45 protein-coding genes (2 of these 45 only partly in view) are annotated in these 57,671 nt (G+C 46.1%); 32 read left to right on the top strand and 13 right to left on the bottom strand.

Going from position 1 to position 57,671, the window contains the following annotated elements; all coding sequences use genetic code 11:
- The 6 genes from VIA_RS02370 to crp all read left to right on the top strand — a co-directional run.
- On the top strand, positions 1 to 1,746 hold the 3' portion of the coding sequence (locus tag VIA_RS02370) for an ABC transporter ATP-binding protein (protein WP_004410509.1). Its footprint begins 177 nt before the window's first position; only the last 1,746 of its 1,923 coding nucleotides appear in the window; its start codon lies off the left edge, out of view; it ends in the stop codon at positions 1,744 to 1,746.
- A complete protein-coding gene (locus VIA_RS02375; protein ID WP_004410511.1) occupies positions 1,743 to 2,222 on the top strand; it encodes a TIGR02444 family protein in 480 nt (159 codons plus the stop codon). The genes VIA_RS02370 and VIA_RS02375 overlap by 4 nt, the downstream gene beginning before the upstream one ends.
- Positions 2,223 to 2,245: 23 nt before the next feature.
- Entirely contained in the window at positions 2,246 to 3,229 is a 984-nt protein-coding gene (locus tag VIA_RS02380) for a hydrolase (protein ID WP_004410512.1), read from the top strand.
- A gap of 40 nt (positions 3,230 to 3,269) precedes the next feature.
- A complete protein-coding gene (locus VIA_RS02385; protein ID WP_004410514.1) occupies positions 3,270 to 3,482 on the top strand; it encodes a YheU family protein in 213 nt (70 codons plus the stop codon).
- An 82-nt stretch (positions 3,483 to 3,564) separates the two neighbouring features.
- A complete protein-coding gene (locus VIA_RS02390; RefSeq protein WP_004410516.1) occupies positions 3,565 to 4,434 on the top strand; it encodes a phosphoribulokinase in 870 nt (289 codons plus the stop codon).
- A gap of 241 nt (positions 4,435 to 4,675) precedes the next feature.
- Positions 4,676 to 5,308, top strand: coding sequence for a cAMP-activated global transcriptional regulator CRP (gene crp, locus VIA_RS02395; RefSeq protein WP_004410522.1), 633 nt, complete (start codon positions 4,676 to 4,678; stop codon positions 5,306 to 5,308).
- Positions 5,309 to 5,519: 211 nt separating this feature from the next.
- Here the strand turns inward: crp and VIA_RS02400 are convergent, their stop codons facing one another.
- The 7 genes from VIA_RS02400 to VIA_RS02430 form a co-directional block, all read right to left on the bottom strand.
- On the bottom strand, positions 5,520 to 6,311 hold the full coding sequence (locus tag VIA_RS02400; RefSeq protein WP_004410525.1) for a DUF1338 domain-containing protein: 792 nt from the start codon (positions 6,309 to 6,311) through the stop codon (positions 5,520 to 5,522).
- Between the two features lie 191 nt (positions 6,312 to 6,502).
- The gene (astD, locus tag VIA_RS02405; RefSeq protein ID WP_004410527.1) at positions 6,503 to 7,960 is read right to left on the bottom strand and encodes a succinylglutamate-semialdehyde dehydrogenase; all 1,458 of its coding nucleotides are present in this window, start codon (positions 7,958 to 7,960) and stop codon (positions 6,503 to 6,505) included.
- Positions 7,961 to 7,995: 35 nt separating this feature from the next.
- The gene (astA, locus tag VIA_RS02410; RefSeq protein ID WP_004410529.1) at positions 7,996 to 9,015 is read right to left on the bottom strand and encodes an arginine N-succinyltransferase; all 1,020 of its coding nucleotides are present in this window, start codon (positions 9,013 to 9,015) and stop codon (positions 7,996 to 7,998) included.
- Positions 9,016 to 9,211: 196 nt separating this feature from the next.
- The gene (locus VIA_RS02415; protein WP_004410532.1) at positions 9,212 to 10,426 is read right to left on the bottom strand and encodes an aspartate aminotransferase family protein; all 1,215 of its coding nucleotides are present in this window, start codon (positions 10,424 to 10,426) and stop codon (positions 9,212 to 9,214) included.
- Positions 10,427 to 10,828: 402 nt separating this feature from the next.
- The gene (locus tag VIA_RS02420) at positions 10,829 to 11,416 is read right to left on the bottom strand and encodes an aminodeoxychorismate/anthranilate synthase component II (RefSeq protein ID WP_004410540.1); all 588 of its coding nucleotides are present in this window, start codon (positions 11,414 to 11,416) and stop codon (positions 10,829 to 10,831) included.
- A gap of 130 nt (positions 11,417 to 11,546) precedes the next feature.
- Entirely contained in the window at positions 11,547 to 14,150 is a 2,604-nt protein-coding gene (locus tag VIA_RS02425) for an ExeM/NucH family extracellular endonuclease (protein ID WP_038211050.1), read from the bottom strand.
- Positions 14,151 to 14,502: 352 nt separating this feature from the next.
- A complete protein-coding gene (locus VIA_RS02430; RefSeq protein ID WP_004410545.1) occupies positions 14,503 to 15,021 on the bottom strand; it encodes an FxsA family protein in 519 nt (172 codons plus the stop codon).
- A 329-nt stretch (positions 15,022 to 15,350) separates the two neighbouring features.
- Here VIA_RS02430 and aspA point away from each other — a divergent pair, with 329 nt between their 5' ends.
- The 15 genes from aspA to VIA_RS02510 all read left to right on the top strand — a co-directional run bounded on the left by aspA (position 15,351) and on the right by VIA_RS02510 (position 33,667).
- A complete protein-coding gene (aspA, locus tag VIA_RS02435) occupies positions 15,351 to 16,802 on the top strand; it encodes an aspartate ammonia-lyase (RefSeq protein WP_004410552.1) in 1,452 nt (483 codons plus the stop codon).
- Positions 16,803 to 16,956: 154 nt separating this feature from the next.
- Positions 16,957 to 18,264, top strand: coding sequence for an anaerobic C4-dicarboxylate transporter (locus tag VIA_RS02440; RefSeq protein WP_004410555.1), 1,308 nt, complete (start codon positions 16,957 to 16,959; stop codon positions 18,262 to 18,264).
- A 473-nt stretch (positions 18,265 to 18,737) separates the two neighbouring features.
- Positions 18,738 to 20,186: a YfcC family protein gene (locus VIA_RS02445; protein ID WP_004410560.1), complete on the top strand. Its 1,449-nt coding sequence runs from the start codon at positions 18,738 to 18,740 to the stop codon at positions 20,184 to 20,186.
- A gap of 1,102 nt (positions 20,187 to 21,288) precedes the next feature.
- On the top strand, positions 21,289 to 22,512 hold the full coding sequence (arcA, locus tag VIA_RS02450; protein ID WP_004410565.1) for an arginine deiminase: 1,224 nt from the start codon (positions 21,289 to 21,291) through the stop codon (positions 22,510 to 22,512).
- 60 nt (positions 22,513 to 22,572) lie between these two features.
- Entirely contained in the window at positions 22,573 to 23,484 is a 912-nt protein-coding gene (gene arcC / locus VIA_RS02455; RefSeq protein ID WP_004410567.1) for a carbamate kinase, read from the top strand.
- Between the two features lie 105 nt (positions 23,485 to 23,589).
- On the top strand, positions 23,590 to 24,600 hold the full coding sequence (locus VIA_RS02460) for an ornithine carbamoyltransferase (RefSeq protein WP_004410568.1): 1,011 nt from the start codon (positions 23,590 to 23,592) through the stop codon (positions 24,598 to 24,600).
- Between the two features lie 566 nt (positions 24,601 to 25,166).
- Positions 25,167 to 26,096, top strand: a complete 930-nt coding sequence (gene pyrB, locus VIA_RS02470; RefSeq protein ID WP_004410569.1) for an aspartate carbamoyltransferase — start codon at positions 25,167 to 25,169, stop codon at positions 26,094 to 26,096.
- Between the two features lie 16 nt (positions 26,097 to 26,112).
- Positions 26,113 to 26,577, top strand: coding sequence for an aspartate carbamoyltransferase regulatory subunit (pyrI, locus tag VIA_RS02475; RefSeq protein WP_004410574.1), 465 nt, complete (start codon positions 26,113 to 26,115; stop codon positions 26,575 to 26,577).
- 290 nt (positions 26,578 to 26,867) lie between these two features.
- Positions 26,868 to 27,356: an arginine repressor gene (locus tag VIA_RS02480; RefSeq protein WP_004410577.1), complete on the top strand. Its 489-nt coding sequence runs from the start codon at positions 26,868 to 26,870 to the stop codon at positions 27,354 to 27,356.
- 149 nt (positions 27,357 to 27,505) lie between these two features.
- On the top strand, positions 27,506 to 29,299 hold the full coding sequence (locus VIA_RS02485) for a protein-disulfide reductase DsbD (protein WP_004410584.1): 1,794 nt from the start codon (positions 27,506 to 27,508) through the stop codon (positions 29,297 to 29,299).
- Between the two features lie 201 nt (positions 29,300 to 29,500).
- A complete protein-coding gene (locus VIA_RS02490) occupies positions 29,501 to 30,136 on the top strand; it encodes a response regulator transcription factor (RefSeq protein WP_004410587.1) in 636 nt (211 codons plus the stop codon).
- Positions 30,137 to 30,239: 103 nt separating this feature from the next.
- Positions 30,240 to 30,866, top strand: coding sequence for a MarC family protein (locus VIA_RS02495; protein WP_004410599.1), 627 nt, complete (start codon positions 30,240 to 30,242; stop codon positions 30,864 to 30,866).
- Positions 30,867 to 31,087: 221 nt separating this feature from the next.
- A complete protein-coding gene (locus VIA_RS02500) occupies positions 31,088 to 31,351 on the top strand; it encodes a DUF4212 domain-containing protein (protein WP_004410602.1) in 264 nt (87 codons plus the stop codon).
- 12 nt (positions 31,352 to 31,363) lie between these two features.
- Positions 31,364 to 33,091, top strand: a complete 1,728-nt coding sequence (locus VIA_RS02505) for a sodium:solute symporter family protein (protein WP_004410604.1) — start codon at positions 31,364 to 31,366, stop codon at positions 33,089 to 33,091.
- Between the two features lie 93 nt (positions 33,092 to 33,184).
- Positions 33,185 to 33,667, top strand: coding sequence for a hypothetical protein (locus VIA_RS02510; protein WP_004410607.1), 483 nt, complete (start codon positions 33,185 to 33,187; stop codon positions 33,665 to 33,667).
- Between the two features lie 453 nt (positions 33,668 to 34,120).
- Here VIA_RS02510 and VIA_RS02515 read toward each other — a convergent pair whose 3' ends face one another.
- Both VIA_RS02515 and VIA_RS02520 read right to left on the bottom strand, forming a co-directional pair.
- Positions 34,121 to 37,549 carry a PAS domain-containing hybrid sensor histidine kinase/response regulator gene (locus VIA_RS02515; RefSeq protein WP_004410614.1) on the bottom strand — a complete coding sequence of 1,143 codons (3,429 nt, stop codon included), beginning with the start codon at positions 37,547 to 37,549 and terminating at the stop codon, positions 34,121 to 34,123.
- A 106-nt stretch (positions 37,550 to 37,655) separates the two neighbouring features.
- Positions 37,656 to 38,840 carry a 3-phenylpropionate MFS transporter gene (locus VIA_RS02520; protein WP_004410618.1) on the bottom strand — a complete coding sequence of 395 codons (1,185 nt, stop codon included), beginning with the start codon at positions 38,838 to 38,840 and terminating at the stop codon, positions 37,656 to 37,658.
- 232 nt (positions 38,841 to 39,072) lie between these two features.
- Here VIA_RS02520 and VIA_RS02525 point away from each other — a divergent pair, with 232 nt between their 5' ends.
- From VIA_RS02525 to VIA_RS02570, 10 genes are all read left to right on the top strand, one after another.
- The gene (locus VIA_RS02525) at positions 39,073 to 40,899 is read left to right on the top strand and encodes a DUF294 nucleotidyltransferase-like domain-containing protein (RefSeq protein WP_004410623.1); all 1,827 of its coding nucleotides are present in this window, start codon (positions 39,073 to 39,075) and stop codon (positions 40,897 to 40,899) included.
- Between the two features lie 10 nt (positions 40,900 to 40,909).
- Positions 40,910 to 41,542, top strand: coding sequence for a 3'-5' exonuclease (locus tag VIA_RS02530; protein WP_004410625.1), 633 nt, complete (start codon positions 40,910 to 40,912; stop codon positions 41,540 to 41,542).
- 211 nt (positions 41,543 to 41,753) lie between these two features.
- Positions 41,754 to 43,703, top strand: a complete 1,950-nt coding sequence (acs, locus tag VIA_RS02535; protein ID WP_004410627.1) for an acetate--CoA ligase — start codon at positions 41,754 to 41,756, stop codon at positions 43,701 to 43,703.
- 305 nt (positions 43,704 to 44,008) lie between these two features.
- Positions 44,009 to 44,458, top strand: a complete 450-nt coding sequence (gene aroQ / locus VIA_RS02540) for a type II 3-dehydroquinate dehydratase (RefSeq protein ID WP_004410629.1) — start codon at positions 44,009 to 44,011, stop codon at positions 44,456 to 44,458.
- A 79-nt stretch (positions 44,459 to 44,537) separates the two neighbouring features.
- The gene (gene accB / locus VIA_RS02545) at positions 44,538 to 44,993 is read left to right on the top strand and encodes an acetyl-CoA carboxylase biotin carboxyl carrier protein (RefSeq protein ID WP_004410630.1); all 456 of its coding nucleotides are present in this window, start codon (positions 44,538 to 44,540) and stop codon (positions 44,991 to 44,993) included.
- Positions 44,994 to 45,008: 15 nt separating this feature from the next.
- A complete protein-coding gene (gene accC, locus VIA_RS02550; RefSeq protein ID WP_004410633.1) occupies positions 45,009 to 46,352 on the top strand; it encodes an acetyl-CoA carboxylase biotin carboxylase subunit in 1,344 nt (447 codons plus the stop codon).
- 137 nt (positions 46,353 to 46,489) lie between these two features.
- On the top strand, positions 46,490 to 47,377 hold the full coding sequence (gene prmA, locus VIA_RS02555) for a 50S ribosomal protein L11 methyltransferase (RefSeq protein ID WP_004410634.1): 888 nt from the start codon (positions 46,490 to 46,492) through the stop codon (positions 47,375 to 47,377).
- Positions 47,378 to 47,516: 139 nt separating this feature from the next.
- Entirely contained in the window at positions 47,517 to 48,479 is a 963-nt protein-coding gene (gene dusB, locus VIA_RS02560) for a tRNA dihydrouridine synthase DusB (protein ID WP_004416952.1), read from the top strand.
- A gap of 72 nt (positions 48,480 to 48,551) precedes the next feature.
- The gene (gene fis, locus VIA_RS02565) at positions 48,552 to 48,848 is read left to right on the top strand and encodes a DNA-binding transcriptional regulator Fis (RefSeq protein ID WP_000462885.1); all 297 of its coding nucleotides are present in this window, start codon (positions 48,552 to 48,554) and stop codon (positions 48,846 to 48,848) included.
- Positions 48,849 to 49,035: 187 nt separating this feature from the next.
- Entirely contained in the window at positions 49,036 to 50,013 is a 978-nt protein-coding gene (locus VIA_RS02570; RefSeq protein WP_004410696.1) for a GGDEF domain-containing protein, read from the top strand.
- A 150-nt stretch (positions 50,014 to 50,163) separates the two neighbouring features.
- Here VIA_RS02570 and VIA_RS02575 read toward each other — a convergent pair whose 3' ends face one another.
- From VIA_RS02575 to zntR, 4 genes are all read right to left on the bottom strand, one after another.
- Positions 50,164 to 52,299 carry a lysine decarboxylase CadA gene (locus tag VIA_RS02575; RefSeq protein WP_004410709.1) on the bottom strand — a complete coding sequence of 712 codons (2,136 nt, stop codon included), beginning with the start codon at positions 52,297 to 52,299 and terminating at the stop codon, positions 50,164 to 50,166.
- Positions 52,300 to 52,411: 112 nt separating this feature from the next.
- Positions 52,412 to 53,755 (bottom strand): cadaverine/lysine antiporter, encoded by a 1,344-nt coding sequence (gene cadB / locus VIA_RS02580; RefSeq protein ID WP_004410711.1) that lies wholly within the window; start codon positions 53,753 to 53,755, stop codon positions 52,412 to 52,414.
- Positions 53,756 to 54,266: 511 nt separating this feature from the next.
- Complete coding sequence (gene cadC, locus VIA_RS02585) at positions 54,267 to 55,814, bottom strand: lysine decarboxylation/transport transcriptional activator CadC (RefSeq protein WP_004418200.1); 1,548 nt, start codon at positions 55,812 to 55,814, stop codon at positions 54,267 to 54,269.
- Between the two features lie 237 nt (positions 55,815 to 56,051).
- Positions 56,052 to 56,480: a Zn(2+)-responsive transcriptional regulator gene (gene zntR / locus VIA_RS02590; RefSeq protein WP_004410714.1), complete on the bottom strand. Its 429-nt coding sequence runs from the start codon at positions 56,478 to 56,480 to the stop codon at positions 56,052 to 56,054.
- A gap of 284 nt (positions 56,481 to 56,764) precedes the next feature.
- On the opposite strand from zntR, the gene purH reads away from it, so the two are divergent.
- Positions 56,765 to 57,671, top strand: the 5' portion of a protein-coding gene (gene purH / locus VIA_RS02595; RefSeq protein ID WP_004410715.1) for a bifunctional phosphoribosylaminoimidazolecarboxamide formyltransferase/IMP cyclohydrolase. 686 nt of this gene lie beyond the right edge of the window; only the first 907 of its 1,593 coding nucleotides appear in the window; it begins with the start codon at positions 56,765 to 56,767; its stop codon lies beyond the right edge, outside the window.

A 57,671-nucleotide genomic window follows, 5' to 3' on the forward strand; every position in this document is an offset into this window, starting at 1 on the left:
AAACCCGCTCATTGGGAGATGGCGTGGGTGGCTCAGGAGACTCCAGCTTTAGAGCGCAGTGCAATTGAGTATGTCATTGATGGTGACCGCGAATACCGTCGTCTAGAGTCAGATTTAGCCGATGCCGAGCAGAAAGATAATGGCACTCTAGTCGCTGAAATTCACGGCAAGATTGAAACCATTGGCGGTTACAGCATTCGTGCTCGCGCAGCCGAGTTACTCGATGGCTTAGGCTTTAGCCAAGATCAAATGAGTTGGAGCTTAACTCAGTTCTCCGGTGGTTGGCGTATGCGTCTTAACCTAGCTCAAGCGCTACTTTGCCGCTCTGATCTTTTGCTACTTGATGAGCCAACCAACCACTTAGACCTAGATGCAGTAATGTGGTTAGAACGCTGGCTACAAAACTACCCTGGCACCTTGGTTCTTATCTCACACGACCGAGACTTCCTTGACCCAATTGTAGGCCGAGTAATCCATGTAGAGAATCAACAACTGCATGAATACACCGGTAACTACACATCGTTTGAAGAGCAACGTGCGCAAAAGCTCATCTTGCAACAAGCTCAATTTGAGAAGCAGCAGAAACAGATGTCGCACATGCAAAGCTACATTGACCGTTTCCGCTATAAAGCCTCCAAAGCTCGCCAAGCACAAAGCCGTATTAAAGCGTTAGAGCGCATGGAAAAGGTTCTGCCAGCTCAACTGGATAACCCGTTTAGCTTTCAATTCCGCGACCCAGACGCGCTGCCTAATCCAATCATTATGATGGACGAAGTATCAGCAGGTTATGGCGACAACCTAATCCTTGAGAAGATTCGCCTAAATCTAGTACCGGGTAGCCGTATCGGTCTACTTGGCCGCAACGGCGCAGGTAAGTCGACGTTAATTAAACTGCTATCACGTGAACTTAACCCTCAAGGCGGCGACCTAACTTACTCTCAAGGGGTTAAAATTGGCTACTTTGCTCAGCACCAATTAGAGACACTTCACCCAGAAGAGACTCCGCTGCAACATATGATGCAGATCGCCCCAGACAAGAATGAACTTGAGCTGCGTAACTACTTAGGCAGTTTTGGCTTCCAAGGAGACAAAGCGCTCGAGAAAGTCGCGCCGTTTTCGGGTGGTGAGAAAGCTCGCCTAGTGCTTGCGTTGATTGTGTGGCAAAAACCTAACCTATTGCTGCTCGATGAGCCAACCAACCACCTAGACCTCGATATGCGCCAAGCGCTGACTATGGCACTGCAAACGTTCGAAGGCGCAATGGTGATTGTTTCGCACGACCGCTACCTACTGCGTGCCACCACCGATGATCTCTACCTTGTCCATGACCGCCAAGTTGCACCGTTTGATGGTGATTTGAATGATTACTATAAATGGCTGACTGAACAGCAAAAAGCAGAACGCCGCGAAGCGCAAGCACAGCAACCAGAGAAGAGTAGTGAGAACAGCGCCGCAGCGAAAAAAGACCAAAAGCGTCGTGAAGCAGAGTTCCGCAAACTGACCGCACCAATTCGCAAAAAGCTGACAAATCTGGAAGCAAAAATGGATAAGTTAGGCACAGCATTAGCTGAGGCGGAGACGCAATTGTCTGACAACGCCCTTTATGAAGCCGAAAATAAAGCTAAACTTAACCAAGTACTCGCTGTTCAGGCTAACAGCAAAAGTGAACTTGAAGATGTCGAAATGGAGTGGATGTCTCTCCAAGAAGAACTAGAACAGATGGAACAGGAGTTCAATAGCCTATGAGTTCAAAGCACGTCGAAATTTCTTTAACCCTTGAACGCTTATGGCAATTCAGTTTGCAGTATTACAGCGTGCGAGAAGTCAAAGAGGCGTGCTTGAATCTTCAGAACCAATTTAAAGGCAATGTGAACTTACTGCTGCTGCTCAAATGGCTCGACGAGCAGCAGATCTGTTTCCAAGAACAAGACTGGCACCGCGTTGAAGAGTGTTTAGGTCGTTCTGAAGCACTGCTGCTTAGCTACCGTGAGTTAAGACGCAAGCTAAAACTCCACCTCCCTGATACGCTCTATCGCGAATCTCTCCAATTTGAACTGCAATTAGAAAAACAGCAGCAATCTGATCTGGTTGACTGCATCAACAGTATTCATCTAGAAACGAATCATAGCGAACCGCTTGTCTTACGCTATTGTCGCCAACTCGGCGGCGAGCAGCTCTACTCTGCCTTTGCAGAACCTATCAATAACATTGCCAATCTATAAGCTCTACCGACCTTAGGACTCTTATGACTCAATTTGTTGCGGCTAAAGGATTAACCAATCCACACCTTCAAACCCTAGCGCCAAGATTTATTCGTAAGAAAGCGTTATTTGAGCCAGTGTGGCAAACACTTGATACCCCTGATGGAGATTTTTTGGATATCGCTTGGAGCGAAGATCTCAATCAAGCCGACAAAGGCAAACTGGATAAACCAATTTTTGTCCTGTTTCACGGTTTAGAAGGCTGCTTTTACAGCCCTTACGCCAACGGTTTAATGAATGCCTTTGCTAAACAAGGCTGGTTGTCGGTCATGATGCATTTTCGCGGCTGTAGCGGCAAGCCCAACAAACTGGCTCGGGCTTACCATTCTGGAGAAGTCGAAGACGCACGTTTCTTTCTTGAGCACCTTGATACACTTTTTCCTAATCAAACCAAAGTGGCTGTCGGCATCTCACTTGGTGGCAATATGCTGGCTAACTATCTAGCCAAGTATCTAGACAATCCGCTAATTGACGCGGCGACCATCGTTTCAGCTCCGCTGGATCTCTCCGCGTGTTCGGAGCGCATCGAACAAGGCTTTTCTAAGCTGTATAAAAACTACCTACTCTCTTCGTTGAAAAAGAGCGCACTGCAAAAGCACCACTTACTTAAAGGAGAGCTAGGTCTGAGCTATCACAACATTAAACGAGTCACAAAACTGTACGAGTTTGATGACTTGATTACCGCGCCACTGCATGGCTTTAAAGACGCCGAAGATTACTACCATCAATGCTCAGGTATCCATCGCCTTAAAGAGATCACTCTGCCAACTCAGATCATTCACGCCAAAGACGATCCGTTTATGACGGATGCCGTGATCCCGAAGTATGTGCTGCCTGAGAACATCGACTATCGCTTATTTGACCAAGGCGGCCACGTCGGTTTTGTCACTGGTACTGCAATAAAGCCGCGTTTCTGGTTAGAAGAAGCTCTGCCTGCCTACTATGAAAGTTTGGCGGTTTCGGCATAATAGCGAGCGTCTATAACGAACATAAAATCTAGAGGTATTTATGATTGTTCCTTGGCAACAAATCGATCCAGACACGCTGGACAACTTAATCAAAGAATTTGTCCTGCGCGAAGGGACAGACTACGGTACGGTAGAGATTTCCCTGCAAAGCAAAATTGACCAAATCAAAAAACAACTTGAGTCAGGAGACGCCGTGGTGGTTTTCTCTGAGTTACATGAAACGGTCGATATCCAACTCAAAAATAGATTTTAGAGAACTGCATACAGTGACGTCCAAGCAAAGCATGCTATAGTGGACGTCGATTACAGGAACGTATTCTCAGACAAGGTTTGTCATGTCAGCAAAACACCCTATTATTGCCGTTACTGGTTCGTCCGGTGCCGGAACCACTACTACCTCTGAAGCTTTCCGCAAGATGTTCAACATGATGAACGTTAAACCAGCATGGGTTGAGGGGGATAGTTTTCACCGTTTCACTCGTCCAGAAATGGATGTCGAAATCCGTAAAGCGCGTGAGCAGGGTCGTCATATCAGCTATTTTGGCCCGCAAGCTAATGACTTTGGTGGTCTGGCGGAGTTCTTTCGTCAGTACGGTCAAGAAGGCACAGGCCAAGTGCGACGTTACCTACACACTTTTGACGAAGCCGTCCCTTACAATCAAATGCCGGGCACCTTTACCCCTTGGCAAGATCTACCGGAAAACTCAGACGTTCTATTTTACGAAGGCCTGCATGGCGGTGTCGTTGATGGTGACGTTAATGTCGCTCAACATGTCGACTTCCTGATTGGTATGGTACCGATCGTTAACCTTGAGTGGATTCAGAAATTTGTCCGCGATACCCGCGATAGAGGCCATTCACGTGAAGCGGTGATGGACTCGATTGTTCGTTCAATGGATGACTACCTGAACTACATCACACCACAGTTTTCTCGTACTCATATTAACTTTCAGCGCGTCCCGACTGTCGACACGTCAAATCCACTTAACGCCAAAGGCATTCCAAGCCTAGATGAGAGTTTTGTGGTGATTCGCCTTCGCGGCATCAAAAATGTTGATTACCCTTACCTACTGGCAATGATTGATGGCTCGTTTATGTCGCGCCATAACACCATAGTTGTACCCGGCGGTAAGATGAGTTTTGCGATGGAATTAATCGTACGACCGATTCTTCAACAATTAATCGAAACGGGCAAAATTGGCTAATACTCACAGCTAGAACACGATTACTTTTCATACCGTGATCATGTGCACAGTTTTGCGTAGTAAATACGTCGTTGGACCCGATTAAAATCAAGAAATCGTTTTCGAAAAAGGATACTATTTCTTACCGAAACACAAGATAGCTTGCAGCATTTGTAAAGTGCTCTTATCCTAGTAGGCCTATTTAAGGCTTTGCTAAAACATGGAAAGCGACAAGCGTACCCTGCAGAGGAAGTGAGATATTATGGTTCTAGGTAAACCTCAAACCGACCCAACATTAGAGTGGTTCCTTTCACACTGTCATATTCATAAGTACCCATCAAAAAGCACGCTAATTCATGCGGGCGAAAAAGCTGAGACGTTGTACTACATCGTTAAAGGCTCTGTTGCGGTTCTTATCAAGGACGAAGAAGGTAAGGAAATGATTCTTTCTTACCTAAACCAAGGTGACTTTATCGGTGAGCTTGGTCTATTCGAAGAAGATCAAGAGCGTACTGCTTGGGTTCGTGCTAAGTCTCCTTGTGAAGTAGCAGAAATCTCTTTCAAGAAGTTCCGTCAACTAATTCAAGTTAACCCAGACATCCTAATGCGCCTTTCAGCGCAAATGGCAAGCCGCCTACAAGTGACTAGCCAAAAAGTGGGTGACCTAGCATTCCTAGACGTAACGGGCCGCATTGCTCAGACGCTACTAAACCTAGCGAAACAACCTGACGCAATGACTCACCCAGACGGCATGCAGATTAAGATCACTCGTCAAGAGATTGGTCAAATCGTTGGCTGTTCTCGTGAGACCGTTGGTCGTATCTTGAAGATGCTAGAAGAGCAGAACCTAATCTCTGCTCACGGTAAGACAATCGTTGTATACGGTACTCGTTAATTTCGATTAACCGTTAAAATTTTAAAAGCCACCAATGGAGACATTGGTGGCTTTTTGTTTATTTGCGTCATCCCCGAGATGGAGGGACGACCGAGTTGGGGATCTCTTTAAATAACCAAGTCAACCGATGAAGATTCCCTACTCCCTCCTTCGTCGGTCTATGGAATGACGGATACTCTCACTAGGGAGAAGTCCGTTCTCACTTCTACTTTTACCCGTTGGTACTTTCGAAAATCTTATCTGCAGATGCTGCAACAAAACCTGGGTAAAGTTCACCATTTGTCATTGGATAGCGCTTAGCAAACTCATAGAAACCACCGGGGATGATTTCAGTCCCTTCAGTAAACTGCACTGCAACTTTATCCGCCATAGTCGAAGATTGTTCTAGCAGTACCTCTGGAGAGCCTTTCACTTCACCACCAAACTCGTTAATGGTAAAGCCAGCATCACGTAGGTGATTGTTGACACCCACGACTTCCTCAAATGCATTCAGTTGGTTGACGCTAACCGTAAAGTGGTTGGCACCATAGCCATGCGCCGCTAGCCAAGAAGCGTACTCACTCTCTGCCGCAAGCGTTTGGAAATCTGCGTAGCTAAGATCCCATAAACGACCGCCAGACAAGAACTCATGACCTTTTAGCTTACTGGTGTCCAATTGCTCAACAAGCTTAGCAACGATAGATTGCAGTGCTTGTGAACACTCTTCCACTTTTAGCTCACTGATAAACACTTTTGGCTGTTTTGGGTCTGGATGCTCAAAGTGCTTAGCTACCAACTTCTTACTTTCAAACAGATAGTCACCACAAGGCTTGTAGCCTACGTCTAAGAAAGGCTGCGCTAAAGTTGCGATACCCAATGGCTCGACATTGAAAGTGCGTAACGCGATATGGTCATTGATCAGTGCTTCATCTTCTTGCAGTAGTTGATGCACTTTTTCAGCAGAGGGACACAGGCGTTGAATATAGTCCTTCCATAACGATTGGAATAAAGCATCTGGCGTCATAACGCCTCCTTGTTTACGGTTGTTTACGTTATAGGGTTAGTCGTTATTATTATTGGTTAAGTTATAAAAGAGGCTACCAAACCGATTTGTCCAGATAATCAGTCTGATAGCCTTCAACCTGTGACGTTAAAAGCCTCCCTGCTCAGGGAGGAAGAAGGGAATTCCCTAACTTAGGTTCTATGACCTAATTTTTATAGCTCAACCCCTGGGCTCAATGTCGCAGGCAGAATTGTCTCTCCACCTTCCATTGATGCCATAGGGTAAGCACAGTAATCAGCTGCGTAGTAAGCACTTGGGCGTAAGTTACCCGATGCGCCCGGACCGCCAAACGGTGCATCACCACTTGCGCCCGTTAGTTGGCGGTTACGGTTAACGATGCCTGCGCGGATGTGGTCAACAAAGTATTCCCACTCGCTGTCATCGGTAGACACAAGACCTGCCGATAGACCAAAGCGCGTATCATTGGCTAGCTCTACCGCTTTATCTAGACCTTGGTAACGAACAACTTGTAGCAATGGACCAAAGTACTCTTCATCTGGCAGCTCTGCGATCGCGGTAACGTCGATGATACCCGGTGTCACAAACGCAGCGTTACCCGCTTTCGCTTCCACCAGACTCTCACCACCAAGCTTTTGCAGATTCGCTTGTGCGGCAAGGATAAAGTCAGCAGCTGCTTTAGAAATCTGCGGCCCCATAAATGGAGCAGGCTCTGCAAATGGCTGATCGACCCGAATCTTGTTGGTCGCGTCCACCAGTTTGCTCACCAGTAAGTCACCTTTTTCACCGACAGGAACATACAGGCGACGCGCACAAGTACAACGCTGGCCTGCACTAATAAAGGCAGATTGGATAATGGTATAAACAGTGGCATCGACTTCGCCAAAGTTTTCTGAAATCACCATCGGGTTGTTACCGCCCATTTCTAGCGCCAGCATTTTACCCGGCTGACCGGCAAACTGTTTATGCAGGATATGGCCAGTATTAGCGCTGCCGGTAAACAGCACACCATCAAGACCTTTAGAGTCTGCCAGTGCAATCCCGGTTTCTTTCGCACCTTGTACAAGGTTAATAACACCTTTTGGTAGACCAACTTGATCCCATAGCTTCATTGCAAACTCACCGGTTAGCGGCGTCTGCTCTGAAGGTTTAAATACCACGGTGTTACCCGCCAGAAGCGCAGGTACAATGTGACCATTAGGTAAGTGACCAGGGAAGTTATATGGACCAAATACGGCCATCACGCCGAGTGGACGGTGGCGAAGGACAATTTGGTTGCCGGCGGCTTCACGCTGCGCTACACCAGTACGGTCATGGTAAGCACGAATAGAGATAGCAATCTTGCCTGCCATCGCTGCCGCTTCTGTGCGCGTTTCCCAAATCGGTTTGCCGGTCTCTTTAGCGATGATTTCAGCAATCTGCTCACTGTTCTCTTTTACCTTCTCGGCAAAGGCTAGAACAATCGCTTCACGCTCAGCAAAGCTCATTTTTTTCCAACCCACAAACGCACTGCGTGCTGCTGAAACGGCTTGCTCAACTTGCTCTGGAGTGGCACTTTCACCTTGCCAGATGACGTCATTGTTGTATGGGCTTTGCGAGTTCATTGACTCACCTTGACCTGCAACCCATTCACCTGCAATCCAATGTGTCATAACTTGTTCCTTCAAATTTGTTCTTAATCTCAGCGTTACTGAGCTAGCATGCGAACATAGTCGCCTTCGTTTACTTTCAGTGCTTGGGCCACTTCAGGCGATAAAATAACTGACTCTGACTCATGGTCATGGGCCGCTTTTGCTGCCGCTGCGCGGAAGTCTTCAAACGAGGTGTTAGAAATCAGGTAATCTTGCGAGCTGGTATGCTCTGCAATCGTCACTTTGGCACGGATAGAGTGACGCACGGATTCAATATTACGCACATCACATTCAACCGTTGGGCCACCATCGAAAATGTCGACGTAGTTGCGGCAAGTAAACCCTTCTTTTTCCAGTAGGCGTAGGGCTGGTTTAGTGTTGTCATGGACTTGACCAATCACCGCTTGCGCTTCTTTGCTCAATAAGTTGATGTAAATTGGCAACTTTGGCATGAGATCAGCAATAAAGCCTTTCTTACCAATACCGGTTAGGTAATCGGCCATAGTGAAATCAATCGAGAAGAAGTGCTCTTGCAGCCACTGCCAGAATGGCGAATTACCTTCTTCATCAGAGACACCACGCATTTCAGCAAACACGGTTTTAGAGAAACGGTGTGGATGCTCTGCCATCATTAGAAAACGACACTTCGACATTAGGCGGCCATTCAAACCACCGCGGAATGTTGGTCTCAAGAATAGTGTACAAATCTCACTACAACCTGTGTAGTTGTTGCCGAACGTCAGTAGCTTAACGACGTTATTCACACCCAGTTTCGGTGATGAATGCACCACGGTACTGATGTGATATGAGTAGAAAGGTACATCCCAACCAATTGATGCTTCGATACCTGTACAACCAGCGACTTCACCGGTTTCACTATCAAAGCCCACCATCAGATAGCCTTCATCACCGGGCTCTGTGACCTCTGGCTTTGTGAAGCTATATTCTGAATGAGTAATACGGTTAGTTAACAATTCTTCGTTAACCGGTAGAGATGTAAATCCATGACCAGACTCAACCGCACACGTGTGCAGCGCGTCGTAGTCCGACATTGCGATAGGGCGAACAACCAGCATCGATACTCCCTCCTGATGCGTGAACGCTAGTACTCATTAGTTATCTGTTTATACTTTGACTTCGTCATTCCCTACAGTAAGGAACGAACGTGATAGGGAATCCCTCAACGCGATGTAGGAGATCCCCAACTCGGTCGTGCCTCCCTCTTGAGGATGACACTATTTATGTCGATATGAGTACTAGACTAGGTGTTTCTTATTTAACTAGCGTCGCTAGAGCTTTATCTAGGCGCGCTAATCCTTCTTCAACTTCTTCTTTAGTGATAACCAGTGATGGGGTGAAACGCACTACGTTTGCTCCTGCCACTAGTACCATTAGGCCTTCTTTGCCTGCTGCAACCAATACGTCACGAGCGCGGCCTTGCCAATCTTCATTCAGTGCTGCGCCAAGCAATAAGCCTTTGCCACGTACTTCGGCAAACATGTTGTACTTATCATTCAGTTTAGCTAAGCCTTCACGGAATAGAGCTTCACGCTCTGCAACACCCGCGAGTGTTTCTGGCGCGCTAACAACATCAACCACAGCTTCTGCAACTGCACACGCGAGTGGGTTACCACCGTAAGTTGAGCCGTGTGTACCCACTTTCAGGTGCTTAGAAAGCTTAGTTGTTGTAAGCATTGCGCCGATAGGGAAACCACCACCAAGTGATTTCGCAGTACTTAGGATGTCAGGCGTTACACCCAGACCTTGGTATGCGTAGAAATTACCAGTACGACCGTTACCAGTTTGTACTTCATCAAAGATAAGCAGTGCATTGTGCTTGTCACACAGTTCACGCACTGTCTGTACGAATTCGTCAGTTGGAGAGATGATGCCGCCTTCGCCTTGAAGTGGCTCCATCATGATGGCACAAGTGCGATCTGAGATATGCGCTTTTAGTGCTTCCACGTCATTGTATGGTAGGTGAGTAACATCACCCGGCTTAGGACCAAAGCCGTCTGAGTAAGCCGCTTGACCACCAACAGTCACAGTAAAGAAAGTACGACCGTGGAAGCCCTGTTTAAAGGCGATAATTTCTGATTTCTCAGGGCCAAACTCATCAGCAGCGTAGCGACGCGCTAGCTTAAGGGCCGCTTCATTCGCTTCTGCGCCAGAGTTAGCAAAGAACACTTTCTCAGCAAAACACACATCGGTGAGCTTTTTCGCTAAACGCAGTGCTGGTTCGTTAGTCATCACGTTACTTAGGTGCCAGATCTTCTGACCTTGCTCAGTTAACGCGTTAACCATTGCAGGGTGACAATGACCTAGGCAGCTCACGGCAATACCACCAGCAAAGTCGATATATTCAGTCCCCTGTTGGTCCCAAACTCGAGCGCCTTCGCCTTTTACTGGAATCATTTCCATTGGGTTGTAACAAGGTACCATTACCTCATCAAACAAACCGCGTTCTACGTTATTTTCTACAGTCATTGCACATTCCCTCTTAATACCGCATGCATAGCGAATATGGTGTCCTTACTTCGATTCAATGAAATAAGATATTGTTTTGCTTTTAAGCAAGTACGGCATTGTATTTACATTTAATTAACCATTTCAATAGTGGTTTATTCTTTTTAATCGCCACTATAAAGTCTGATACTCATAATCCTTGAGTATTTATGCATTACCCTTTCACATTTATGAAGCAATATATTCTTATATTAAAGATAAGCTATGGTTAATCTTAGTCGCGATAAGGGCTAAGAAGTAGACGTGACAAACTCTGCGCATACTTTTTCACAAAGTATCCACTGTAAGGTTTATGAAGAAAATGTTAAGAAAAGTGATCTCAGTCAGGCTTTAACCGAATAGTAGCCACTGAATTTGGGTGTTTTAAAGTGCCGCTCGGGCAATAAAGTTGGCAAGGATCTGATGACCTTGCTCTGTTTTAATCGACTCAGGATGAAACTGAACCGCATCAATCGGTAAGGTTTTGTGCTGATAACCCATGATTTCATCCATGCTGCCATCAGCCAGTTGGGTCCAAGCTGTCAGCTCAAAGCAATCCGGTAGCGTGCCGTTTTTCACCACTAGAGAGTGATAGCGTGTCACGGTAAGAGGGTTATTCAAGCCAACAAACACACTGCGGTCATTGTGGGCAATTAGCGACGTTTTACCATGCATCACCTGCCTAGCTCGTACCACCTCACCACCGAGTACTTGGGCAATTGCCTGATGACCTAAACAGACACCGAGGATCGGTAACTTTCCGGCGAAGTACTCTATCGCCGCCAAAGAAATGCCCGCTTCGTTTGGTGTACATGGCCCTGGAGAAATGACCAAATGGGTTGGGTTTAGCGCTTCAATCTGTTCTATGCTGATTTCATCATTACGCACTACTTTCACCTCAGCACCCAACTCACAAAAGTACTGGTACAGGTTATAAGTAAAAGAGTCGTAGTTATCGATAATCAGTAACATGGTGAAACGAACAGCATTGATAAGTTGGATGGTTAGGGGCGGTATTGTGCAGCAAGAAAGAATAAAGGCAAGTGCAAACGATAAAATAAGGCCGGCATAGGCCGACCTTATCTGTTTACAGCAAGTTAGTTTACTTGCGACGACGCCATAGTGCTAAACCAAATAGCGACATCATGGCACCAAAGCCAAATGAACCGGCCATGTTCAGTTCTAGAACCGCTGGATCGTGGTCTGAAGAACGGAAGTGGTCGTTGTACTTAGGTAGGTCACCTTTGTACTCTTCGTTGTAGTCAAACAACTTCGACTCACCACCATTGATATGCCAATCCGTTGCATCAACAAAGTGCTTTTCTAGGCTTGGGCTCATCAGTAGGTGGTCAAGCGCACCCACTTCATCATTGTATGAGTAGCTCCAGCTGTTTGGATGCGCTTTCGCCACAGCATTGATGTAGCCATAGCTGTCAGTGATCACAGCGCCTTCATCACCAAATTGCACCTGACCATCGATGTAGGTATTACGTGCTGCTTTGATCGTCTTACCGTATTTCTCTTGGCTGTAATCTGTCAGTACTAGCAGTGGATCTTCCATACCGTATGCGTTCAAGTCACCTAAGATAACTTTGTGACCTTTGATTTCGCTCAATGCATCACCTAGCGCCACAGCTGCGGCAACACGGAAGTTCTCACAAGAACCTTGTTTATCTAGGTCTTGGCCACCCTGACCACCTTGCTCAACTGGTGCTGCATCTTCCCAACACTTAGAGCCTTTCGATTTAAGGTGGTTAATCGCCACTGTGATCTTCTCTTTAGTGCCTTTCACTTTGAAAGTTGGCGCAAGCGAATCACGCTGGTAGTTCTTACCATCTTCAATCACTTTACCATTGTCATCCAATACTTCTGGGGCTTGCTGACTTGGCATAGGAATTACGCGAGAATCTTTCAGCTTAACCACTTTCGGGCGGTAGATTACACCGGTAGTAATCACATCAGTGCCGATGTAGTCGTTCTCGTCAGTCACTTTGTCGCCGTTAGAGTCGATAGCAACGATGTCGTAGCGGTCTTTCTTCTTCTCAATTTGAGCGTTTAACTGATCAACCAACTGACGAATTGCACCACTGTCACCGAAGCCGTTGTTTTCAATTTCCATCAGGCCGATGATGTCAGCGTCTAAGCGCAGGATTGCATTAACGATTTTTGCTTGTTGTACTTCAAATTCTTCAAAGCTGTTCGCACCACGGTTATTACCATGTGGATTTGCATCACCACCAAATGGCGAGTTGAAGTAGTTAAGTACGTTAAACGTAGCGATGCGTAAATCGCCCTCTTTCATATCGATATCTTCGGTACGAGGGTCATTACGAATAAAGCTTTCGCTCGTTAGGGTATTGGTTGGAATTAAGCGGTAATCACCGTAACTGTAGGTAATCACACCTTCTAAGCCGACAATGGTATCGTCGATACGGATGTAATCTTCGGTAGAACCATCTTGGTCAATATCAGTGCGGCCGAAGTCTGGGTAGTATGGAACTTGTCCATCGCCAGCCTTAGCATCTGACTCAACATACAAACGGCGCTCTGCGTTTTCGATGCTTTGCTGTTTCGCCTCTTCAGAACCTGCTGGGAAATTCTGGTTTGGCTGCATGCTGATACGACCTTGCGCTAGTACCATGTTGTTGCGACGCGCTGCGTAATCGTAGCCAAAGGTACGGGTAACGCGCATATCTAGAGCTTCAGTTGTGTTCACCAACATGCCTTCGTAGCGCTCTAGAGTGCGATCGAAGTTTTCATCCGTTGCTAGGATTTCGATGTCCGTCGCCGTTGGCGCAGCTTGCTCGCCTTGTTTAACCCAGTTGTTGTTTTCTGCTTTTAGTTGAGTGTGATCGTAGTACTCTTGTACCTTACCTTTGACACACACCACATCGCCCGCTTGTAGATCAGAGCTTGATTGATTGGTATGAACAAACAGACCTTCAGATGTCTCTGGGTTGTAGTCGTCCGTTAACGCTTGTAGATAGAAGCCTTTCGTCAGGCCTGTTGTTACCGCACTGACGACACCTTTAACAAAGAACTCTTCATCGGTGATGTATGGGTAACCATTGATAAATGGAGAAGTATCCCCTTCACCTTGGATCTCTTGAATCGAAGTAAAGGTAGGAGTTGCGCCATCTTGTGTACAAGCAAACGGTTCTGGCGCGGTACCACCATCAAGTACACCTAAGCCCTCGATGCTGTCTTTCGGAAGTGATGACCATTGAGAAGCGTCATAAGTAGAAGAAGGCGTCATCGCATCCGAGTTACGTACTAATGTTACGTCTTTAGCAAAGTCAGGACCATCTGCACCAACATTGCCAACAACATCATGTACAGCACCATTTTTGAGCAGTGCCATTGGATCATTACCATTAAAATTAGCAATGGCACTATTCAAGATATCGGAAACAGCTTTAATGTCATCGCTAGCACTTGTGTGTGCTACAACAAGAACACTTTGCGCTGCTAACACTTGACCATTTAGCGACAGCTTACTGCCCCAGTCGCCTTTACCATTGCTCTGCTTGGCAAGTTCATATCCATCAAGTGATACTGAGCTATCACCCGTATTAGCAATCTCAATCGCTTTGTTGTAGCTACCACCTTCCACATATTGAGAGATGATGATGTCTGCCATTGCTGGAGACGAAAGAGCACCAGCTACCACTGCAGCGAGTAGCGTAGGAGTTAATTTTTGTTTCATGTTATCCACCATGCATCGCTTCCATTTCAATGTTAAACATCAACTAGAAAGCGTGTTCCAAATCACTTTTAGCGTGACTACTTATTAATAAACCTTGCTCAGTGTTGACGTTTTTTATGAAACAAAAAATTACATTCAGTGACAGTGAGATTTCGATCTCATAGATATGCTGAATATTTGAAGCACCATCAAGTTTTCAACATATCGTGATAACAGAAGTTTCAAAAATGAGAATATCTTGCTGAAATAAATCAGATTTTGCTAATAAATAAAGCAATAGCTCTACTATTCTCTTGATTTTTAGGCATAAAAAAAGGCGCTATCAAAAGCACCTTTTTCATAATCGGACCGATCAATTCAATCTATTGCGATCGTCGTCATCTTTTCGCTCATACTCACCTTCAAAGGTCGAACCTTGCTGCGAATCATCACGATGAAAAGGATCCTGTTCAAATGGGCTTTGACCAAATTGGTCGCCTTGGAAACTACCATGGAAGCCATTACTGCCCATCGACTTGACCACCATTTTACTCATCAGGTATTTGGCAATCATAGCGCGAGGTGCTGGCAATAGTACCAGCATACCCAATGCATCGGTCATAAAGCCCGGTGTCAGGAGCAATACACCTGCAACAGCTAGCATCACCCCTTCAAAAATCTGCTGAGCAGGAAGCTCACCTTGCTGAAGACGGTTTTGTACCGACATTAATGTTTGTAGACCTTGGCTACGCACGAGAGAAGCCCCTACGAATGCCGTAATCAATACCAAGGCGATAGTTGGCCACAAACCAAGGAAGCCACCAACTTGAATAAATAGACCTATTTCGATGATAGGAACGAAAATAAACAGTAGTAATAAGATAGGAAACACACGCCCTCCTTTGTTGTACTCAGTGTACGTGCTCTGCGGTTTGAGCTCAAATTAAAGCAGTAATAAAACGTGACACAGAAATGATAAAAAACTCAATTAACCCCTACCACTAAAGGGTTATTAATACTCTGTTCATATCTAACCAAATTTTGACTCAACAAAAGCAAAAAAAGGTGATCAAGTTACTATTTTTATACGCTAGGTACAGTATCATGTGCCACATAAGTCAGGACGGATTATACAGCCAAAAATTCTGCCGAATGGATTCTTACACTACAGAATGGCTAGAAATAAACTTTATTATCAGAATAAATTCCTAAGGATCCTGTATGGCTACCCTAACTGATGCTCCAAAAACGGCTAACTCTGCAACTCGTATCGAAGAAGACCTACTAGGCGAGCGCCATGTACCGGCTGATGCGTACTACGGCATTCACACTCTACGCGCGATCGAAAACTTCAATATTTCAAGCACTACTATTTCAGACGTACCTGAATTCGTCCGTGGTATGGTGATGACGAAGAAAGCCGCTGCACTGGCAAACAAAGAGCTTGGTGCGATTCCAAAAGACGTTGCTAACTACATCCTAGAAGCGTGTGATTTGATCCTTGAAACAGGTAAGTGCATGGATCAGTTCCCGTCAGACGTATTCCAAGGCGGTGCGGGCACGTCAGTAAACATGAACACTAACGAAGTTATCGCGAACGTTGCACTTGAACTAATGGGCAAGGAAAAAGGCCAATATGAGTTCATCAACCCGAACGATCACGTAAACAAGAGCCAATCAACTAACTGTGCGTACCCAACCGGTTTCCGTATCGCAGTTTACAACAGTGTTCATCAGTTGATGGAAGCGATCGAATACCTTAAAGGCGCATTCGAACTTAAAGCACAAGAATTCAAAGACATCTTGAAGATGGGTCGTACTCAGCTGCAAGATGCGGTTCCTATGACTGTGGGTCAAGAGTTCCACGCATGGGCAGTTACACTAAACGAAGAGATTCGTGCCCTGGACTACACGTCTAAACTGCTACTAGAAATCAACCTAGGTGCAACAGCGATCGGTACTGGTCTAAACGCACCAACTGGTTACCAAGCACTAGCAGTGAAACACCTAGCGGAAGTAACTGGCGTTGAAGTAGTTGCAGCAGAAGACCTAATCGAAGCGACGTCTGACTGTGGCGCTTACGTAATGACGCACGGCGCGCTTAAACGCCTAGCAGTGAAACTGTCTAAGATCTGTAACGACCTTCGTCTACTTTCTTCTGGTCCTCGCTCTGGTCTAAACGAGCTAAACCTACCAGAAATGCAAGCAGGCTCTTCAATCATGCCAGCTAAAGTAAACCCAGTTATCCCTGAAGTTGTAAACCAAGTTTGCTTTAAAGTTCTAGGTAACGACAACACCGTTTCTTTCGCAGCAGAAGGCGGCCAGCTACAGCTTAACGTAATGGAACCGGTTATCGCACAAAGCGTGTTTGAGTCTATCTCTCTACTACACAACGCGTGTGTTAACTTGCGTGATAAGTGTATCGACGGCATCACAGTGAACAAAGAAGTGTGTGAGAACTACGTATACAACTCTATCGGTATCGTTACTTACCTAAACCCATACATTGGCCACCATGAAGGTGACATTGTTGGTAAAATCTGTGCAGAAACAGGTAAGAGTGTACGCGAAGTGGTTCTTGAGCGCGGCCTACTAACAGAAGATGAACTAGATGACATTCTTTCTGTTGAAAACTTTATGCACCCAACGTATAAAGCGAAACGCTACGAATAATAGCAAATTGATAAAGGCCCCAAACGGGGCCTTTTTTAGGCCTCTATACGGTTAACCACACGCAGTTAAAGGTCTTTATTTTCTGATTATCTAAACATTCAGACAGTGAGTTTTTAGATAATCAGAATCAAAATAACTTTATGAGGTAATTATTATGGTTGCAGTAGAGCTCTTTGTCGTTCTGCTCTTTATCTATTTGGGAGCAAGAATCGGCGGTATCGGTATTGGCCTAGCCGGTGGTGCTGGTGTTATCGCCCTGTCATTAGTGTTAGGTGTACCAACAAGCCAAGCATTCATTCCTATCGATGTTATCCTGATCATCATGTCAGTGATTACCGCGATTGCAGCAATGCAAGTCGCCGGTGGTCTAGATTGGATGGTACAAGTGGCAGAAAACTTTTTGCGTAAACACCCTGAGCGCATCACATTTTACGCGCCGATTGTTACCTTCTTGATGACATTGATGGCGGGTACAGGTCATACAGCATTTTCTACACTTCCTGTTATTGCAGAAGTCGCTAAGGGCCAAGGCGTTCGTCCTTCCCGCCCTCTTTCTATTGCGGTTGTTGCGTCTCAAATCGCGATCACAGCATCGCCAATTTCTGCAGCAGTTGTCGCATTCGCAGCAATGCTGGCACCAATGGGCGTGGATTACCTAACCCTACTTGCGGTTTGTATTCCAACCACGTTTGTTGCCTGTATGGTTGGTGCATTCGTTGCAAACTTCATGGGCTGTGAGCTAAAAGATGATCCTGTTTACCAAGAACGTTTAGAGAAAGGCCTAATTAAACTTGCGACGGATGAACAGCGTGAAATCCTACCTACTGCGAAAAAGGCAACTTACATTTTCCTAGCGGCGATTGGTTTTGTGGTTTGTTACGCAGCGGCAATTTCAAACTCAATAGGCCTAATCGAGAACCCAGCGCTTGGTCGTAACGAAGCAATCATGACGGTAATGCTAGCAGCTGCAGCAGCGATCGTAATGAGCTGTAAAATCGACGCTGGTAAAATCCCAGCTGCGGCAACATTCCGCTCTGGTATGACAGCGTGTGTCTGTGTACTTGGTGTGGCATGGCTTGGTTCAACGTTCGTTAACGCGCACGTAGATGGCATTAAAGAAGTCGCAGGTGCGCTACTGGCAGATTACCCATGGATGCTGGCAATGGTACTGTTCTTTGCTTCTATGCTGCTCTACTCGCAAGGTGCAACGACTGTGGCTCTAATGCCAGCAGCGCTAGCGATTGGCGTAGCGCCACTAACAGCAGTTGCATCATTTGCGGCAGTCAGTGCTCTGTTCGTACTGCCAACTTACCCAACGCTACTAGCAGCAGTTGAGATGGATGACACGGGCTCAACACGTATTGGTAAGTACGTCTTTAACCACCCATTCTTTGTCCCTGGTGTGGCGACGATTGCTTCTGCAGTCGCACTTGGCTTCACATTTGGTGGTCTATTTATCTAATCGCATCAAGCGAATATATAGGGAGCTTCGGCTCCCTTTTTTATTTTCTCCATCGTAAAAACACTTAGCTCACATTTCATTTTTGACTTTAATCAATAAAAGCTCCGAAATTTACTCTTGAATTTTAATCCGGCGATATGAATAAAATTCCCTCATTATTAATTTATGCCTTTTTTCACTCAAGCCAATAAGAAAACTCCGTCAAAAAAAAGAATATTAATCCGGCTATTTCAAACAATTAGTCTCCACTTAATCTTTTGTAAAAAACCATACAAAGACAGGGTCTATATTTTTGTGAAGGCCCACAAAGTTACCTTTCCATCCTCGGATTAAAATAGTCCCAACAGGCAAGAAGCCTATATAAGAATTCCAATTACTAATAACTTCCCTACAAAGTTATTTTATTTTTAATAACGATGAGTCGCTGATTCACTTTTATTTATCGGTATATAAATAAAAGTAAGGAGATAGCCATGACAACCCAAACTGTACCGACCGAAGAAAAAAAAGGTGGCTTCTTTGCCAACTTCAAATTCCCTTCTGCATACACCATTCTTTTTATCTTAATTGCTTTAGTGGCAATGCTGACTTGGATCGTTCCCGCGGGTCAATACGACCGTGCAATGAATGAAGACCTAGGTCGTGAAGTTCCTGTCACTGGTACTTATCAAGCTGTAGAAGGGAACCCTCAAGGTGTGATTGATGTACTTCTAGCACCTATTGATGGCTTCTACGACCACAATAGCTATGAAGCTGCTGCAATCGATGTTTCTCTTTTCATTCTTATCATCGGTGGCTTCCTAGGACTAGTAACCAAGACAGGTGCGATTGACGCAGGTATTGAACGCGTTACCCATCGCTTGCAAGGTAGAGAAGAGATGATGATTCCTATCTTGATGGCACTGTTTGCAGCCGGCGGTACTGTCTATGGGATGGCGGAAGAGTCACTGCCTTTCTACACCCTACTCGTTCCTGTGATGATGGCCGCTCGCTTTGACCCATTGGTCGCAGCCGCAACCGTTCTTCTTGGTGCTGGTATCGGTGTGCTCGGTTCTACAATTAACCCATTTGCGACGGTAATTGCAGCCAACGCTTCTGGTATTCCATTTACCGACGGCATTATGCTGCGCGCTCTCATGCTAGTGATTGGCTACGGTATCTGTGTCGCTTACGTGATGCGCTATGCTCGCATGGTTCGTGAAGACCAAAGCAAGTCTATCGTTTACGACAAGTACGAAGAGAACAAGGCGCACTTCCTTGGCAACCAAGATGGCGGTTCTCTAGAGTTCACAACTACGCGTAAAGTAATTCTAACTATCTTCGGTGGTTCATTCGGGGTAATGATTTACGGTGTATCTGTCGCAGGATGGTGGATGGCAGAGATCTCAGCCATGTTCCTAGCAGCAACGATTCTTGTTGGTCTAGTGGCTCGCATGAGTGAGGAGGACTTTACCAATAGCTTTATCGACGGCGCTCGTGACCTACTGGGTGTCGCACTGATCATCGGTATTGCCCGTGGTATCGTGGTAGTGATGGACCGCGGTATGATCACCGACACTATCTTGTTCTCAGCAGAACAGATGGTGACTGGTCTATCGTCAGTGGTGTTCATTAACGTGATGTTCTTCCTAGAGATTCTACTGTCATTCCTAGTGCCATCAACGTCAGGTCTAGCGGTATTAACCATGCCAATCATGGCACCACTTGCTGACTTTGCGGGTGTTGGTCGTGAGCTTGTGATTACTGCTTACCAATCTGCTTCAGGTCTAGTGAACTTAATTACACCAACATCAGCGGTAGTAATGGGTGGTCTAGCTATCGCTCGCGTCCCTTACGTTCGCTGGGTGAAATGGGTCGCGCCACTACTCGCGATTCTGACTCTGTTCTGCATTGTATGTCTAAGTATTGCAGCGCTAATCTAGGTTAATCGTTTCTTTTCCTTACCCGGCTCACAGGAAGTGAGCCCTCTCCCAAAGCCGCCTTAGTGCGGCTTTTCTCATATCTAGGCTAGGTAAGAACCGTCCAGAGATTCCCTACTCGCTCCTTCGTCACTCTATGGAATGACTAACAAGCCTCTTCCTCACTACAGCATTGTCATCCTCAAGAATGAGGAACCAACGAGATGGGGATCTCTTAACCCTAGTCGCGATATTTTAGAGATTCCCTGCTCACTCCTTCGTCGCCCTATGGGATGGCTAACAAGCCTCCTCCTCACTACAGCACTGTCATCCTCAAGAGTGAGGAACCAACGAGTTGGAGAGTTCTTAACGCTAGTCGCGATATTTTAGAGATTCCCTGCTCACTCCTGCCGCCCTATGGAATGACTAACAAGCCTCCTCCTCACTACAGCACCGTCATCCTCAAGAGTGAAGAATGAACGAGTTGGGGATCTCTTAACGCTCGTCGCGATATTTTTGAGATTCCCTGCTCACTCCTTCGTCGAACTATGAAATGACTAATTCAAATATCATCATTCGATAATTATATATCTCGATATTTATAATAAGAAAAACTATCGCTATCAATTAACTCCATTAATCAATCTTATTTTAGTGTTCAACGCATTTTAAATAGTCAATGTGATCCAGAACAAATTTATTATCAAAAGTTTTGTTACCAAAGGCGTAAATCACCCTTTAAAAACACTTAACTAAGAACTTATAGTGCATATTTCTATTCTATTCACTGTTTTATCAAAGTTATTAAATTGAATATCTTTCCCCCAAACCACCTTTTGTCTAATTCCACGCATAAACTAATGCATAAACTTCCCAAGAACATAGCTAAATAGGGCATTCACATCCAGATAACAAGTGAATAGATATTGTTAAAACCCTTATAAATCAAGGCCTGGAGCATAAAAAACGAACTGTGATTGACCTCTAAGAATCCCCTGCCAACAGGCGTAATATGAATTCCAGAAACAAAATAAGTGAATAAATAAATTCACGCTTCTATTCCCTACAAATTAATTATTAGTTTTTAAAATAAAACTAATTAAAGAAATATAAGAGAGATACGATCATGAGTAAGTTATACGTAGGTTCTGAAATCGGTCAATTACGTCGCGTCCTTGTTCACCGCCCTAGACGCGCTCTCACTCACTTAACACCTTCTAACTGTCATGATCTACTGTTTGATGATGTACTTGCAGTAGAACGCGCAGGTAAAGAGCACGATGTGTTTACTCAAACACTACGTGACCAAGGTGTCGAGGTTCTACTACTTACTGACCTTCTTGCTGACACACTTGCAGTGCCAGAAGCAAAAGACTGGCTACTAAGCCGTCAGGTATCTGATTACCGTTTAGGTAAAACATTTGCTAATGACGTGCGCTGCTACCTAGGCGACCTTCCAAACCTAGAGCTAGCGAAGATCCTGACGGGTGGTCTGTCTTACGCTGAAATGCCAATGAAGTCTTCTTCAATGCTGCAAGGTCTTCACGCTCCAACAGACTTCATCATCGAGCCACTACCGAATCACCTATTCACTCGTGACACGTCATGCTGGGTATACGGTGGCGTATCTATCAACCCGATGGCGAAACCAGCTCGTCAACGTGAAACTAACCATGTTCGCGCTATCTACCGCTGGCACCCAACTTTCGCCGGCCAAGACTTCATTAAATACTTTGGCGATGACGAAAACATCAACTACGACAACTCTACCATCGAAGGCGGTGACGTATTGGTTATCGGTCGCGGCACAGTACTTATCGGCATGTCTGAGCGTACAACCGCACAAGGTGTTGAGCACTTAGCATCAGGCCTATTCAAACATGGCCAAGCGAAGCAAATCATTGCGATGGAGCTACCAAAACACCGCTCTTGCATGCACCTAGATACCGTAATGACGCACATGAACGAAGACACCTTCTCTGTCTACCCAGAAGTGGTACGCAAAGATGTGAAGTGCTGGAGCCTAACTGGCGATGAGTCTGGCGCAGTTAACGTCAAAGAAGAAGGCTACTTCGTAACAGCTATCGAGAAAGCGCTTGGCGTAGACAAGCTAAATCTGATCACTACCGGTGGTGACAACTTCCACGCAGAACGTGAGCAGTGGAACGACGCGAACAACGTTCTCACTGTGAAACCTGGCGTGGTTATCGGCTACGAAGGCAATACTTACACCAACGAGAAATACGACAAAGCAGGCATCACTGTCCTACCTATCCCAGGTGATGAGCTAGGTCGTGGTCGCGGCGGCGCTCGCTGCATGAGCTGCCCAATCGAACGTGACGGCATTTAAGTAACCAGTTGATTTGGCAGGAGGGATATTTCTCCTGCCCCCTGCAAAGAGATAACAGCAATGACTAAACAAACTGTAGTTGTAGCACTAGGTGGTAACGCTCTTCTTCGCCGCGGTGAACCGTTGGAAGCAGATGTACAACGCCACAACATTGAAATCGCGGTAAAAACCATTTCTGAAATCGCTCAAGAGTACAACGTAGTACTTGTCCACGGTAATGGCCCACAAGTTGGATTACTGGCTCTACAAGGCTTGGAATACAAAAAAGTGGCACCTTACCCATTAGACGTATTGGGCAGTGAGACTCAAGGCATGATCGGCTACATGCTGATGCAAGAATTCAAAAACCAAATGCCTAACGTCAACGCAACTTGCATGTTGACCCAGATGACGGTCGATCCAAAAGATCCTGCATTCGCTGACCCAACTAAGCCAATTGGCCCTATTTACGAAGAAGCTGAAGCGCGTGAGCTGGCAGAGAAGTACCACTGGACAATCAAGCCAGACGGCCAGCACTTCCGCCGTGTAGTACCTAGCCCACAACCAACGGGCATCATTGAGCATGAAGCGATCACTGCGCTTATCGAACAAGGTCACCTAGTAATTTGTACTGGCGGTGGCGGTATTCCGGTGAAACGCGAAAACGGCAAGTTAGTCGGTGTTGAAGCGGTTATCGACAAAGATATGTCAGCTGCATTCCTCGCTAAGCAGTTAGATGCCGATGCACTGCTTATCCTGACTGATGCCGACGCGGTTTACCTAGATTGGGGCAAACCAACCCAACACGCACTGCGCAGCACTAACCCAAGCGAACTGGCGAAATACCAATTTGATGCTGGTTCTATGGGACCAAAAATCGAAGCATCGTGCGAGTTCATTAATCAAGGCGGCAAAGTAGTCGGTATCGGCTCACTGCAAGATGGTCTGCAAATTCTTCAAGGCACAGCCGGCACTAACATCACTAAAGGCTAGGCCTTAAATAAAACATTAGTTACTTAAAACCAATTACCTTGTGCGCTTTCTTACCTCTTTCCCTGCAACCAAGAGAGCGCATACAAAACAAAGAAGGAAAACATCATGGCTTTTAACCTACGTAACCGTAACTTCCTAAAACTATTAGACTTTACTCCACGTGAAATCCAACACTTCTTGGACCTTTCAGCGGAACTGAAAAAAGCGAAATACAACGGCTATGAGCAACCTCGTCTAAAAGGTAAAAATATTGCGCTAATTTTCGAGAAAACATCGACTCGTACCCGTTGTGCATTTGAAGTTGCAGCATTTGACCAAGGCGCTCAAGTGTCTTACTTAGGCCCATCTGGTTCTCAAATTGGTCACAAAGAGTCAATGAAAGATACTGCTCGCGTTCTTGGTCGCATGTACGACGGCATCGAGTACCGTGGCTTCGGTCAAGAGATCGTTGAAGAGCTAGGCGCATACGCTGGTGTACCAGTATGGAACGGTCTAACAGACGAATTCCACCCAACTCAAATCCTAGCTGACTTCCTAACGATGATGGAACACGGCCGTGGTAAACAACTGCACGAAATGAAGTTTGCTTACCTAGGTGATGCACGCAACAACATGGGTAACTCACTCATGGTTGGCGCAGCGAAAATGGGCATGGACATCCGTCTAGTCGCTCCAAAAGCATTCTGGCCAGAAGAAGAGCTAGTGGCAACTTGCCGTGAAATCGCACAAGAGACTGGCGCGAAAATCACAATGACTGAAGACGTTCAAGAAGGCGTTCAAGGCTGTGATTACCTATACACTGACGTTTGGGTATCGATGGGTGAAGCGAAAGAAGCTTGGGCTGAGCGTATTAACCTAATGATGCCTTACCAAGTAAACATGGAAATGCTTAAAGCAACAGGCAACCCACATGTGAAATTCATGCACTGTCTACCAGCGTTCCACGGTGAAGATACCACTGTTGGTAAAGAGCTAGCAGCAGAATACCCACAACTGAAAGATGGTGTGGAAGTAACAGATGAAGTGGTTGAGTCTAAGCACTCTATCGTCTTCGATGAAGCTGAAAACCGCATGCACACAATCAAAGCGGTAATGGTTGCGACACTAGGTGATTAATCACCACTAGTCGCAGCTAATACTCAAAATAGTTGGAGCTGTAGCAAGGCAACAAATGAATGAGTCTTCCTGAGTTTAGTCCGCTAAATGATTGGCTGGGCCGGCACTCCGGGCGAATGAATGCAGTTAACGCCGCTACAGTTTCAAATATGAAGAGTATTTCTGCAGGGAAATGCGGGTGGCATGATGACTCTTCTCGATTATGTCTGAATAAAGCCCGCATTTTTTTTCATTGAGCATTAGAGAATTTTCTAACAAATACGCCCTCAAGCAAGATCTATCAAAGGTAGATTAAAAGTTTCGAAAAGATGCGAAATTCGCATAAAAATCCAATTTCTGGATACTTTTCGCAAACGCTTGCGTGGCGTTTTTTTGTGCGTATAATCCTCCGCAATTTGTCTAAGGAGAGTTAAAAATGACACAGTCACCGACAACCTTTCGTTGTTACCAAACGCGCCCAGAGTCGGGATCGTTTTCTGTTTCATTCTCTCTATTGATTCTATTTTAAAGCCTCCTATTTCAGGGGGCTTTTTTTTGTCTGTAAATCACGACTAGGAAACATTGCTATGGCGCATTCGTTATTTAATAAGCACATCATCTCCATCCCTGAGCTCAGCCGTGAAGAGCTAGAGCTTATCGTTGATACGGCGGCAAGATTAAAAGCTGAACCCAATCCAGAACTGTTGAAGAACAAAGTCGTGGCAAGCTGCTTCTTTGAGCCGTCGACTCGTACTCGTCTTTCATTTGAAACGGCTGTCGAGCGTTTAGGTGGCAGCGTGATTGGCTTTGATAATGGTGGTAACACATCACTGGCGAAAAAAGGCGAAACATTGGCTGACTCGGTCCAGGTTATCGCTTCGTATGTTGATGCGTTCGTTATGCGTCACCCACAAGAAGGCGCAGCACGTCTGGCGTCTGAATTCTCTAAAGGAGTGCCAATCATCAACGGTGGTGACGGCGCTAACCAGCACCCGACGCAGACACTACTCGACCTATTCTCTATTCATGAAACTCAAGGCACGTTAGACAACCTCAACGTAGCATTTGTTGGCGACTTAAAATATGGCCGTACTGTTCACTCACTGACTCAAGCTCTGGCGAAATTTAACAATGTGCGCTTCTTCTTTATCGCCCCTGATGCACTAGCGATGCCAGATTACATCTGTGAGGAACTCGAAGAATCCGGAATCCAATACAGCACTCACAGCAATATTGAAGAGGTGGTGCCTGAGCTTGATGTTCTTTATATGACGCGCGTGCAGAAAGAACGTTTTGACGAGTCGGAATATGCACATATGAAGTCAGCATTCATCTTAACGGCCGCAACGCTAGAGGGCGCACGAGATAATCTAAAAGTGCTTCACCCATTGCCACGCGTTGACGAAATCACAGTAGATGTCGACAAAACCAAACACGCTTACTACTTCGAGCAAGCAGAAAATGGCGTTTACGCTCGCGAAGCGCTACTGGCTCTCGTTCTAAACCAAACCATTTAATTGCAGGAGAGATATCATGGTGAAAGAAACTCAACTTCAGGTAGAAGCGATTCGTAATGGCTCTGTGATCGACCATATCCCTGCGAATATTGGGATTAAAGTACTTAAGCTGTTCAAAATGCATAAGTCGAATCAGCGAATCACTATTGGCCTTAACCTGCCTTCATCAGCATTAGGTGCGAAAGACCTGATCAAAATTGAGAACATCTACCTAACGAAAGAGCAAGCTAACCAGTTAGCCCTTTACGCACCGAAAGCAACGGTCAATCAGATTGAAGAGTACAAGGTGGTCAATAAACTCAACTTGGTTCTGCCTAACAGTATTGAAAGTGTTTTTGAATGCCCGAACAGCAACTGTATTTCACATGGTGAGCCAGTAGAAAGTCGCTTTAAGGTGCAAGAAAAACATGACAATGTGCAGCTAAAATGTCACTACTGTGAAAAAGTATTCTCTCGTGAAATTATGACAGAAGCTCGCTAGCACCATCCCATCTAGGTCGCGATACCTTGCGATAAAATTATGCGGATATTTATGCCAGCCTCTGAATAAATATCCGCAAATAAGCAGAATTCACTCCTAATTACAGTTACTTGGCCAGTTTTTTATTTGGCGATCCCATTCACAAAGCCGCATATACTTTGGTGGTAGACTGATAATCAAAATTAAGTCACCACAGAGTGACCGCTCATAGATAGATTGCACTTACATGGATCTGAGTGCCCAATAGCCACATGGACGATTGATTATTACGTCTGTTTTAAGGAGTTCGCATGAGTGAAACTCTAAACCCTAGTGTCATTGATTACAGCGAAGATAAAACGCTGACGGCTGCCTGCAAACGTTTATTACAGCAACAGAGCTTCACAACCCAAAATGAGTTGCGAGAAGCTCTGGTTGATATTGGTTTTCAAGGTATTAGCCAATCCACGGTATCAAGACTCCTGTCTCAGCTCGGGGTCGTGAAAGTACAAAATGCCTGCGGCAAAAAGGTATACTGTATTACGGTAGAAACCGCCCCTGTGCGTGTCGAATCCTCGATCTCTTCTCAGATTGAGTTCATTACTCATAACCAAGCGATGGTGGTAGTGAAGACCCACCCAGGCAGTGCCCAGCTGGTTGCACGTTTAGTGGATATTGACCCTCACACCGAGATCCTCGGTACGGTCGGGGGGAATGATACGGTGCTAGTCATTCCTAAAGACACCGACCACATCGATGCGTGTGAACGTGTCGTTCGAGCAAGGCTAGGCGTCGCTTAATCTTTTCTGGCGGCTGTCACTCGCACATGCAGTCGCCTTTAGAGCAATCTCTCGAACTACAGAATAATTTTCTTAAGGTGAAACTTATTCCCCCTATCCTCTGTCTGATTGAGTTAAAATGATGAAAATTTAACTCAAGTGACTCTTTTATGCGCTTCGCCTTATCTCTAATCTTGCTGTTTCTTTCTGTTATCTCTGCACCTGCGATGGCATTGTTTGGCAATTCGAATTCTGCACCAAGCTTTGGTAATAGCAGCAATACTTTTGTCCCTGTTGATGAGGCCTTCCCATTCAATGCCTTTCAACAAGGCAATCATGTTCTGCTTGATTGGCAAGTAAAAGAAGATTACTACCTTTACCAACATCGTATTTCAGTCAGTGGCGAGAACGTTACATTAGGTGATGTTGAAATGCGTGATGGTGAACCTTACAAAGATGAGTTCTTTGGTGAAGTCAATATCTACACGTCGCCACTGTTTGTTGAAGTGCCGCTGAGCAACTATCAAGAAGGCGCGCGTCTGATTGTTCAGTATCAAGGCTGTGCCAAAGCTGGTTTCTGTTATCCGCCAGAGACACGAATTGTCGATCTTACAAGCTTTGACTACCAAGAACCAAGTGCCGTAATACCTGCTCAAAAACCTGTCGACACTCAACCCGCATCAAAACAAGAGAGCACCTCATCACCTGTATCGAGTGAATCTAATCTCGCCTCCAAGTTGGGTGACAGTTGGTGGACTCCACTGCTGTTCTTAGCCTTAGGTGTTGGCCTAGCATTTACACCGTGTGTGCTGCCTATGTATCCAATTTTAACCAGTATCGTATTGGGCAGCGGTAAACTCAGCCATACTCGTGCATTAGGGCTAGCCTTTATTTATGTCCAAGGAATGGCGCTCACCTATACCTTACTTGGACTAGTCGTCGCATCTGCGGGCATGCAATTCCAAGCAGCAATGCAACATCCTTATGTTCTGATTGGCCTTAGTATTCTATTTGTTGTATTAGCGCTTTCGATGTTCGGCTTGTACACCATTCAATTGCCTAGCAGCGTACAGACTTGGTTAAACAACCTCAGCAATAAACAGCAAGGTGGTAGTTCGCTTGGCGTATTTGCCATGGGGGCGATTTCTGGTCTTGTTTGCTCACCATGTACTACCGCGCCACTCTCAGGAGCGCTACTATATGTCGCTCAAAGTGGCGATCTGTTTACTGGTGGTATTGCTCTGTATGCCTTAGCGATGGGCATGGGGATCCCATTGATGTTCGTCGCCGTGTTCGGCAATAAATTGCTGCCAAAAGCAGGTAATTGGATGGATCGAGTCAAGACGCTATTTGGCTTTATCTTACTTGCTGCGCCGATCTTCTTGCTAGAACGAATCTTGCCAGAATTATGGGCAACCGCGATGTGGTCAGGACTTGGTATTGCTGCCTTTGGTTGGCTATATCACGTTAAAAATTCACTGCCATTTGGTGGCTGGAAGCAGAGCGTGGTCGGCATCATTGCTGTACTTGGCCTATTTGCTTCAGCTCAACCAGCGCTGAATTACTACTTCGGTAACAGCACAATCGAACAAACAAGCCAGATTGAGTTTATCCAAATTAGCAATATTGATGAGCTAAACCAGCAGTTAGAAGCCGCCAAGCTTGCCGGTAAACCTGTCATGTTAGATTTCTACGCCGATTGGTGTGTGGCCTGTAAGGAGTTCGAGAAATACACCTTCCACCAGCCAGCTGTAGAAGCAAAATTGAAAAACTTCATTTTACTCCAAGCGGATGTCACGCGTAACCAACCGCAAGATATTGCGCTGCTGAAAGAAATGCGTGTGCTGGGATTACCGACTATTGAATTTTGGGATGCCAATGGCGAGCCAATTTCAAACGCTCGCATTACTGGCTTTATGAATGAAGATACTTTTCTAAAGCATTTGGACAGCCATAACCTGTAAGCAATTCAAACAACGCCAGCCTCTTTGCTGGCGTTGCTTTTCTTCCTCTCCCAATCACACTCACTCTTCGCCGTCCGACATATATATGCAATTTTGCTAATAAAACCCGATACAGTTCAGACTTTTAGCGGATAAATATTGTCCACAATCGCAAAGATGACAATAATTCTATTAACTAAACAGTCATAAGTAGTTAACGTCATGGATTCGACTTACACCATTATCATTGCAGATGATCACCCGCTATTTCGCAATGCACTATTCCAATCAGTGCACATGGCAGTGAGTGGTGCCAACCTACTCGAAGCTGACTCTCTTGAGGCGCTGCTTTCGCTATTAAAAAAAGAAGATGAACCGGACTTACTACTGCTTGATCTGAAAATGCCTGGAGCCAATGGCATGTCAGGCCTTATCCAGCTGCGCGCCGAATACCCTGATTTACCCATTGTTGTTGTCTCAGCCAGCGAAGAACCTGCGGTAGTGACGCAGGTCAAAAGTCATGGTGCATTTGGCTTTATTCCTAAGTCGAGTGATATGCGTGAGTTAGTCAGCGCGCTAAACCAAGTACTCAATGGAGAACCCTTTTTCCCAGAAGGTTCAATCACCAATAACGCGGCTTGTAACGATCTAGCAGAAAAAATTGCCACTTTGACACCTCAACAATACAAAGTCCTCGGAATGCTATCTGATGGTTTGCTAAACAAGCAAATTGCTTATGAGTTAAATGTTTCTGAAGCTACGATAAAAGCCCATATGACGGCAATCTTTAGAAAACTTGGGGTAAAAAACCGAACTCAAGCAGTAATTTTGCTGCAACAGCTAGAATCTGAAATCTAAGTTACAAAAAATTACACTATAGCTCTCAGAATTCTGTTAGCATAAGGGAATCAGGCGACAATCTGATTTACCCCTCTGTTCATTAACTCTGGGAGTACTTCTCTTGTTAAGCATTATAATTACACAGTTCGTTGTTCTTTGGGCGGTTATCGACCCAATTGGCTCTGTTCCCGTTTACCTTTCACAAACTCAACATTTATCCGCTAAACAACGTCGACTTGTCGCGTTAAAAGCGGTCGCTATCTCAACCGGTGTTTTACTGTTTTTCTTACTCGTAGGTCAGTTGCTCCTTGAAGCGATGCAAATTCCATTGCCAGCGTTTCAGGCCGCCGGCGGTTTAGTTCTACTGCTGTTCGCCCTTACGATGATCTTTGGTGAATCTAAACCTGAGCAAGAAACCAAGCTATCTAAAGAAGTCAACCACTCAGACTTAGCAGATTTAGCGGTCTATCCACTGGCTATCCCTTCTATCGCCTCTCCTGGCGCTATGATGGCGATTGTCATGCTAACCGACAACCATCGCTTTTCACTGATCGATCAAAGCATCACTGCTGGTGTGATGGTGGCAGTACTACTGATTACGCTATTGTTGCTGCTTGGTGCTACCCATATTCAGAAATGGATTGGTAATGTCGGCGCCGCGATTATCAGTCGTGTTATGGGGCTCATTTTGGCCGCCGTTGCCGTCAACAACCTGCTGATGGGGATCAAAGATTTCTACTTAGCCTAATAAAAATTGATAGATTTAACGCTGAAACGTTAGACTTTAGGCTAATTTAACACAACAGTAACATCACAAAAATCAATACGTCTCCTGCTAAGCGCCCGTTATATGGGCGCTTTTTGTTTTTATCGCCGCGACTAAAGTTGAAAAGAGTTCTTGCCAACCCCTTGCTAATGTAGATGGTGAAACATTTTTTTAACAACCCAACCAATCGTAAGGAGGCGGCAATGGCGTTTGAAAGTCAGGATAAAGCCAAAGCCTATTGGGATAAGAACGTAAAACTAATGATCACGTTAATGGTTATCTGGTTTGTCGTTTCTTTCGGCTGCGGCATCTTATTTGTCGATCAACTCAATCAATTTCAACTAGGCGGTTACAAACTAGGCTTCTGGTTTGCTCAACAGGGCTCAATCTATGCCTTCCTAGGTATTATTTTCTACTACGCGTGGAAAATGCGCCAAATCGACCGTGAATTCGGCGTAGATGAGTAAGGAGTAACTCAGATGGATTTGAAAACAATCACTTACCTCGTTGTTGGTGCGACCTTTATCCTTTACATCGGTATTGCGATTTGGGCTCGTGCTGGATCAACTAAAGAGTTCTATGTTGCAGGCGGTGGTGTAAACCCAATCGCCAACGGCATGGCAACAGCAGCAGACTGGATGTCAGCAGCATCATTTATCTCTATGGCTGGTCTTATCGCCTTCATGGGTTACGGCGGCAGCGTATTCCTAATGGGTTGGACTGGCGGTTACGTACTTCTAGCACTACTACTTGCACCTTACCTACGTAAGTTCGGCAAGTTCACTGTACCAGAGTTCGTAGGTGAACGTTTCTACTCAAACGCAGCACGTATCGTAGCGGTTGTGTGTCTAATCATCGCCTCAGTAACTTATGTTATCGGCCAGATGAAAGGCGTTGGTGTTGCGTTCGGTCGTTTCCTAGAAGTTGATTACTCTACTGGCCTACTGATCGGTATGTGTATCGTATTTATGTACGCGGTTATGGGCGGCATGAAAGGGATCACGTACACGCAGATTGCTCAATATTGCGTACTCATTTTAGCTTACACTATTCCTGCAATCTTTATCTCTCTGCAACTAACAGGTCACCCTCTACCTCAGATTGGCCTAGGAAGTACCATCCAAGGCACCGATGTCTATCTGCTCGATAGGCTCGACCAAGTGGTCACCGAACTCGGCTTTAGTGAATACACCACTCAAGTCCGTGGCGATACGTTAAACATGTTCGTTTACACAATGTCACTAATGATCGGTACTGCAGGTCTACCACACGTAATCATCCGTTTCTTCACTGTACCTAAGGTTCGTGACGCACGTACATCAGCAGGTTGGGCACTACTGTTCATCGCAATCCTATACACGACAGCTCCAGCAGTATCTGCAATGGCGCGTCTAAACCTAATGGATACGGTTAACCCAGCACCTGGCAAACACCTTGCTTATGATGAGCGTCCTGACTGGTTCAAGAACTGGGAGAAAACAGGTCTACTAGGCTTTGATGATAAGAACGGCGACGGCCTTATCGAGTACACATCAAGTGCAGCAACAAACGAACTGAAAGTTGACCGTGACATCATGGTACTGGCTAACCCTGAAATTGCGAAACTACCTAACTGGGTAATCGCGCTTGTGGCAGCGGGTGGCCTAGCAGCGGCACTATCAACGGCGGCAGGTCTATTATTGGCTATCTCGTCCGCGATATCCCATGACTTAATCAAAGGTGTCATTAATCCAAATATCTCTGAGAAGAAAGAGCTGCTCGCCAGTCGAATCTCCATGGCGGTGGCGATTGCGGTGGCAGGCTATCTCGGCCTCAACCCGCCAGGCTTTGCTGCAGGTACGGTTGCACTGGCCTTCGGTCTAGCCGCTTCCTCGATATTCCCTGCACTGATGATGGGTATCTTCAGCAAAGGCATCAACAAGGAAGGCGCAATCGCAGGTATGATTGCAGGTATCAGTATCACTCTATTCTACGTATTCCAACACAAAGGCATCCTATTCGTTGCTGACTGGAAATACCTAGAAAGTTGGGGCAGCAACTGGTTCCTAGGCATCGAGCCAAATGCATTTGGTGCAATTGGTGCTCTATTTAACTTCATCGTAGCGTTCGCTGTATCAAAAGTAACAGCAGAAACTCCACAAGAAGTTAAAGACTTGGTTGAACACGTACGCGTACCAGCAGGCGCTGGCGGTGCAGTAGACCACTAAAATTATACCTAAACCACAAAAGCCCCTATTGGGGCTTTTTTATTCGCTAAATTGAGTTAACTTAGCCCTTTAACGTTGTAGCAAGGACGCAAGATGTTCAAAAACAAGCACTTTCTAATCGCATTACTAATCGCCCCGATTCTTTCTCTGATTGCCTATTTTGGTACTGATATGGCGCTGAGTGAAAAACCTCATGCCGCTAAAGAAGGGGAAACCTATAAGTTAGCCGCCAAATCAAACTGCCGCTATACCAGTGGTCTGTGCGATATGACGAATGGCGACTTTAAAGTGCAATTTCGTTCAGAAAAGCTAACCGCTCAAGGGCTAGACTTAACATTAAAAGCAGCTTTCCCTCTTGAAGGCGTCAAGCTATCACTGGTAGATAGCCAAGATCAGAGCGCACAACCTATCGATATGGCATCGACAGATAGCACAGGTCAGCACTGGGCTGTGTCCTTACCAAAACCGAACTCCGCAGAGAGCTGGCTACGAGTTGCTATTCAGTCTGAAGGCACGCTTTATTACGGTGAGACTCAAACGGCTTTTGTTAAGTATGAAACGCTGTTTACCGAGTAACTGAAATATTAGATTTTAATAGGGGTTGGCATTTGCCAGCCTTTTTTATCACTGTAATTCCCCGAGAGCGAGGTATGAGTGAGCTTGGAGCGCTTAAAACAAACAGGAAACTTTATGAGATTCCCTACTCTCTCCTTCGTCGCTCTATGGAATGACCAGCTTCTTATGTTCATTGAGAACCTTAGCCCTACTGCCGTCATCCTCGAGAGCGAGGAACGAGTGAGTTGGGGATCTCTTCAAGCAAGTCGATGACTTATGGAGATTCCCTACTCTCTCCTTCGTCTATCTATGGAATGAATAGCTTATGTTTATTGAGAGCCTTAGCCCTACTGCCGTCATCCTCGAGAGCGAGGAACGAGTGAGTTGGGGATCTCTTCAAGCAAGTCGATGACTTATGGAGATTCCCTACTCCTTCCTTCGTCAGTCTATGGAATGACGATAATAGAGCTCCCCTTAAACCTGATTCAACACCGCTCTCAATTTCAACGGTTTAACAGGCTTAGGAATAAAGCTAAAGCCATTCGACTTAATGCCATCGAGCATGTCCTCAGTTCGGTCAGCACTGATGATCACCCCTTCAAAGCTATCACCTAAACGTAGGCGGCATTGCTGAAGCACTTCCAATCCGGTGCGGCCATTATCAAGACGATAATCGGACAAGATCACATCCGGCACCCAAGTTTCTTCGATGGCCTGAAGTGAATGGACTAAATCGACCGCCGTGCGAACATCACATCCCCAGCGTCCGAGCAGGTTCTCCATTCCAACCAAAATGTCGCTTTCGTTATCGACACACAACACTTTAAGATGACTTAGATCCGAAACAGCACTCGCTGGAGCAGCTTTCACAGGGGCAATCACCTGTTCACTGCGCGCTAAAGTGATCGAAAACACGCTGCCTTGACCCGGCCAAGAACGCATCGTGATTTGATGACCAAGCACATGAGCAATCCCTTTTGAAATCGCCAAGCCTAATCCTAGTCCCTGATCAGAGCGAACTTGTGTCCCACGCTTAAACTCTTCAAAGATTTCTTGCTGCTTGTCCTCATCAATGCCCATACCGTTATCCCACACATCAATACGAGCTTGGCTGCCGACACGCCGAACGCCCAGTACCACTTTCCCTTTCGGGCTATAGCGGAACGCATTGGTTAAGAAGTTTTGCACTACTCGACGGAGTAATTTCGGATCAGATTGAACCAGTAACAAGCTTGGAATCATCTTAAACTCAATACCTTGCTGCTTAGCAAGGGCACTAAACTCGGCATTAAGGTTGGCGAGCACATCATTAATCGCAAAGCCATGGACATTGATATCCAACTTGCCCGACTCAAGACGAGAGATATCGAGTAAGTCGCCGATCAAATCTTCTGCCGCCCCCAAGGCACTTTCTATATGATGAGAAAGTTGTTTGGTTTCATCATCCTTTGCCACTTCTGACAATGAAGAAGCGAATAGACGAGCCGCATTAAGTGGCTGCATTAAGTCATGACTAACCGCGGCTAGGAAGCGCGATTTCGATTGAGATTCATGTTCAGAACGTTGGGTTGCACTGACCAGCTTCTTATTCAGTTGTTCTAGCTCTTGGGTTCGCTCTTGAACGCGTTCTTCCAGCGATTCATTGGCATCTTTCAGCGCTTGTTCGGCGTCCCTAAACACCGTGATATCGGTAAAGCTCATGACGAAGCCACCACCCGGCATAGGGTTCCCCTGCACTTCAATCACGCGACCATCAGGACGAACACGAGACGAAGTATGACGGGTTCCTTGTTCTAAGTGAAACACTCGGCGGCGAACGTGCTGCTCTGGGTCACCTGGGCCACATAAACCTTGCTCGGCATTATGACGAATCACATCGGCAATCGGCCGCCCGACTTGAATTAACCCGGCAGGAAAGGTGAATAGCTCTAGGTAACGCTGATTCCACGCCACCAGCCTCAACTGCTTATCAACCACCGCAATCCCTTGGCCAATGTGTTCAATTGCCCCTTGCAACAAACCACGGCTAAAGTCATACAGCTCTGACGCTTCATCAACAATGGTTGCGACTTCTTCAAGCTGCATGTTTCGCCCTTGCAGCGCCGAAGTAAGGACTAACTTAGCGGAAGAGGCACCAAATACACCGGCCAGTACGCGTTCAGTATGACGAATTAAGGTAGAAGGGGCTTGCTGATTAGGTAACAAGGTTTCACGTTGCTGCTGCCAGTACTGCCTAAATGCACTTCTAACTCGCTGACGACCGACAAATCTAGAGGCCAACATTTCTAGCTCACCAACGGTGACTCGACTCTGGTATAGGCTTATATTTTCGCTTTCTGGCAACGGCGTACCGACAAATGATGCCGACTGTAAGCGTTCACTCAGGCTTGCGCGAGTAAACAGTGAAATCACCACATAACACAGAGTATTGAGCGTTACACTGAGCACGATGCCCCAATCTGAGTTTTTCACATCCCAATTTTGCAACAGTTCTGGTGGCGTGATCAGCCACAGTAAGAAGTTACTTTCAGCCGAACCCGCTAGCATATCGGTTTGGCTCATCAAGGTAATCAGCCACAAAGTAAAACCAACCGCTAAACCAACATATACCCCTTTGCGGTTACCCTGACGCCAGTACATACCACCAATAAGCGCCGGGGCGAATTGAGTAATCGCAGCAAAAGAGAGAAAACCAATCGCAGATAAAGAGTGGATACTGCCAAATGCTTGATAGAAACCCCACGCACCGAGTAGCAAGAGTAAAATGAGCCCGCGACGAATAACCAGTAGCAGCCCAGAAAAATGACGATGAGTACGCTGTGATAATCGCATCCGGCGCAGCAATAACGGCATCACTAGGTCATTCGAGACCATGATCGCCAAAGCAATGGTCGAGACTATTACCATGCCACTCGCTGCTGACGTACCACCTAAGAATGCCAGTAGAGCGACATCTTGCGCGCCGACAGCCATCGGTAGGCTAATCACATAGGTATCAGGACTGGCATCAGTCAACAGGCTTTGTCCTACCCAAGCAATCGGCAGAACAAAGATCCCCATCAAAATCAGGTAAACCGGAAATAGCCATCGCGCGGTATGCAGGTCTTGAGCGCGCTCGTTTTCCACCACCATGGTATGGAATTGACGAGGTAAACAAACAATCGCCAACATAGTTAACACGGTATGAATCAACAGAGTTGGGACATTGGGTGACTGATACGTTTGGCTGGCAATCTCAGCTAGTTCGACATCACTGCGGTTAAGGGCAAGGAAAAGGATAAAACAGCCGACCGCAAGGAACGCCACCAGCTTAACAATCGATTCAAAGGCAATCGCCATCATCATACCGCGGTGGTGCTCGGTATTATCAATATGACGGGTACCAAATAGCATGGTAAAGATCGCTAACGCAGCAACCACGAACCAAGAGACATCGAAACTCGAACCTTCGAGATGCACAGGGAGTTGCGGGGCAATGATCTCCAGTCCCATGGTGATACCACGTAGCTGCAGCGCGATATAGGGCAATATACCCGCCACAGCAATCAAGGTGACAACCACCGCTAACCCTTGCGACTTGCCATATCTTGCTGCAATAAAATCAGCGATAGAGGTGATGTGTTCGCGTTTAGCGGTAATGATCAGACGAGCTAAGATTCGCCATCCAAAGGTAAAGACTAAAATTGGCGCGATGTAGATCGGTAAGAATGACCAAGGATTGTTACTGGCCTGCCCGACCGTGCCGTAGAACGTCCACGAAGTACAATAGACGGCAATCGATAAGCTATAGACCCACGGACGCCACTTAGCGAGCCAAGTTTGACGCTTGTCACCATACCAAGCAATGAGAAACAGCAGCCCGAGATAGAGCAGTGAAACCGTGATCACTAACCAGCCTTGCATCCGATATCCTTATCTTGTGCGCATTTTTAACCACAAATAAAAAACCTCTCCGACTTGGAGAGGTTTCATTTAACTAAGGATAACCAGTGAACTCAATCAGATAGACTTAATTCTGTGCTTTAGACTCTGCTTTCACTGATTGCGTTGCATTGGCTTGTTGCGGGTCGAGTTTAATAAATAGTGCCAAGACGCCCATTGCCGCCATCACCCAGAACACGTTTACACCCCAATGCTCATAGCCCCAGCCACTAAATGTCGTCATCAATGCGATGAAGGCACCGAGTGGAATCGCGTTGTACAGTGCCTGCAATGCCACCATCTTTCGCTGCTCACAATGTTGGATATATTGAATCGCAGCGATATGGGCCATCGCAAACGTCACGCCGTGCAACAGTTGGATCAGGACTAACGCCACCAAAGCGGTCGTCGATGCGGTTAATCCCCAACGAGCAATGACACCCAATGCCGCGACCACAAATAGAGCTCTTAAGCTCCAACCTGCGAACAAACGCTTACTGAGCGCAAATACCGCCACTTCAGCAACCACACCTAAGCTCCACAAGTAGCCAATGATATCTTCCGAGTAGCCTGCCCCTTTCCAATAAATCGAACTGAAACTGTAATAAGCGGCGTGACTGCCCTGAATCAAGGCAGCCAAAGCGAGGAACTTAATTACTGGCAGTTCACGCAGTAACTCAGACAATTTTGGACGTTGGGCATCGACTTCTTCAGTCGTGACTGGCATCGGATTAGTGTTGCGCATACTCAGGACTAACGCGACCAACATCCCCGCCAACGCGGTATAAAGAATCATATCAGTGCCAAACTTCGCTACTAGGAAGCCAACCACTGTCGAACCAGCGATAAAGGCCACCGAGCCCCATAGACGAGTGCGCCCATAATCGAGCATTTTTAAGCGTGAATAGTAGTTCGCCATCGCATCAGACAACGGCACGATAGGACCGCAGCAGAGGTTAAATAGTACTGTCGCCAGTGCCATCAACCAAAAGCTTCCGCCAGCAAAGAAGTGGAAACCAACAAACAGCAACGCGGCAAAACTTAACCAACGCAGCGCTGGCATAAGGTGCTCGACTTTATGCAAACGAGGCGTCAAAGCCATGTTAGCAACACAACGCGTTGCAAAGCCGATACCGACTAGCACACCAATGTCGGTTGCAGATACTCCCTGCTCTTCAAACCAAAGAGCCCAAAACGGTAAGTAAACACCGTAGGCAAAGAAAAAGCCGACAAAATACTGGGAGATCCAGCCATATGGAGATGGGGTGAGCATCGCAACCTCTGAATGCTGAGTGAATGGGAACAGAACGGCGCCATTATCCTTACCTTTACCATGAATAAAAAGGGAATAATCGTCACAAGTGAGTTTCCCTATTCTCACCATTTGCTTCACGAGCAATAAATCAAGTTGGCTCGTTTCACTGATAGATTCGACCAAAGTCGTCTGGAAGAAAAATATAAATCACGCACACTTAGCTGATAGAATATTGCGTGAGTAGGTCAGTATGCCAGACAAATTTAATATGCATTCCCCGCCTTTCGATCGACTGGATGCCCAGCAGCAAAACCGTCTGCGTAGCTCACTCGACGTGGCTTACTTTCGCGCCAAAGAAACCTTATTGCAGGCCGGTGACACTAGCCAACATCTGCATATTATTATCAAAGGTGCGGTCGAAGAACGCGCTCAAGATGACAACGAAATCTTCGCCCACTACGCCAATGAAGACCTGTTTGATGTCCGAGCGCTATTTGAAACCTCCGTCAAACATAAGTACATCGCCCTTGAAGATACTCTCGCCTATCTGCTGCCTAAATCGATTTTCATTGAGCTGTATAACGAGAATGGCCAGTTTGCTGCTTACTTCGATACTAACCTTGCTCGCCGTCAAGAGTTGATCGAAGCCGCTCAACAGCAGCAAAACTTGGCTGAGTTTATTTTGACTAAAGTCGATAGTGAGATTTACCACCCGCCAATGGTACTTTCTCCTGAACAACCTCTTAATCAAGTCACCCAAACTCTGAAAGACAATGGCATCGATTCAGCATTAGTCCGTCTTCATGATACGGATGTGCGATTGATTGACGATTCACACTCACTGCCCTACGGCATTATCACAAGAACCAATATGCTCCATGCGGTGATGCTCGACAATCACCCCCTAGATACCCCTGTTGGCAAAATCGCAACCTTTCCTGTGATTCACGTTGAGGACGGTGAGTTCCTTTTCAACGCCATGATAAAAATGACGCGTCACCGCGTTAAACGAGTCATGGTGGCGGACGGCAAAGACGCGGTCGGCATGCTCGACATGACCCAGATCCTCAGTGCTTTCTCGACTCACTCTCATGTATTAACCCTGAGTATTGCCCGCTCATCCAGTATTGAAGAGCTGGCGTTAGCCTCCAATCGCCAGCGCCAATTAGTTGAGAGCTTACTCAGCAATGGCATTCGCACCCGCTTTATCATGGAGCTGATTTCAGCGGTCAATGAACAGATTATTGAGAAAGCCTTTGAACTGATTGTTCCCCCCGCCCTTCACGATCACTGTTGTTTGGTCGTTTTAGGCTCAGAAGGGCGTGGTGAACAAATCCTTAAAACCGACCAAGATAATGCGCTTATCATCAAAGATGGACTGCAATGGCATCAATGTGAGTCTGTCATGGAGACCCTCACTCACACCTTGCAACAGCTCGGCTACCCACTTTGTCCCGGTAACGTAATGGTCAACAACCCTAAATGGGTCAAAACCCAAAGCGAGTGGAAGAGTACGATTAGCCAATGGTCGAGACCAAACTCCGCCGAACAAGTGATGGATTTAGCGATCTTTACTGATGCTCACGCTGTTGCGGGAAACACCAGTTTATTGGAACCGATTGCCGAACATCTTCAGCAAATCATGGAAGGCAACATGCTCGCTTTGCAAGATTTTTCTCGCCCTGCACTACAGTTCTCGCTACCGCTCACTCTGTTTGGCAACGTCAAAAAAGATAAGCAAGGCGTCGATGTCAAAAGTGGCGGCATCTTCCCAATCGTGCACGGTATTCGTACCTTGTCATTGGAGTATGGCATCGAAGAGAAGAACACCTTCGAACGTATAGAAGCACTGCGCAATAAACGTATCTTAGAGCCCGATACCGCTGACAACCTTAGTGAAGCATTGAAGTTGCTGTTTAAGCTGCGCCTTCACCAACAACTGACCAATCAACACAACCACAATCGTATCGACCTCAAACAGATCGATAGAACCGAGCGTGACTTACTCAGGCACAGCCTACATGTTGTGAAAAAGTTTAAGCAGTTCTTGGGCTATCACTATCAAATAAGAGATTAGAGGTCGCTGTATGAATTGGTTTCGACGTCGCTATTGGTATCACAAACTCAAAAATTCACCTTACCAACCGTTGTTTGCTTCGGTGGGCAAAGGTGAGTTCGTTTCTCTCGACTGTGAAACCACCAGCTTGGACCCTAATCGAGCGGAACTGGTCACGATCGCCGCAACCAAAATCATTGATAACCGAATCATTACTAGTAAACCTTTTGAAGTGCGCTTACGTGCCCCGCAGTCGCTCGACTCAGGTTCAGTCAAGATTCATCACATCCGCCATCAAGATCTCGCCGATGGTATTGATGAGAAACAAGCGCTTATCCAGCTATTAGAGTTCATTGGTAATCGGCCATTGGTGGGTTACCACATCCGCTACGACAAAAAAATTCTCGATCTCGCTTGTCGCAAGCAACTTGGCTTTCCACTGCCAAACCCACTGATCGAAGTCAGTCAGATCTACCATGATAAGCTTGAAAAGCACCTGCCAAATGCCTATTTCGATCTCAGTTTGGATGCCATCTGCAAGCACTTAGACTTGCCACTACAGAACAAACACGATGCTCTGCAAGACGCTATCGCTGCTGCACTTATCTTCGTTCGCCTAACAAAAGGTGATCTACCTAGCCTAAATCTGCCCTACACACGCTAGTACAAGCTTAGATCTAACTCTCAATTTCAAACATAGTTCCTTCATTTTTAAGCAGATTCCTCTCTCTCATCCTAAAGTCTAATTGTCGAATCTTCGCGTGTGATTGAAAGTTAAAGGCACAGGGATTTTACGACGTCAGGGTCAGGTGACCTTATCGTTTTAAACGGACACTTGCTCGATTCGAGTTGGAGAGAGCACAAGGAGATAAGCAATGAGTGAAGCCCACATTTATCCGGTAAAAGAAAACATCAAAAAAAATACACACGCGGATAACGATACTTACCAAGCCATGTACCAACAATCTGTCTCAGATCCTGTTGGCTTCTGGAGTGAACACGGCAAGATTGTCGATTGGATGAAGCCTTTCACTCAAGTAAAGAACACCTCTTTCGATACAGGCCACGTTGATATTCGTTGGTTTGAAGATGGCACACTCAACGTATCAGCAAACTGTATTGACCGTCACCTAGCCGAGCGCGGTGATGAAGTCGCTATTATTTGGGAAGGCGACGATCCAAATGATGATGCGACACTGACTTTTAAAGAACTGCACAAAGAAGTGTGTGAGTTTTCTAACGCACTAAAAGAGCAAGGCGTGCGCAAAGGCGACGTAGTCTGTCTGTACATGCCTATGGTGACAGAAGCGGCTGTTGCGATGCTGGCTTGTACTCGTATCGGAGCAGTCCACACGGTGGTATTCGGTGGTTTCTCTCCTGAAGCCCTATCTGGTCGTATTATCGATTCAGACGCCAAAGTCGTCATTACCGCTGATGAAGGTGTTCGTGGTGGCCGCGCTGTTCCACTGAAGAAAAACGTTGATGAAGCACTAACCAACCCAGAAGTGAAAACCATCGAGAAAGTGATCGTGATGAAACGCACTGGTGGTGACATCGACTGGCACGAACATCGTGACGTTTGGTGGCACGAAGCAACCGCTAACGTTTCTTCAGACTGCCCACCAGAAGAGATGAAAGCAGAAGATCCGCTCTTTATTCTTTACACGTCAGGTTCAACGGGTAAACCAAAAGGCGTACTGCACACAACTGGCGGTTACCTAGTTTATGCTGCAATGACGTTTAAATACGTATTCGATTACCAGCCAGGAGAAACCTTCTGGTGTACTGCCGATGTGGGTTGGATTACTGGCCACACTTACCTAATCTATGGACCATTGGCAAACGGCGCGAAGACAATTCTGTTCGAAGGTGTACCTAACTACCCAAGCACGAATCGTATGAGCCAAGTGGTCGATAAGCATCAAGTCAACATCCTTTACACGGCGCCAACGGCTATTCGCGCATTAATGGCGAAAGGCAATGAAGCGGTTGAAGATACATCTCGTAGCAGCCTACGTATTATGGGTTCAGTGGGTGAGCCAATTAACCCAGAAGCTTGGGAGTGGTACTACAAAACTATCGGTAACGAAAACTCACCGATCGTTGATACATGGTGGCAAACGGAAACAGGCGGTATCTTGATTGCGCCACTTCCAGGGGCAACTGACCTCAAACCAGGTTCAGCCACTCGTCCATTCTTCGGTGTTCAGCCTGCTCTTGTTGATAACATGGGTAACATTATTGAAGGCGCCACTGACGGTAACCTTGTTATCCTAGATTCATGGCCAGGTCAGATGCGTACCGTTTACGGTGACCATGAGCGCTTCGAGCAAACCTACTTCTCTACCTTTAAAGGCATGTACTTTACTAGTGATGGTGCTCGCCGTGATGAAGATGGTTACTACTGGATCACTGGCCGTGTTGATGACGTACTAAACGTATCAGGCCACCGTATGGGTACTGCAGAGATTGAATCGGCACTGGTTGCACACGATAAGATTGCAGAAGCAGCAATTGTTGGTATTCCGCACGATATTAAAGGTCAGGCAATCTACGCTTACATCACGCTAAATGATGGTGAGTTCCCAAGTGCTGAGCTACACGCAGAAGTGAAGAACTGGGTACGTAAAGAGATTGGTCCAATCGCAACGCCAGATGTATTGCACTGGACTGACTCTCTACCGAAGACTCGTTCAGGTAAGATCATGCGTCGTATCCTACGTAAGATTGCAACGGGTGATACCAGCAACTTAGGTGATACATCAACGCTAGCGGATCCAAGTGTAGTTGATAAGCTGATTGCAGAAAAAGCTGAACTGGCTTAACTCACTGTTTAAAACAGCCTAATTACAGCAAAGCCGTCACTAATGTGGCGGCTTTTTTGGTTGTTAGAGCACAAAACCGCCCCGTCAAATGGCTCGAAAGTGACCAGTTTTGTTACCTTGGTAGCAAAATCGCCACCCAACTCTGGCTGATTAGACCAGTAAATTGCTGCTAAATGCGCTGAATTAGCTATAATCTGGGTCTATTTCAAAGATCCAGACCAATTTCTTACAAAGAAATCATGCTGAATCCGCGATAATATGGGAATATCTAAGTTCGTCTCATGTATTAGGAAGATAGCGACACAATGGCAGCAAAATCACGCATTCTTGTCTTAAACGGTCCAAATCTGAACTTGTTGGGGCTACGTGAACCGGCACATTACGGTTCTCAAACGCTTCCACAAATCATCGATTCGCTGACCAAGCAAGCAGCACTTGCAGATGTAGAACTGGAACATCTACAGTCAAATCGCGAGTACGAACTGATTGAACGAATCCACGCAGCTTATGGCAACGTGGATTTTGTCATTATCAATCCAGCAGCTTTCACACATACCAGTGTGGCACTGCGAGACGCCCTACTTGGCGTTGCGATCCCATTTATCGAAGTGCACTTATCTAATGTGCATGCCAGAGAACCTTTCCGTCATCACTCTTATCTGTCCGATAAGGCAGAAGGCGTGATTTGTGGTTTAGGCGCTCAAGGCTACGAATTCGCTCTGTCTGCAGCACTCAAGCAATTGCAGACAAAGTAACTTAATTACTTTAAGAGTAAACAAACACTCTGCAGCTCTCAGGAGCTGTCTTATTCACAAGATAAAAGAGAAAGAAAAAATGGATATCCGTAAAATCAAGAAGCTTATCGAGTTAGTAGAAGAGTCTGGCATTGCTGAGCTAGAGATCTCTGAAGGTGAAGAGTCGGTACGCATCAGCCGTAACGGTGCAGCGGTACCTGCGCCTGTACATTACGCAGCAGCACCTGCGCCTGTAGCAGCACCTGCTCCAGCAGCGGCACCTGCTCCAGTAGCAGAAGCGGCAGCACCAGCAGTTCCTGCGGGCCACCAAGTTCTTTCTCCAATGGTAGGTACTTTCTACCGTTCTCCAAGCCCAGACGCGAAATCATTCGTAGAAGTTGGCCAAAGCGTTAGCGCTGGCGACACGCTATGTATCGTTGAAGCAATGAAGATGATGAACCAAATCGAAGCTGACAAGTCTGGTGTTGTTACTGCAATCCTAGTTGATGACGGCCAACCAGTTGAATTCGACCAACCACTTGTTGTTATCGAATAATAGAGGCTCTCTCTTATGCTAGATAAATTAGTCATCGCGAACCGAGGTGAAATCGCACTTCGTATCCTTCGCGCATGTAAAGAATTAGGCATCAAAACAGTTGCGGTTCACTCAACTGCTGACCGTGACCTAAAGCACGTACTGCTTGCAGACGAAGCAATTTGTATCGGTCCTGCTCGTGGTATCGACAGCTACCTAAACATCCCTCGTATTATTTCTGCGGCGGAAGTAACCGGTGCAGTTGCGATCCACCCAGGCTACGGCTTCCTTTCTGAGAACGCAGACTTCGCAGAGCAAGTAGAGCGCAGCGGCTTTATCTTCGTTGGTCCAAAAGCGGAAACCATCCGTATCATGGGTGACAAGGTTTCTGCTATCACAGCAATGAAAAAAGCGGGCGTACCTTGTGTACCGGGTTCTGACGGTCCTCTGGATGATGACGAAGCGAAAAACAAAGCACACGCGAAACGTATTGGCTACCCAGTAATCATCAAAGCCTCTGGTGGCGGCGGTGGTCGTGGTATGCGTGTTGTTCGCTCTGAGAAAGAGCTAACAGAAGCAATCGCAATGACACGTGCAGAAGCAAAATCGTGCTTCAACAACGACATGGTTTACATGGAAAAATTCCTAGAAAACCCACGTCACGTTGAAGTTCAGGTTATTGCTGATGGTCAAGGCGGTGCAATCCATCTAGGTGAACGTGACTGTTCAATGCAGCGTCGTCACCAGAAAGTTGTTGAAGAAGCACCCGCTCCGGGTATTACTGAAGAGATGCGTAAGTACATCGGTGAACGTTGTACCCGTGCATGTCTAGAAATCGGTTACCGCGGCGCAGGTACGTTTGAGTTCCTATACGAAAACGGCGAATTCTACTTCATTGAAATGAACACGCGTATTCAGGTTGAGCACCCAGTAACTGAAATGGTTACCGGCGTTGATCTAATCAAAGAACAGCTACGTGTTGCAGCAGGTCAGCCTCTGTCATTCACTCAGGATGACATTAAGATCCGTGGCCATGCTATCGAGTGTCGTATCAATGCGGAAGACCCAGAGCGTTTCCTACCTTCTCCGGGTAAGATTGAACGCTTCCACGCTCCTGGCGGTATGGGTGTTCGTTGGGAATCACACATCTACACGGGTTACACAGTACCTCCTCACTACGATTCAATGATCGGCAAGCTGATCACATTCGGTGAGAACCGTGACGTAGCGATTGCTCGCATGAAGAACGCTCTGAGTGAAATGATTATTGAAGGCATCAAAGTGAACGTATCTCTACAAGAGTCGATCATGAACGATGAGAACTTCCAGCACGGTGGTGCAAACATCCATTACTTAGAGAAGAAACTGGGTCTTCAATAAGCCTAGATTCTAAATCTTGAAAAATGCTCACTTCGGTGGGCATTTTTGTTTTAGGGCATTTATTAACCTATAAAAGCGCCCATTTTCTGCTAAACTCTGCGCCAAATCACATCAATCAATGTAAAGAGCTCATACTCATGCCTTGGATTCAAATCAAACTCAATGCGACCAATGAAAACGCTGAACAGATCGGCGATATGCTTATGGAAGAGACTGGTGCGCTGTCTGTCACCTTCCTAGATGCGCAAGATACGCCTGTATTCGAGCCTCTACCGGGTGAAACTCGTCTTTGGGGTGATACGGATATCCTAGCGCTGTATGACGCTGAGGCAGACACTCAGTTTATTCTTGAGCAAACCAAGCTAAGTGGCTTATTGACAGAAGGCTTTGCTTACAAGGTCGAGCAACTTGAAGATAAAGACTGGGAACGTGAGTGGATGGATAACTTCCACCCAATGAAGTTCGGTGAACGTCTATGGATTTGCCCTAGCTGGCGTGAGATCCCCGAGCCAGACGCAGTCAACGTGATGCTCGACCCAGGCCTTGCATTTGGTACCGGCACTCACCCAACGACGGCTCTGTGTCTTGAGTGGCTAGAAGGTCTAGACCTGACAGGTAAAACTGTTATCGACTTTGGTTGTGGTTCTGGCATCTTGGCGATCGCCGCGATCAAACTGGGCGCTGAAAAAGTTATCGGGATCGACATTGATCCTCAAGCACTACTAGCTTCTAAAGATAATGCCGAGCGTAACGGCGTTGCTGACCAACTTGAAGTATTCCTACCTCAAGACCAACCTGAGGGCCTGATTGCTGACGTTGTGGTTGCCAACATTCTGGCCGGTCCACTACGTGATCTTTCATCGATTATTAAATCATTAGTGAAGCCAAATGGTGAGCTTGCGATGTCAGGTGTACTCGATACGCAAGCTGAAGATGTCGCTAACTACTACCGTGACGAACTTCACATTGATCCTATCAAAGAGCAAAGTGAATGGTGTCGCATCTCTGGTCGCAAGCAAGGCTAGATAAGACTTTGCGAGCTAATTGACTGATTTTTGGGCATTTTACGAAAACAATTTGTAAATGCTCAAATATTAGTCTTTTCACAGCGCAAAAAAATGCGTAAAATGCGCGCCCTTGCTGGTACTAAGCTGTGAAGACGTTTTGAAAATCGGAAACCACCAACTTAAGAACAATCTCATCGTTGCCCCTATGGCTGGCGTAACGGATAGACCATTCCGTGAGTTGTGCCTCCGCTATGGTGCTGGGATGGCCGTCAGTGAAATGATGTCGTCAAACCCAAAGCTATGGAAAACGTCAAAGTCGAAGCAACGCATGGTGCATGAAGGCGAATCGGGCATTCGCTCTGTACAGATTGCGGGAGCCGATCCACAGCTTATGGCCGACGCTGCTCAGTTTAGTGTTGAAAACGGTGCGCAAATCATCGACATCAACATGGGCTGTCCAGCAAAAAAAGTGAATAAGAAGCTAGCCGGCTCAGCGCTGCTTCAGTATCCAGATATCATCAAAGATATTCTGCAAGCTGTAGTGAACGCCGTGGATGTCCCTGTGACATTGAAAACCCGTACTGGCTGGGACACAGATAACAAAAACTGCGTCCAAATCGCTAAATTAGCCGAAGACTGCGGTATACAAGCTTTGGCCCTTCATGGGCGCACTAAAGCGTGTATGTACAAAGGTGAGGCCGAATACGACAGCATTAAAGCGGTAAAACAGGCGATCTCTATTCCGGTTATTGCTAACGGTGATATCGATAGCCCAGAGAAAGCTAAATTTGTCCTAGAGTACACCGGGGCAGACGCTTTAATGATTGGACGCCCTGCCCAAGGTCGTCCGTGGATTTTTCAGGAAATCCAACACTTTTTGGAAAACGGCACCACGATGCCTGATCTTCCTTATTCGGAAGTGAAAGACATCCTGCTTGGTCATGTGAACGCCCTGCATAGTTTCTATGGAGAGTATTTAGGCCCACGTATCGCGCGTAAGCACGTTGGTTGGTATCTAAAAGAGCATGAGCAAGCGAGTGAGTTTCGCCCTACCTTCAACGCCATCGACGCAGCTGAGCTGCAACTTGAAGCGTTAGAAGAGTATTTTGATAAAGCCTAATTAGTTGGAGCTACGGCTTCAAATATGACGGGTAAACGTTGCATCATAATTAAGAGAAGAGCTAGACCGAATATGTTCGAACAAAATCTGACTTCAGAAGCATTAACAGTAACTACAGTAACGTCACAAGACCAGATTACTCAAAAGCCTTTGCGTGACTCTGTTAAAGCATCTCTTAAAAACTACTTGGCTCAACTAAACGGCCAAGAAGTAACAGAACTATACGAATTAGTTCTAGCTGAAGTTGAACAGCCACTACTAGATACTATCATGCAGTACACTCGCGGTAACCAAACTCGCGCAGCAACTATGATGGGTATCAACCGCGGTACTCTTCGCAAAAAACTTAAGAAATACGGCATGAACTAATCGTTCATTCGAATTCTTGAATTCTAAAGCCGGGCTCACATTTGTGAGCCCGGCTTTTTGTTGCTTGATATATTGTTACCAACAATGTCATGCGAACAAATATTCACCATTCTGTGATCTATTGCGATTGCACAAGGTCAATGTAGCGATATAATAATCAATTACGTTTCCGTCTGGGCTCATCTACATGGTTGATATGCAAAGAGAAGAATGGCTTGGCTTGCTACTCAAAGAGCTGCCAGATCGTCTGATCGTTATCAACGAGCAAGGCTATGTGGTTGATAGCTTTAGCGAAGATAGCCAAAGCTGTATTACCTACCAGACATGCGAACAACAACCCTTCTATGACCTCGCTCCCAGCGTTATCAGCCACCAGCTAATAAGCAGTTTCGAGTTTGCGTTATCAAAGGGACAGCGATGTAGTTTCCGCTACTCGCTCAACCCAAGCCAACTGCTACAACTGTCGATTGAGGCTTTACAGGAATGGGGGGAAATCGAAGAGCGCTGGTTTGAAGCCACGTTTAAGCCAATCACCCTGTCCAATGGCAATCGCTATGTACTGTGGCAAGATAAAGAGATAACTCAATCTCACCTACATGAGACTGAGCTAAAAAGACTGGCAGAAACCGATGAGCTAACCGGTATATTGAACCGACGTGCCTTTATCCAAGGGCTTGAGTGTGAGTTCAATGCACCAGCTCCATTACTGTTATCCTGTTTAATGCTCGATATTGATCATTTTAAAGAGATCAACGATCAGGTTGGCCACCTTTCTGGCGACGAAGTCATTACCCAAGTTGCCCACATTTGCCAAGGGTTAATTCGCTCCAGTGACTATATTGGCCGCTTGGGCGGAGAAGAGTTTGGCATCGTATTGAGCCGCACTAACGCGATTCAAGCCTACGATATTGCTGAGCGAATTCGTCAATCGATAGAGACTACGCCATGCCATGTTGATGGGCATATTATCTATCCAACGGTAAGCATCGGTATTGCAGAGCTCAATAGCCAAGTTTCCTCGATTAAAGAATTACTAGTACAAGCAGATAAAGCGATGTACTACTCGAAGCAAACGGGTCGCAACCAAGTCACGCTGTATTACGATAGCCTCCCTGAGATCCAACCGAGCAGTGAACTTAAGGCCAACATTCGCCGCGCTTCGTAGCCCCAACAAACTGGCTTTAAGCAAGCCACTGACTGTCGCAACTCCAACTAATAGATATAAAAAAAGATAAGGACAGTGTCCTTATCTTTTGTCCGACTTATGCTTGAGGGGATTGAGCTGTCGAATTAGGTTGCGAGTTGGCTAGCGAAATTAATCTTTGAGAACTTTCACTGTGTAACTACCATCTTGCTGGCGATATAGGCCATGGATATCGGTTTCAAATCCTGGGTAGTGGGCACCAATCTCACACAGCATTTCCAAGAAATCCAATACTGGACGTGAGCTATCCGTCACCATTTCACCTGGTAGCACCAAAGGCACGCCTGGAGGGTATGGCAAAATCATATTGGCACTAATGCGGCCAACCATATCATTCAGCTGGATCTCTTCCACATTACCACTCAGCTCTTGTTGCCACGCTTTGTGCGGTGTGACCTTCATTTCAGGCAGTACATCAAAAGCTTTAAACATCAGTTCAGGTAAACGATATTTCTTAGTGAGATCATGGATACCTTGAGCTAAGTCTTGCACGCGCATGCCTTCGTAGAAATGCGGGTCCTCTTGATAGAGTGATGGCAGCATATTTCGCACTGTCAGGTTCAAATCGTAACCGCGTTTGAACTCGGTTAATCCACGCAGCAGTTGCATCGCCTTAGACTTATCAATACCAATCGAGAATAGGAACAGTAAGTTATATGGACCTGTTTTCTCAACCACGATGCCACGCTCATCAAGGAACTTAGCCACTAGTGTCGCTGGAATACCGCTTTGCTCTAGCTCGCCCTCTTCACTCATCCCTGGAGTCAGTAAGGTAATCTTGATCGGATCAAGATACATGTGGTCACTGTCGATATCTTTAAAGCCATGCCATGTCTCTTTCGGGTCAAGCATCCAACACTCTGTCGTGTCGATATTGTCCGGTTGCCAAACATCAAAGAACCAGCTCTCACTTTCTGCTTTAAGGCGTTTGATCTCTTTACGGAAACGTACCGCGCGATCAATTGAGCTTTGCATCAAGCGACGTCCAGTGTTACCACGCATCATCGCCGCTGCCGTCTCAGTCGACGCCACAATACCGTATTGTGGCGATGTTGAGGTGTGCATCATAAAGGCTTCATTAAACGACTCTTTGTCGAAGTCACCTTTAATATGAATCATCGAAGCCTGAGAGAAGGCCGCCAGCAGTTTATGAGTCGATTGAGTTTCATAGAACACTTTGCCCGGCATCGCGTCACCACTCATACCACACTTACCTTGGTAAATTGGGTTGAAGTTAGTGTATGGCACCCATGCGCTATCAAAGTGAATATGCTTACAATCTAACGATTCTTTAATGAATTGAGTGTTGTAGAGCAAACCATCATAAGTAGAGTTAGTAACCACAGCGTAGCTTGGCGCAGAGGCACCTGGAGTCGTCGCCACTTTATCCGCTATCACTTCACGGCTAAATTCACTTTGTGGAATACCACCCAAAATCCCGTAAGCGTTACGAGTAGGACGGAAGTAAATTGGTGTCACATCGCACATCATCATTAAGTGAGTCAGTGACTTATGACAGTTGCGGTCAACTAACACCGTACTGCCCGCCGGCGCTGAGTACATACCAACGATCTTGTTTGAAGTCGAAGTACCATTAGTCACGATGTAAGAGCTATCGGCATTAAAAGTATGGGCAATATACTCTTCCGCCTGCTTGTGTGGACCAGAGTGATCCAGCAACGAGCCTAGTTCAGGCATCGAAATAGAGACGTCCGCCTTGAAGGTATTTGGCCCGTAGAAATCGTAGAAGATACTCCCTGCCGGGCTTTTTTGAAACGCAGTACCGCCCATATGGCCCGGAGTACAGAAGGTGTATTTGCCTTCATCAACATACTTAAACAGCGCTTTAGTAAATGGAGGCATGATCGCCGATTTGTACTCTTCCGTCGCTTGATTAATCTTAATCGCAATATCATCGGCCATGCCTAGCGCATACTCGAAGAAATTCACGTTAAGGCGTAAATCAGTCAAGCTGATATCCAAGGTCGATTGGTCGTTGGCAAAAGCGTAAACCGGCAGTTTCTCATTCAGTTGATTGATTTCACGACATAGGTCTAGTGAGTACTTGTCCCAGTCAAATAACACACCACAAATACGTGGGTTCATTTCTAGCATTTTAATCAGGTCTTTATCATCAACAGGATAAACAACTTGATAGCCAGATTGCTCTAGCGCTTGGTGAAGTTGACGTACAGGCTCTTCTTTAAAGAACACACCCATATGGTTCAAGATGGCAAATATATTCATTTGGAAATCTCCAAGACGAAAAAAGGCGCTCTTTGTCAATTAAGACAATGAGTAAGATGAGCGCCGTTAGGGGTATTAGGGTTGTCAGTTCAGTAGCGACTGACGCGATAAATTAATGGCTTGCAGGAGCCGTTGAGTCATTAGCATGCAGTTCGACATATTGAGTCAGGCCTGCTTTTTTGCTGTAGAACATCAAGATGACCAAAGACATGATGAAGGTCGCGGTGAGTGTGGTGCCTTCTGCGCCAGCAAGAGCAATCATGCAGAACACACATGCGATACCAGAGAAGAACATCACAAAGCCACTACGCGTTGTCATCCCTTCAAAGCGGATTAAGTTAATGCTTGAGTAGAAGTAAGGCAGCATAGTCAGCAATACCGCATCAGTGGTTAACTGGTTGAATAGATCGGCCGTATGAGCGGTTTTAGAGCTGAACACGGTCAAAACCACCATTAATACGGTCATTTTGATTGAAGCGAGAATAAGACCTTTTTTAGGCACACCATTCTTGTCTGCTTCACCATAGATTTTCGGGAAGTTGCCATCATTGGCCGCACGTTTACCCGCTTCGCCAACCAACATCATCCAAGAACCCAGTGAGGTGAAACACGCTAGAGCGGTGAATGCAGCAACGAAAGGAGCGGTCCAACTACCAAAGACCTCGGTGGTGGCTAGAGCAAACGGCGCACCAGACGCAGCGACTTCAGAGGCAGGGAACATGCCGCTAATCATCTGAGTAGAAACAATGTAGATCACCCCAGCGATACCAGTACCTAGCATGGTTGCTAGTGGTACGGTGCGTTTTGGGTTCTCAACCATACCGGAAGATACCGCTGCCGATTCAACGCCGACAAATGACCACAAACAGATCAGAACTGCAGTAATAACCGCATGGCTATCCGTCCCAGCAGAAACATTCCAGTTTTGTTGATACAGCTCAGGATCAAAGTGGGTCCAGCCGACGAACGCAGTACCTAGCACTGGAATTAAGATCAGAACTAGACCAAGGGTACATAAACGGCTTACCCAACTACCGCCAAGCAGGTTGACCAAGGTAAACACCCAAACTGAAGCTATGGTAGCAATACCTGCAGGGATTGGATGATTAAGGATAGGGAAGAAAACAGAGAGATAAGAAACACCGGTAATCGCAATCGCTAAGTTGCCAATCCAGTTTGCATGGTAATACAGCACACCTGTTTGGAAACCAAATACCGGAGAGACTTCACCCGCATAAGCAATTGGACCGCCCTCTTGTGGGTTCTTGGTCGCCAATCTAGCGAAAACGAACGCCAAGCTCAGCGCGCCAGTAATACAAATTAGCCAACTGAATAGAGAAATAGAACCTACTGTGGCTAGGCTAGATGGCAGCAGCGCGATACCACTGCCCATCATGTTACCGGCAACAACCCCTGTACAGGCAATCACACCGATTTTCTTTGTCGTTGATGACATAACGTCTCCAAGTTTTTCTACGAGCTAAAGCGCTCAATCTGCGACTTAGTGAGATGTCATCACAAGCTAGCCTGCAATATCTCACTCGATTTGCCGTGCAGACTACGCTCAAAAAAGCTAAAAGAAATAATGGTGAGGTTATTAATAAAATGATGATGAAAACATCATAAGGTTGATATAAACCTGACGACAAACACAGTGAAAACGCTTTATTTACAATGCATTACTAGAGAACCCTAAACCTTCTCCGAAGTGAGTTATAAAAAAATCAACTTATCAATCTCTGCTCGGCAAGTGGATAACGACCATTCACTCAACCACCAACCGCTCCCAATACGAATGTCATAGCAGCATTTAGCTTCATCACTACGGCTAGCTGAATATTCGAGTGGTTGATACACCTGTGGGAAGGAAAGGAGAAAGGAGAAAGGAGGAATGGCAATAACACCAATTGGTTAGATAATAAAAAGCCCTCGCAGAGTGCGAGGGCTTGATTTTCGGCGCTGTCTTTTTACAGCAAGTGAACCACCGATGGATGCACCGAGCGGTAAAGCGCGTAATCCAAGGACTTCAAGTTAGTATAAAAAATCATGTTTTCACACAGCATGTAGGTCTCAATAGCAGTATCGATATAGAAAGCCTCACTGTAGGCTTCACTGGCCTGATCCAAATCACCCATCAACTCCGCATGCTTACCAAGCAAAACGTACGACAAAGTAGAGTCTCGCGTCGCTAATGCTTGGTCTAAATAGCGCTTAGCAACATCCATATGATTACTCAACGTCGCATGCAGTGCCAGAGCTTCATAAATCCTTGGTTGTACTGGCGCGACTAGTATAGGACGACTGGCTTCTAAATTGCGGCTAAGGGCATTAACCCGTGATTGATTCAATTCCTGTTCAGTATCAAGCGCCTGTGCCACATAGTAGGAAATGTAGAGTTCCGCTTGAACATACAGGTTATTTGGTTCGATTTGTAAAACTTGCTCTAATAGATCCACACCGTGCTTGAACGGTTTCACATCCGACTGATTTAGATAGTGATTAGCTTGAATCAACAGTTGCATCGCTTGAGCATCGTTGGGCAGTCCCACCACCAACGCGTTAGATTTCTGCTCTGGTTGAGGGATTTTCATCGCCGTCATTAAATCCACCGCCACCTGACGTAAGATAGCCTTCAAGTGCTGGATAGCAAGTGGGTACTGACGACTAAAAATGACCTTTTCAGATGAGTTGTTGCGGTATTCTACGACTAAAAACTCGCTACCATTTTCATCCTCTACCCGTACAGAGACGGTTTTGCCTGGCAAAATGCCTGAGGTGAAATCGGCTTTATCCAATTGCACTCGATAGGAGCTCACTTGAGTGATGTCCGACATCAGCTTTTGTGTGATTCCATCCGCCAATTCGTGGCTCAACTGGCTATTGTTAAATCCGTCCTGATACTGAAATTCAATCAAATGTGCATCAATCGCCTGAGTAATCTTCACCCCAGTTTGATGATAGGTAAAGATCGCGATGAACACGACCAATAGGGAAATCCACAGGGCATTGAGAACGTTGTGTTTGCCACGAGAATTCAGCGTGAAATAACCACTGCGACGCTTTTGACATACCGCTCGCGTTAAAGGCCCGGCAGGAAATGTCATCTCTGAAGAATTACCGCTCTGCACGGGCTCGGCATGTACGGAAGCTTGCGTCACATCAGGAGTTTTCCCCTTACCTAGCGGCAAACGCTCTAAAGCCTCAACATTCGCCACTAACTTGTAGCCACGCTTGGGAACCGTCACTACATAATGGGTGTTATCTTCACGGCCATCTTTAAGCAATTTGCGTAGCTCAAAGATTGACTGAGTGACCACTTGATCTGTCACAATCGCTCCAGACCACACATGCTCAATGAGCTCTTCGCGACAAAATACTTCGCCGACATGCTGGGCTAGAAACAGTAATAAGTTAATTAATCTTGGCTCAACCGAAACTTCCCTATCTTGGCGATATAGCTTATTTTCATCAACGCTTAGAACCCAATCGTTGATTTGAAGGTACATTCCGACCATTTGAAACTCTCAGCTCGTAAATTAAAAATGCTTTGCTACGAATATGCAGCAGTTGGATTTTTATGCTGTCGACCAAAGGAGGGGATTATAGGCACGGGTATAAGTAAAACCTAATCAAGCCTAGCGGTAATAATGCAATCTTAGATTGTTATAGGCAGGAATGGCTGCAAGATAAATGCAGCCAATGTCTAAAATAACGTCACTACGCAGTGATAAATCGCTCAGTGACATACTCAATTAACGATGAGGCTTGCAAGAACTACGCTCACTCTCTAGTGCTGCCAAAATGGAGCAATGGCTAGCATCATCATTGTCATGACCACAACATGCATCATTAATTTTCTTTAGCGCGCTACGGATACGAGTTAGCTCATTGATTTTTTCATCGATGACACCAAGTTTGGCGCTGGTGATTGCTTTGACCTCAGCACAACTATGCTCAGTAGCCTCAAGCTTGATTTCAAGCAGCTCTCGAATCTCGTCCAAGCTCAGCCCGAGGTCTTTTGCCTTGAGAATAAAGCTGACTTGTTTTTGGTTCTCTTCATTATAAAGACGATAACCTGAATCACTACGCCCTGCTGGCTTGATTAACTGGTTTTTCTCGTAAAATCGCAGCGTATCTGCGGTCACATTACAGCGTTTTGCCAGTTCTCCAATCTGAAACATAACTTTTCCTATTAACTGTTTCGTTACTTTTTACCGATAAAGACAAGGTTTTTGCAATTAATTTTGCGATGCCAAACGATTGCGCGAGCTTTTTTGTAATAAATTAGTTAGAATGTGCGCCATCAAACTCAGAGACTATTCTATCCCCAGTATCTACTGGAAAGGTCTTTACCAAAACTGGCCAATATTCTACTCGGCTAAACATAGTCATAGTAGGAACAAGTTCATTTTTGGCAAACATCTTTATCTTTCATATTAACTCTGTGACTTTGAGGAATTGAAGCATGACTAACGCTCGTCCTATTCGCCGCGCTCTGATCAGCGTATCAGACAAAACTGGTATTGTTGAGTTTGCACAAGCTCTAACTAACCGTGGCGTTGATATTCTATCAACTGGTGGTACGGCTCGCCTACTAGCAGAAAAAGGCATCTCTGTAACTGAGGTATCAGACTACACTGGTTTCCCTGAAATGATGGACGGTCGCGTTAAGACTCTTCACCCGAAAGTACATGGTGGTGTTCTAGGTCGTCGTGGTCAAGATGATGAAGTGATGGAAACGCACGGCATCAACCCAATCGATATGGTTGTGGTAAATCTATATCCATTCGCAGAAACAGTAGCAAAAGAAGGCTGTACACTAGCTGACGCGGTAGAAAACATCGATATCGGCGGCCCAACTATGGTTCGCTCTGCGGCTAAAAACCATAAAGATGTGACTATCGTGGTTAACGCTCACGACTACGAGCGTGTTATCGCTGAAATGGATGCAAACGAGAAATCTCTAACACTAGAGACTCGCTTCGACCTAGCTATCGCTGCATTCGAGCACACCGCTTCTTACGACGGTATGATCGCAAACTACTTCGGCACTATGGTCCCATCATACGGTGAGAACAAGGAAGGTGATGAAGAGAGCAAATTCCCTCGCACCTTCAACCAGCAGTTCGAGAAAAAGCAGGACATGCGCTACGGTGAGAACAGTCACCAAGCAGCGGCTTTCTACGTTGAAGCGAATCCTGAAGAAGCGTCTGTTTCTACTGCTCGCCAAATCCAAGGCAAAGCCCTTTCTTACAACAACATCGCCGACACTGACGCAGCGCTTGAGTGTGTGAAAGAGTTCGACGAGCCAGCATGTGTGATCGTTAAGCACGCGAACCCATGTGGTGTGGCACTAGGCGGCAACATCCTAG

The sequence above is a fragment of the Vibrio orientalis CIP 102891 = ATCC 33934 genome, assembly GCF_000176235.1.
In the GTDB taxonomy this organism is placed as follows: Bacteria; Pseudomonadota; Gammaproteobacteria; order Enterobacterales; family Vibrionaceae; genus Vibrio; species Vibrio orientalis.

What these genes read in the sequence shown, in the direction of transcription:
- VIA_RS02385 (WP_004410514.1), top strand. Translation starts at nt 3,270, where the DNA reads ATGATTGTTCCTTGGCAACAAATCGATCCAGACACGCTGGACAACTTA.
- VIA_RS02485 (WP_004410584.1), top strand. Translation starts at nt 27,506, where the DNA reads ATGCGCTTCGCCTTATCTCTAATCTTGCTGTTTCTTTCTGTTATCTCT.
- VIA_RS02515 (WP_004410614.1), bottom strand. Translation starts at nt 37,549, where the DNA reads ATGCAAGGCTGGTTAGTGATCACGGTTTCACTGCTCTATCTCGGGCTG.
- cadC (WP_004418200.1), bottom strand. Translation starts at nt 55,814, where the DNA reads ATGGTCGGAATGTACCTTCAAATCAACGATTGGGTTCTAAGCGTTGAT.
- astA (WP_004410529.1), bottom strand. Translation starts at nt 9,015, where the DNA reads ATGCTGGTTGTTCGCCCTATCGCAATGTCGGACTACGACGCGCTGCAC.
- pyrB (WP_004410569.1), top strand. Translation starts at nt 25,167, where the DNA reads ATGGCGCATTCGTTATTTAATAAGCACATCATCTCCATCCCTGAGCTC.
- arcA (WP_004410565.1), top strand. Translation starts at nt 21,289, where the DNA reads ATGAGTAAGTTATACGTAGGTTCTGAAATCGGTCAATTACGTCGCGTC.
- fis (WP_000462885.1), top strand. Translation starts at nt 48,552, where the DNA reads ATGTTCGAACAAAATCTGACTTCAGAAGCATTAACAGTAACTACAGTA.
- aspA (WP_004410552.1), top strand. Translation starts at nt 15,351, where the DNA reads ATGGCTACCCTAACTGATGCTCCAAAAACGGCTAACTCTGCAACTCGT.
- VIA_RS02420 (WP_004410540.1), bottom strand. Translation starts at nt 11,416, where the DNA reads ATGTTACTGATTATCGATAACTACGACTCTTTTACTTATAACCTGTAC.
- VIA_RS02380 (WP_004410512.1), top strand. Translation starts at nt 2,246, where the DNA reads ATGACTCAATTTGTTGCGGCTAAAGGATTAACCAATCCACACCTTCAA.
- acs (WP_004410627.1), top strand. Translation starts at nt 41,754, where the DNA reads ATGAGTGAAGCCCACATTTATCCGGTAAAAGAAAACATCAAAAAAAAT.
- VIA_RS02415 (WP_004410532.1), bottom strand. Translation starts at nt 10,426, where the DNA reads ATGACTGTAGAAAATAACGTAGAACGCGGTTTGTTTGATGAGGTAATG.
- VIA_RS02530 (WP_004410625.1), top strand. Translation starts at nt 40,910, where the DNA reads ATGAATTGGTTTCGACGTCGCTATTGGTATCACAAACTCAAAAATTCA.
- VIA_RS02375 (WP_004410511.1), top strand. Translation starts at nt 1,743, where the DNA reads ATGAGTTCAAAGCACGTCGAAATTTCTTTAACCCTTGAACGCTTATGG.
- VIA_RS02390 (WP_004410516.1), top strand. Translation starts at nt 3,565, where the DNA reads ATGTCAGCAAAACACCCTATTATTGCCGTTACTGGTTCGTCCGGTGCC.
- zntR (WP_004410714.1), bottom strand. Translation starts at nt 56,480, where the DNA reads ATGTTTCAGATTGGAGAACTGGCAAAACGCTGTAATGTGACCGCAGAT.
- VIA_RS02500 (WP_004410602.1), top strand. Translation starts at nt 31,088, where the DNA reads ATGGCGTTTGAAAGTCAGGATAAAGCCAAAGCCTATTGGGATAAGAAC.
- cadB (WP_004410711.1), bottom strand. Translation starts at nt 53,755, where the DNA reads ATGTCATCAACGACAAAGAAAATCGGTGTGATTGCCTGTACAGGGGTT.
- VIA_RS02510 (WP_004410607.1), top strand. Translation starts at nt 33,185, where the DNA reads ATGTTCAAAAACAAGCACTTTCTAATCGCATTACTAATCGCCCCGATT.
- astD (WP_004410527.1), bottom strand. Translation starts at nt 7,960, where the DNA reads ATGACACATTGGATTGCAGGTGAATGGGTTGCAGGTCAAGGTGAGTCA.
- VIA_RS02520 (WP_004410618.1), bottom strand. Translation starts at nt 38,840, where the DNA reads ATGCTCACCCCATCTCCATATGGCTGGATCTCCCAGTATTTTGTCGGC.
- accB (WP_004410630.1), top strand. Translation starts at nt 44,538, where the DNA reads ATGGATATCCGTAAAATCAAGAAGCTTATCGAGTTAGTAGAAGAGTCT.
- VIA_RS02445 (WP_004410560.1), top strand. Translation starts at nt 18,738, where the DNA reads ATGACAACCCAAACTGTACCGACCGAAGAAAAAAAAGGTGGCTTCTTT.
- VIA_RS02440 (WP_004410555.1), top strand. Translation starts at nt 16,957, where the DNA reads ATGGTTGCAGTAGAGCTCTTTGTCGTTCTGCTCTTTATCTATTTGGGA.
- VIA_RS02525 (WP_004410623.1), top strand. Translation starts at nt 39,073, where the DNA reads ATGCCAGACAAATTTAATATGCATTCCCCGCCTTTCGATCGACTGGAT.
- VIA_RS02505 (WP_004410604.1), top strand. Translation starts at nt 31,364, where the DNA reads ATGGATTTGAAAACAATCACTTACCTCGTTGTTGGTGCGACCTTTATC.
- arcC (WP_004410567.1), top strand. Translation starts at nt 22,573, where the DNA reads ATGACTAAACAAACTGTAGTTGTAGCACTAGGTGGTAACGCTCTTCTT.
- VIA_RS02425 (WP_038211050.1), bottom strand. Translation starts at nt 14,150, where the DNA reads ATGAAACAAAAATTAACTCCTACGCTACTCGCTGCAGTGGTAGCTGGT.
- VIA_RS02575 (WP_004410709.1), bottom strand. Translation starts at nt 52,299, where the DNA reads ATGAATATATTTGCCATCTTGAACCATATGGGTGTGTTCTTTAAAGAA.
- crp (WP_004410522.1), top strand. Translation starts at nt 4,676, where the DNA reads ATGGTTCTAGGTAAACCTCAAACCGACCCAACATTAGAGTGGTTCCTT.
- VIA_RS02570 (WP_004410696.1), top strand. Translation starts at nt 49,036, where the DNA reads ATGGTTGATATGCAAAGAGAAGAATGGCTTGGCTTGCTACTCAAAGAG.
- VIA_RS02480 (WP_004410577.1), top strand. Translation starts at nt 26,868, where the DNA reads ATGAGTGAAACTCTAAACCCTAGTGTCATTGATTACAGCGAAGATAAA.
- pyrI (WP_004410574.1), top strand. Translation starts at nt 26,113, where the DNA reads ATGGTGAAAGAAACTCAACTTCAGGTAGAAGCGATTCGTAATGGCTCT.
- VIA_RS02400 (WP_004410525.1), bottom strand. Translation starts at nt 6,311, where the DNA reads ATGACGCCAGATGCTTTATTCCAATCGTTATGGAAGGACTATATTCAA.
- aroQ (WP_004410629.1), top strand. Translation starts at nt 44,009, where the DNA reads ATGGCAGCAAAATCACGCATTCTTGTCTTAAACGGTCCAAATCTGAAC.
- VIA_RS02460 (WP_004410568.1), top strand. Translation starts at nt 23,590, where the DNA reads ATGGCTTTTAACCTACGTAACCGTAACTTCCTAAAACTATTAGACTTT.
- VIA_RS02490 (WP_004410587.1), top strand. Translation starts at nt 29,501, where the DNA reads ATGGATTCGACTTACACCATTATCATTGCAGATGATCACCCGCTATTT.
- accC (WP_004410633.1), top strand. Translation starts at nt 45,009, where the DNA reads ATGCTAGATAAATTAGTCATCGCGAACCGAGGTGAAATCGCACTTCGT.
- prmA (WP_004410634.1), top strand. Translation starts at nt 46,490, where the DNA reads ATGCCTTGGATTCAAATCAAACTCAATGCGACCAATGAAAACGCTGAA.